General features: G+C 73.2%; 51 protein-coding genes and 3 tRNA genes (1 of these 54 cut by a window edge). 13 read left to right on the top strand and 41 right to left on the bottom strand.

Going from position 1 to position 56,073, the window contains the following annotated elements; translation table 11 throughout:
- The first annotated feature begins 106 nt into the window (after positions 1-106).
- Positions 107-871, top strand: a complete 765-nt coding sequence (locus ABEA15_RS15480; RefSeq protein WP_345557217.1) for a glutamate racemase — start codon at positions 107-109, stop codon at positions 869-871.
- Between the two features lie 74 nt (positions 872-945).
- On the opposite strand, the gene ABEA15_RS15485 is transcribed toward ABEA15_RS15480, so the two are convergent.
- The 3 genes from ABEA15_RS15485 to ABEA15_RS15495 all read right to left on the bottom strand — a co-directional run bounded on the left by ABEA15_RS15485 (position 946) and on the right by ABEA15_RS15495 (position 2,909).
- Entirely contained in the window at positions 946-1,296 is a 351-nt protein-coding gene (locus ABEA15_RS15485) for a hypothetical protein (RefSeq protein ID WP_345557174.1), read from the bottom strand.
- Positions 1,297-1,516: 220 nt separating this feature from the next.
- A complete protein-coding gene (locus tag ABEA15_RS15490; RefSeq protein ID WP_345557175.1) occupies positions 1,517-2,080 on the bottom strand; it encodes a TetR/AcrR family transcriptional regulator in 564 nt (187 codons plus the stop codon).
- Entirely contained in the window at positions 2,073-2,909 is an 837-nt protein-coding gene (locus tag ABEA15_RS15495) for an alpha/beta fold hydrolase (protein WP_344146793.1), read from the bottom strand. Before ABEA15_RS15495 ends, ABEA15_RS15490 begins: the two co-directional genes overlap by 8 nt.
- A gap of 297 nt (positions 2,910-3,206) precedes the next feature.
- On the opposite strand from ABEA15_RS15495, the gene ABEA15_RS15500 reads away from it, so the two are divergent.
- Positions 3,207-3,695, top strand: a complete 489-nt coding sequence (locus ABEA15_RS15500) for a hypothetical protein (protein ID WP_345557176.1) — start codon at positions 3,207-3,209, stop codon at positions 3,693-3,695.
- A complete protein-coding gene (locus ABEA15_RS15505) occupies positions 3,688-4,020 on the top strand; it encodes a winged helix-turn-helix domain-containing protein (RefSeq protein WP_345557177.1) in 333 nt (110 codons plus the stop codon). Before ABEA15_RS15500 ends, ABEA15_RS15505 begins: the two co-directional genes overlap by 8 nt.
- Positions 4,021-4,107: 87 nt before the next feature.
- On the opposite strand, the gene ABEA15_RS15510 is transcribed toward ABEA15_RS15505, so the two are convergent.
- Together ABEA15_RS15510 and ABEA15_RS15515 are read right to left on the bottom strand one after the other, a co-directional pair.
- Positions 4,108-4,479, bottom strand: a complete 372-nt coding sequence (locus ABEA15_RS15510; protein WP_345557178.1) for a hypothetical protein — start codon at positions 4,477-4,479, stop codon at positions 4,108-4,110.
- Between the two features lie 395 nt (positions 4,480-4,874).
- Positions 4,875-6,398, bottom strand: a complete 1,524-nt coding sequence (locus ABEA15_RS15515) for an ATP-binding protein (protein ID WP_345557179.1) — start codon at positions 6,396-6,398, stop codon at positions 4,875-4,877.
- A gap of 235 nt (positions 6,399-6,633) precedes the next feature.
- Between ABEA15_RS15515 and ABEA15_RS15520 the strand changes: the two genes are divergently transcribed.
- The 3 genes from ABEA15_RS15520 (at position 6,634) to ABEA15_RS15530 (ending at position 9,136) form a co-directional block, all read left to right on the top strand.
- Entirely contained in the window at positions 6,634-6,981 is a 348-nt protein-coding gene (locus ABEA15_RS15520) for a hypothetical protein (protein WP_344146778.1), read from the top strand.
- 135 nt (positions 6,982-7,116) lie between these two features.
- A complete protein-coding gene (locus ABEA15_RS15525; RefSeq protein ID WP_344146775.1) occupies positions 7,117-8,463 on the top strand; it encodes an AI-2E family transporter in 1,347 nt (448 codons plus the stop codon).
- Between the two features lie 148 nt (positions 8,464-8,611).
- Entirely contained in the window at positions 8,612-9,136 is a 525-nt protein-coding gene (locus ABEA15_RS15530) for a DUF6315 family protein (RefSeq protein WP_344146772.1), read from the top strand.
- 51 nt (positions 9,137-9,187) lie between these two features.
- On the opposite strand, the gene ABEA15_RS15535 is transcribed toward ABEA15_RS15530, so the two are convergent.
- From ABEA15_RS15535 to ABEA15_RS15545, 3 genes are all read right to left on the bottom strand, one after another.
- Complete coding sequence (locus tag ABEA15_RS15535; protein ID WP_345557180.1) at positions 9,188-11,329, bottom strand: ATP-dependent DNA helicase; 2,142 nt, start codon at positions 11,327-11,329, stop codon at positions 9,188-9,190.
- 112 nt (positions 11,330-11,441) lie between these two features.
- Entirely contained in the window at positions 11,442-12,233 is a 792-nt protein-coding gene (locus ABEA15_RS15540) for a DUF427 domain-containing protein (RefSeq protein WP_344146766.1), read from the bottom strand.
- 383 nt (positions 12,234-12,616) lie between these two features.
- Complete coding sequence (locus tag ABEA15_RS15545) at positions 12,617-13,903, bottom strand: hypothetical protein (protein ID WP_345557181.1); 1,287 nt, start codon at positions 13,901-13,903, stop codon at positions 12,617-12,619.
- A gap of 484 nt (positions 13,904-14,387) precedes the next feature.
- On the opposite strand from ABEA15_RS15545, the gene ABEA15_RS15550 reads away from it, so the two are divergent.
- Both ABEA15_RS15550 and ABEA15_RS15555 read left to right on the top strand, forming a co-directional pair.
- On the top strand, positions 14,388-15,005 hold the full coding sequence (locus ABEA15_RS15550; protein WP_345557182.1) for an RNA polymerase sigma factor: 618 nt from the start codon (positions 14,388-14,390) through the stop codon (positions 15,003-15,005).
- A complete protein-coding gene (locus ABEA15_RS15555; RefSeq protein ID WP_345557183.1) occupies positions 15,005-15,946 on the top strand; it encodes a hypothetical protein in 942 nt (313 codons plus the stop codon). Before ABEA15_RS15550 ends, ABEA15_RS15555 begins: the two co-directional genes overlap by 1 nt.
- Before the next feature lie 132 nt (positions 15,947-16,078).
- Here ABEA15_RS15555 and ABEA15_RS15560 read toward each other — a convergent pair whose 3' ends face one another.
- Both ABEA15_RS15560 and ABEA15_RS15565 read right to left on the bottom strand, forming a co-directional pair.
- Positions 16,079-16,687: a DUF998 domain-containing protein gene (locus ABEA15_RS15560; protein WP_345557184.1), complete on the bottom strand. Its 609-nt coding sequence runs from the start codon at positions 16,685-16,687 to the stop codon at positions 16,079-16,081.
- Between the two features lie 125 nt (positions 16,688-16,812).
- Positions 16,813-17,751 carry an SDR family oxidoreductase gene (locus ABEA15_RS15565; RefSeq protein ID WP_345557185.1) on the bottom strand — a complete coding sequence of 313 codons (939 nt, stop codon included), beginning with the start codon at positions 17,749-17,751 and terminating at the stop codon, positions 16,813-16,815.
- Between the two features lie 236 nt (positions 17,752-17,987).
- On the opposite strand from ABEA15_RS15565, the gene ABEA15_RS15570 reads away from it, so the two are divergent.
- Positions 17,988-18,827: a helix-turn-helix transcriptional regulator gene (locus ABEA15_RS15570; RefSeq protein WP_345557186.1), complete on the top strand. Its 840-nt coding sequence runs from the start codon at positions 17,988-17,990 to the stop codon at positions 18,825-18,827.
- Between the two features lie 245 nt (positions 18,828-19,072).
- Here the strand turns inward: ABEA15_RS15570 and ABEA15_RS15575 are convergent.
- The 3 genes from ABEA15_RS15575 to ABEA15_RS15585 all read right to left on the bottom strand — a co-directional run bounded on the left by ABEA15_RS15575 (position 19,073) and on the right by ABEA15_RS15585 (position 20,749).
- Positions 19,073-19,145, bottom strand: a tRNA-Ala gene (locus tag ABEA15_RS15575).
- Between the two features lie 250 nt (positions 19,146-19,395).
- Complete coding sequence (locus ABEA15_RS15580) at positions 19,396-19,686, bottom strand: RICIN domain-containing protein (protein WP_345557187.1); 291 nt, start codon at positions 19,684-19,686, stop codon at positions 19,396-19,398.
- 217 nt (positions 19,687-19,903) lie between these two features.
- A complete protein-coding gene (locus ABEA15_RS15585) occupies positions 19,904-20,749 on the bottom strand; it encodes an NAD-dependent protein deacetylase (RefSeq protein ID WP_425579401.1) in 846 nt (281 codons plus the stop codon).
- A gap of 610 nt (positions 20,750-21,359) precedes the next feature.
- Here ABEA15_RS15585 and ABEA15_RS15590 point away from each other — a divergent pair.
- A complete protein-coding gene (locus tag ABEA15_RS15590) occupies positions 21,360-22,931 on the top strand; it encodes a DHA2 family efflux MFS transporter permease subunit (protein WP_345557188.1) in 1,572 nt (523 codons plus the stop codon).
- 99 nt (positions 22,932-23,030) lie between these two features.
- On the opposite strand, the gene ABEA15_RS15595 is transcribed toward ABEA15_RS15590, so the two are convergent.
- Together ABEA15_RS15595 and ABEA15_RS15600 are read right to left on the bottom strand one after the other, a co-directional pair.
- Positions 23,031-23,291 carry a hypothetical protein gene (locus ABEA15_RS15595; protein ID WP_345557189.1) on the bottom strand — a complete coding sequence of 87 codons (261 nt, stop codon included), beginning with the start codon at positions 23,289-23,291 and terminating at the stop codon, positions 23,031-23,033.
- A 288-nt stretch (positions 23,292-23,579) separates the two neighbouring features.
- Positions 23,580-23,652: transfer RNA gene (locus tag ABEA15_RS15600), tRNA-Ala, on the bottom strand.
- 141 nt (positions 23,653-23,793) lie between these two features.
- Between ABEA15_RS15600 and ABEA15_RS15605 the strand changes: the two genes are divergently transcribed.
- A complete protein-coding gene (locus ABEA15_RS15605) occupies positions 23,794-24,087 on the top strand; it encodes a GroES family chaperonin (protein ID WP_344146913.1) in 294 nt (97 codons plus the stop codon).
- 624 nt (positions 24,088-24,711) lie between these two features.
- On the top strand, positions 24,712-25,674 hold the full coding sequence (locus tag ABEA15_RS15610) for a phosphatidylinositol-specific phospholipase C (RefSeq protein ID WP_345557190.1): 963 nt from the start codon (positions 24,712-24,714) through the stop codon (positions 25,672-25,674).
- 133 nt (positions 25,675-25,807) lie between these two features.
- Here the strand turns inward: ABEA15_RS15610 and ABEA15_RS15615 are convergent, their stop codons facing one another.
- From ABEA15_RS15615 to nadD, 6 genes are all read right to left on the bottom strand, one after another.
- Complete coding sequence (locus ABEA15_RS15615; protein ID WP_345557191.1) at positions 25,808-26,680, bottom strand: class I SAM-dependent methyltransferase; 873 nt, start codon at positions 26,678-26,680, stop codon at positions 25,808-25,810.
- A 132-nt stretch (positions 26,681-26,812) separates the two neighbouring features.
- Positions 26,813-27,400, bottom strand: a complete 588-nt coding sequence (locus ABEA15_RS15620) for a helix-turn-helix domain-containing protein (protein WP_345557192.1) — start codon at positions 27,398-27,400, stop codon at positions 26,813-26,815.
- 663 nt (positions 27,401-28,063) lie between these two features.
- A tRNA-Ala gene (locus ABEA15_RS15625) sits at positions 28,064-28,136 on the bottom strand.
- A gap of 121 nt (positions 28,137-28,257) precedes the next feature.
- Positions 28,258-28,884 (bottom strand): histidine phosphatase family protein, encoded by a 627-nt coding sequence (locus ABEA15_RS15630; RefSeq protein ID WP_345557193.1) that lies wholly within the window; start codon positions 28,882-28,884, stop codon positions 28,258-28,260.
- A gap of 85 nt (positions 28,885-28,969) precedes the next feature.
- Positions 28,970-29,392 carry a ribosome silencing factor gene (rsfS, locus tag ABEA15_RS15635; RefSeq protein WP_344146724.1) on the bottom strand — a complete coding sequence of 141 codons (423 nt, stop codon included), beginning with the start codon at positions 29,390-29,392 and terminating at the stop codon, positions 28,970-28,972.
- A gap of 27 nt (positions 29,393-29,419) precedes the next feature.
- Entirely contained in the window at positions 29,420-30,073 is a 654-nt protein-coding gene (gene nadD / locus ABEA15_RS15640; RefSeq protein WP_344146721.1) for a nicotinate-nucleotide adenylyltransferase, read from the bottom strand.
- A 207-nt stretch (positions 30,074-30,280) separates the two neighbouring features.
- On the opposite strand from nadD, the gene ABEA15_RS15645 reads away from it, so the two are divergent.
- On the top strand, positions 30,281-31,351 hold the full coding sequence (locus ABEA15_RS15645; protein ID WP_344146718.1) for a M48 family metallopeptidase: 1,071 nt from the start codon (positions 30,281-30,283) through the stop codon (positions 31,349-31,351).
- Between the two features lie 80 nt (positions 31,352-31,431).
- Here ABEA15_RS15645 and ABEA15_RS15650 read toward each other — a convergent pair whose 3' ends face one another.
- The 20 genes from ABEA15_RS15650 to ABEA15_RS15745 form a co-directional block, all read right to left on the bottom strand.
- The gene (locus ABEA15_RS15650; protein WP_345557194.1) at positions 31,432-32,256 is read right to left on the bottom strand and encodes an SAM-dependent methyltransferase; all 825 of its coding nucleotides are present in this window, start codon (positions 32,254-32,256) and stop codon (positions 31,432-31,434) included.
- Positions 32,257-32,382: 126 nt separating this feature from the next.
- Positions 32,383-33,687, bottom strand: a complete 1,305-nt coding sequence (locus tag ABEA15_RS15655) for a glutamate-5-semialdehyde dehydrogenase (RefSeq protein WP_345557219.1) — start codon at positions 33,685-33,687, stop codon at positions 32,383-32,385.
- A 358-nt stretch (positions 33,688-34,045) separates the two neighbouring features.
- Positions 34,046-34,312 (bottom strand): hypothetical protein, encoded by a 267-nt coding sequence (locus ABEA15_RS15660; RefSeq protein WP_345557195.1) that lies wholly within the window; start codon positions 34,310-34,312, stop codon positions 34,046-34,048.
- Between the two features lie 105 nt (positions 34,313-34,417).
- Positions 34,418-35,554 (bottom strand): glutamate 5-kinase, encoded by a 1,137-nt coding sequence (proB, locus tag ABEA15_RS15665; protein WP_345557220.1) that lies wholly within the window; start codon positions 35,552-35,554, stop codon positions 34,418-34,420.
- Positions 35,555-35,716: 162 nt separating this feature from the next.
- The gene (gene obgE, locus ABEA15_RS15670; RefSeq protein ID WP_345557196.1) at positions 35,717-37,081 is read right to left on the bottom strand and encodes a GTPase ObgE; all 1,365 of its coding nucleotides are present in this window, start codon (positions 37,079-37,081) and stop codon (positions 35,717-35,719) included.
- A 138-nt stretch (positions 37,082-37,219) separates the two neighbouring features.
- Positions 37,220-37,486, bottom strand: a complete 267-nt coding sequence (rpmA, locus tag ABEA15_RS15675; protein ID WP_344146706.1) for a 50S ribosomal protein L27 — start codon at positions 37,484-37,486, stop codon at positions 37,220-37,222.
- 14 nt (positions 37,487-37,500) lie between these two features.
- On the bottom strand, positions 37,501-37,821 hold the full coding sequence (gene rplU / locus ABEA15_RS15680) for a 50S ribosomal protein L21 (protein WP_344146703.1): 321 nt from the start codon (positions 37,819-37,821) through the stop codon (positions 37,501-37,503).
- 275 nt (positions 37,822-38,096) lie between these two features.
- On the bottom strand, positions 38,097-41,057 hold the full coding sequence (locus ABEA15_RS15685; RefSeq protein WP_345557197.1) for an Rne/Rng family ribonuclease: 2,961 nt from the start codon (positions 41,055-41,057) through the stop codon (positions 38,097-38,099).
- A 153-nt stretch (positions 41,058-41,210) separates the two neighbouring features.
- Positions 41,211-41,951: a TIGR03936 family radical SAM-associated protein gene (locus ABEA15_RS15690; RefSeq protein ID WP_386699709.1), complete on the bottom strand. Its 741-nt coding sequence runs from the start codon at positions 41,949-41,951 to the stop codon at positions 41,211-41,213.
- A 578-nt stretch (positions 41,952-42,529) separates the two neighbouring features.
- Positions 42,530-44,464, bottom strand: a complete 1,935-nt coding sequence (locus ABEA15_RS15695; RefSeq protein ID WP_345557198.1) for a TIGR03960 family B12-binding radical SAM protein — start codon at positions 44,462-44,464, stop codon at positions 42,530-42,532.
- A 151-nt stretch (positions 44,465-44,615) separates the two neighbouring features.
- Positions 44,616-45,794, bottom strand: coding sequence for a rod shape-determining protein RodA (gene rodA / locus ABEA15_RS15700; RefSeq protein WP_345557199.1), 1,179 nt, complete (start codon positions 45,792-45,794; stop codon positions 44,616-44,618).
- 22 nt (positions 45,795-45,816) lie between these two features.
- On the bottom strand, positions 45,817-47,907 hold the full coding sequence (gene mrdA / locus ABEA15_RS15705) for a penicillin-binding protein 2 (RefSeq protein ID WP_345557200.1): 2,091 nt from the start codon (positions 47,905-47,907) through the stop codon (positions 45,817-45,819).
- A gap of 98 nt (positions 47,908-48,005) precedes the next feature.
- Positions 48,006-48,548, bottom strand: a complete 543-nt coding sequence (mreD, locus tag ABEA15_RS15710) for a rod shape-determining protein MreD (RefSeq protein ID WP_345557201.1) — start codon at positions 48,546-48,548, stop codon at positions 48,006-48,008.
- On the bottom strand, positions 48,545-49,555 hold the full coding sequence (gene mreC / locus ABEA15_RS15715; protein WP_345557202.1) for a rod shape-determining protein MreC: 1,011 nt from the start codon (positions 49,553-49,555) through the stop codon (positions 48,545-48,547). The genes mreD and mreC overlap by 4 nt, the downstream gene beginning before the upstream one ends.
- 1 nt (position 49,556) lies before the next feature.
- Complete coding sequence (locus ABEA15_RS15720; protein ID WP_344146683.1) at positions 49,557-50,591, bottom strand: rod shape-determining protein; 1,035 nt, start codon at positions 50,589-50,591, stop codon at positions 49,557-49,559.
- 201 nt (positions 50,592-50,792) lie between these two features.
- Positions 50,793-51,203 carry a nucleoside-diphosphate kinase gene (gene ndk / locus ABEA15_RS15725; RefSeq protein WP_344146681.1) on the bottom strand — a complete coding sequence of 137 codons (411 nt, stop codon included), beginning with the start codon at positions 51,201-51,203 and terminating at the stop codon, positions 50,793-50,795.
- A 221-nt stretch (positions 51,204-51,424) separates the two neighbouring features.
- Positions 51,425-51,793 (bottom strand): DUF4233 domain-containing protein, encoded by a 369-nt coding sequence (locus tag ABEA15_RS15730; protein ID WP_344145627.1) that lies wholly within the window; start codon positions 51,791-51,793, stop codon positions 51,425-51,427.
- Positions 51,794-51,795: 2 nt separating this feature from the next.
- Positions 51,796-53,142 carry a bifunctional folylpolyglutamate synthase/dihydrofolate synthase gene (locus ABEA15_RS15735; protein ID WP_344145647.1) on the bottom strand — a complete coding sequence of 449 codons (1,347 nt, stop codon included), beginning with the start codon at positions 53,140-53,142 and terminating at the stop codon, positions 51,796-51,798.
- 139 nt (positions 53,143-53,281) lie between these two features.
- Positions 53,282-54,694: an LVIVD repeat-containing protein gene (locus tag ABEA15_RS15740; protein WP_345557221.1), complete on the bottom strand. Its 1,413-nt coding sequence runs from the start codon at positions 54,692-54,694 to the stop codon at positions 53,282-53,284.
- A gap of 240 nt (positions 54,695-54,934) precedes the next feature.
- Positions 54,935-56,073, bottom strand: the 3' portion of a protein-coding gene (locus ABEA15_RS15745; RefSeq protein WP_345557203.1) for an LVIVD repeat-containing protein. 286 nt of this gene lie beyond the right edge of the window; only the last 1,139 of its 1,425 coding nucleotides appear in the window; its start codon lies beyond the right edge, outside the window; its stop codon occupies positions 54,935-54,937.

A 56,073-nucleotide genomic window follows, 5' to 3' on the forward strand; every position in this document is an offset into this window, starting at 1 on the left:
GCGCGCGAGGCACGGGGGCACCGCCGGGTCCAGCGCGGGCGCGTGCTCGCCGGGCAGCGTAGGATCGGCCAACGTGCGCATCGCCTTCGTCGACTCCGGGATCGGCATGCTGTCGACCGCTGCCGCCGTGCGCGCGGCCCGGCCCGACGCCGATCTCGTCCTCTCCATGGATCCCGACCACATGCCCTGGGGCGCCCGCGCCCCGGAGGCGATCGTGGGGCGGGTCCTCGCCGGTGCCCGGGCTGCGCTGGGCGCCGGGGGCCCGGGAGAGGCGGGCGCCGAGCCGCCGGACGCGATCGTCGTGCCGTGCAACACGGCGTCGGTACACGGCCTGGCGTCGCTGCGCGAGGCCTTCGAACCGCGGATCCCCGTCATCGGCACCGTCCCGCCGATCAAACCCGCCGCGGCGCGCGGAGGGCCGGTGGCCGTATGGTCGACGGTGGCGACCTCCCGCAGCCGCTACCAGCAGAGGCTCATCGAGGAGTTCGGCCAGGGCGTGGAGGTCGTGCCGGTGCCCTGCCCGGGACTCGCCGAGGCGATCGAGTCGGCCGCCCCCGAGGCGATCGACGCGGCGATCGCCCACGCGGCCGAGCGAACCCCGCCGCAGACCACCGCTGTCGTGCTGGGCTGCACCCACTACGACCTCGTCGAGGAGCGCATCTCCGAGGCGCTGGGCGGCCGGGCCGAGATGTTCACCGCCGCCGGCGCCGTGGCCGCCCAGACCCTGCGCCGCCTCGGCATCCCGGCGTCCCCTGAACTTCCGCTGACCGGCGGCGTCACCGTCCTGGCCAGCGGGCGCCCGACCCGGCTCCCCGCGGCCGCACGCGCCTACCCTTCAGGCGCCGCCCTGGCCCGCGTACCCCAGCCGTAACCGGAGCCCGCGTCGTCAGGACGGGGCGGCCGCAGAACCACGGTGCGGGGATGCGGACGGTCGCAACCGCAGCATCAGCTCCCGAACACCACCACGATCGACATCACCGCCATGGCCTCCATGGCCACCACTCCTCCTGTCCGGAGCCCCCGCCATCCGCGGCTATGGGGTCCGAACCACACGCCGGTCGCCGTCACCAGGGCAGTCGCGGCCCAGAACACGGCGAAGTACCAGAGCGCCGTCGGGCGCCCGCAGGAGCTCGAACAGAGCTGGACCTCCAGGTGTCCGAGCACGAGAAAGAGGAAAACGACGGGTCCGGTGAGGAGGGCGAGCACGGTACCGATGAGGGGCGGCACGAACCATTTCGGGTCGTAGTCGTCGCCTCCGGCACGCGCGTCCTGCGTTTCGTCACGCTCGTTCTGCATGGGAGGCATGCTCGCAGCCGCCGGCCGATCGTTCCTGAGTACGCAGGCCTACGCGACCGCCCTCGCACGGTGCGGTCGGGCGCAGCGCCGCCGCCTCCTCGCCACGGCGGGGCCGGCCACACGACGCAACGGATGCCGTCCCGGTCCCGGCGCGGCTCCGGCGTCCCGGCCGGGCGTCCCGGCCGGTGTGCCGTGGCGGGCGGCGCCGTCGGCGGGCCCCTCACAGAGTGCGCAGGCCGCGGTCGGCGAAGGCGATCAGCCACTCGAAGCTCTCGTCGACGTCGGCGCTCCACTGGAAGCCGTTGGCCGCCTGCAATGCCGCGAAGCCGTGGCAGAGGCTGCGGAGCATGCGCAAAGCGTGGTCCGCGTCGGATTCGTCGATCCGGTAGCCGCGCAGGACCGACGTGAACGCGTCGAGCAGCCGCCGGCTCTCGACGGCGAGCGGGTCGTCCGGGCCGGAGGGTTCCACGCCGATCGTCGCGGCGTACCGGCCGGGGTGCTCCACGACGAAGGCGCGGAAGGCGCGCGCCGCGGCCGCCAGGGCGTCGCGGCCCGCGTACCCCTGAACCGCGCGGCCGACGGCGTCGGCCGCCTCGCCCAGCGCCACGGCCGCGATGCGCCGGTTGAGGTCCTCCTGGCCGTCCACGTGCTTGTACAGGGACGGGGTACGCACGCCCACCCGCTCCGCCAGCAGACCCATCGTCAGGTTGGCCAGGCCGACGTCGTCGGCGAGGGCGGCACCGGCCGCGACGACGGTCGCCGGGGCCAGGCCGGCCCTAGGCACGGGCGGCGTCCGATCGCAGGAAGGAGAGCAGGAGCGACACCACCTGCTCGGGGAACTGGTCGTGCGGATAGTGTCCCGCGCCCTCGATCATCTCCAGGCGGCCGAGGCCGGACGGCAGGTCGTCGACGACCGCCGCGCCCTCGGCGTGCGGGTCGGCCCAGTCGGGGTCGAGGGTGCCCATGACGACCAGGACGGGGCAGCGGACGCCGCCGAGCTGCGCGCCGGCGTCGGTCGGGGCGCTGCGGCCCATGCCCTGCATCGCCTTCATTCGGCCCGGCTCGCGCAGCTGGGCGTCGATGCGGTCGATCCGCTCGGACCAGCCGGGCGGCTTCACACCGGGGTAGGCCACGTCGAGGTAGGAGCGCCACAGCGGCACGCTGCCGAACAGGGCCGTGCCGAGCAGCCGCAGCATGCCCTGCCGGAAGCGCTTCACCCGCAGGTCGCCGAGGCGGATCGACTGCTTGCGGGTGAAGGGCGCCAGCTCGACGACCGCGGTGACCAGTGAGGGCTCCTTCGCCGCGGCGATGGTGGCGGCGCCGCCGGAGACCGAGTGGCCGACGAGCACGGCCGGTCCGCCCAGGTGGCGCACCACGGCGAGCAGGTCGCCGGCGATGTCGGTGCGGCTCCAGGCCGGCCAGTCGGCGCTGGACTCTCCGCAGCCGCGCAGGTCGACCGCGGCGACCCGGTAGCCCGCCGCCACCAGCGGCGGGACCACGGCGTGGTAGGCGGCACGGCTGTCGCCCATGCCGTGCGCGAGGACGACCAGCGGGCCGGACCCCGCCACCTCGTAAGCGATGGTGCCGCCGTCGACGGCGAGGTACTCGGTCATGGTGCGCCCTCCAAAGTTGGCTAATATCGTTAGCTACAAGCTAATCCAATTAACCAACGCTGTCAACACCGCCGGCGACCGAACGGTGCACCCCCTCTTCACCAGGGGATACGCACCCCACTCGCTTCGATCCACCCCCACCCCCACCGCCGACCCGCTTCACTTGCTTTCGGGCATGTACTTGCCTCAGAGGAAAATGCCGAGTACTTTCTTCGTAGGCAAGTACATGACGCTGCGGCAAACGCCGGTGTGGGCGGCGCTCGCCGTCCCGGCGGAGAATCGTGAGGAGTGGTGGAGATGGGATCGCAACCGTCGCCCGAGGAAGCGGCCGAAGCCCTGCAGGAGGTCACCGAACGCCGGCAGCAGGCGGCGGGCCCGGACGCGCACCCGAAGTGGACGCTGTGGGTCGTCGGTGCGCTGGCCATCGGCGTCGGCGTCGCCTCGGACCTGCGACCGGACCTGGGCACATCGCTGCTCTACGTGCTCGCCGCGGCTGCGCTGCTGCTGACCTACCTGCCGCGCTCGAAGCGGCTCGGCTCGGCGATGGGGTACCGGCGCTCGCCCGATCCCCGGCCGGTCGGGATGCCGGCGCGCGCCAGGGCGCTGCGGCTGGTCGTGTTCCTCGCGCTGATCGCCCTGGTCGCGGTGGCATCGGTGCTGCTGCGGACCTGGGACGTGCCGTACCCGGCCACCATCGGAAGTGCGGCCGTCGTCGCGACGATGCCGCTCTGGCACCGCCTGCTCCGCCGCGCGGCGCACGGACCGCGGGCGGTGCGCCGTGGCTGATCGCGGCGAGCTGGACCAGGCACTGCTGGATCCGACGCGGCTGTCGATCGTCTCGGTGCTGGCGTCCGCGCGCTGGGCGGAGTTCGGCTACGTGCGCGACTCCGTCCGGTTGTCCGACTCGGCACTGTCCAAGCAGGTCGGCACGCTGGGCAAGCTGGGCTACGTGGAGACGGAGAAGGGCTACGTCGGCAAGCGCCCGCGCACGTGGCTCAACCTCACCCGGGCGGGCCGGGAGGCGTTGTCCGCCCACGTCGCCGCCCTCCAGCGCATCGCCGCCGACGCGGAGGAGAGCGGGGCACGGCACCGACCGGAAACCCGGGAGTAGCCCGGCCGGAGAGCCGCCCCGCCTCGCCGCAGACACGGCGACGAACCGGCCCCGCCCCCGCCTGCGTGGTCGCCGGGGTCGACGGCCTCAGAAGATCGGCGGGATGGAGATGCTGTCGTCCGGGCATGGCCACGGAAGCTCGATCTCCAGGCAGTAGATGTTTCCCTGCTGGTCCGGGAACGGCCAGCAGAGCTCGATCGTGATGTGGCACTCGTGCGGAATCGGGATCGGACCATGGTTGAGCTTCACGGACCTGGACTCACCCGTACCCGACGTGACGGTGAACCTTCTGACCCGCTCTTCGAGCCGCGACGTCTCGACGCCCGTCATCTGCGCAAAAGACGCAAGCATCATGTCGAGCACGGATGCCGCCTGGTCGGCGGCCTGCTCATCACGGAGGCTGTCGTGAGCCCAGCGTCGGAGAACCGCCTTCGCATCGGCCACGGACTCCATGGTCATACGCCCCTCCCCGGCTGTCCGGAACCAGTGGGGGGACGCGCAGCAGGACCGCCCCGAGACGCGCAAACGCCCACTCGACCCCGTCATGTAGGTACCGTGTCACTCCAAGTGAATGTTCTCGGCGGCGCCCTGTCCAGCAGCGCCTCAACCTGCACGGGAACCTTTTGAACGTCTCCTGCCGGCGGTGGGCGCCTGACACAGGCCCCCACCGCCGAACCCCGTCCGACAGCACTGATGCGCAGGTCATCGGGCGGATCGGTGACCACCGCCTCCGCGCACGCGCGGGAAGCACACACCGTCGGCGACGGCATTCCGGCGGGCGCGGGGAGCGCGCTTGTCGACCTGGACGGTCGAGCTCGGGCAGCCCTGGTTCGTCGCCTGCGCCGAGTCCGGCCTCAGCCCGCCGGAGCCGGAGTTGGGTCGGCCGCGACCGTCCGGTGGGCGGGCGCGGCGGTGGCCGCGCCGGTCGGGGCGGAAGGGGGCACGGCGGCGTCGGTGAGCAGGCGCACCAGGGCGCGCAGGCCGGCCGTGTCCCGGTCGGCCAGAAGGGTCTCCATCAGCGAGAGCGCGGCCTTCTGGTCGCCGGGGACCGCTCGCACGCGTGGCCAGTGCAGCTCGGCCGCTGCGTCGCTCAACGCCAGCGTCCGGCCCACCTGGCCCAGGGCGTTCAGCAGCGACGCGTCGCCGGGGCGCTCCGCCAGCGCCGTGCGTACGAGGTCGGCCTGGTGCTCGGGGTCGACGTCCTCCGGCGACTGCCCGCGCAGCATCGGCAGCACCTCTTCAGCGGCGACGGGCGCCTCGCGGGGGCCGCGGCGGGCGGCCTCGGCGCGGATCTCCTCCAGGTCGCCGAACTCCTCGGCCTCGCGGCGCACCCGCTGCAGGGACCGCTCGGCCCGCCGCAGGGTGCAGTCGGCCGTCCACCGCGCTCCGCGCGCGACGGCCAGCCGGGCGGCGACCAGGCCCACACGCAGGCACAGCCGATGGGACCCCACCCGCTCGAAGTAGCGGGTCCACGACGTCAGCGTCGTGCCCAGGCGCCAGTCGTTGTCCAGCGCCCCGGCGGCCACCAGATGCTCGGCGGCCTCGGCCCAGCCGGGCCGCATCCGCGGGTGGGCGTCGGCCTCGCGCAGCTCCGGCAGCGCCGCGCGGGCCTCCTCCGGCGGGCGCCGGCCGACGCGGACGAGCCACGCGAGCACGCGGGCGCGCTCCACGCCCGTGCGGCGGCGCGCCGCCGCACGGGCGGCGCCGCCGGGCCAGGCGGCGGTCATGCCGGCCTCCACCCGCTCCAGTGCCGACAGCGCCTCGTCGAAGCGGTCGAGGTGGCGCAGAGCGCGCACGTAGCCGAAGGCGTAGCCCAGGCTGACGCCGCTTCCGTCCGCGCGGGCCGCTGCGGCCCGCGTGTCCAGCTCGCGGATCGCCTCGTCGGGGCGCTCGTCGTCGATCAGCATGTCGGCCTGGGCCAGCACCAGCGCCTCCCACGCGGGCTCGCCGGGCCGGGTGTGGCCGAGGCTCTCGGCCACCAGGGTGGCGCGGTCGACGACGTGGCCGGGGCCGTCGATGTTGGTGTAGCACTCCAGCACGAGTTCGGCCGCGCAGGCCGCGGGGCCGCATCCGGCGGCGCCTCCGCTACTCGCGTGGGAGGCGCGCAGGCGCGCGAGCGCCGCGGGCAGGACCGACTCCCCCTCGGCCCGGTCCCCCACGCGCGCGGCCAGCGGCCAGTGCCCCACCAGCGCAGCGGCCCAGCTCGGCGCGGTATCGCCGGCGGCGATGCGCTCCGCGGCGGGCACGGCCTCGGCCGCCGCGTCCGCCTGGCCCTCGGCGGCCATCTGCGCGAGCCGCACCAGGCTCTCGGCCAGCTCCGCCCGCCCGTCCGCCCGCAGCTCCCGCGCGGTCTCGCCCAGCCATCTCCACAGCGCCATCGGTGCAGGCTCCTCGCGTCTTCCTCCGTGCCGGTTCGGATCCCCGGCGGCGCCCGCGGTCGCCTCCGCGCAACACCAGGGGCGCTACCGAACGTATCAGCGTGATCACCGTGAGGTGGCGAAACCGCGGAATCCGCCGGGCCTTCCGGCGGATAGACTCGTCAGGAGTGCCGGGGGGCGACGTTGCACACAGCCGCGATCGGCGCGGCGGCAGTGACGGGAGCGCAGGCGACATATGGGATGGCGAGACCGGTTCGGGCTCCGCAAGGCAAGGCGGCGGGGCAAGGCGCGCTTCGACCGAGCGGCGGAGGACTCCGACGTCCGGGCGCTGATCGACTTCCACAACAGCAAAGTGGGCGTGGAGTTCTTCGTCGAGCCTGAGACGTTCGCCACCAGCACCACAGCGGTCGCCGTGGCCACCGACGGCGAGTGGATCCGCCGCCGCGTCGGCTCCACCGATGTCATCCGCAAGGTCGCGCGCAACTTGGCGGCTCCCGTCTACGATGTCCAGATCGTCGGCTACCCGCAGCGCATGCGCGACTGGACCGCGCGCAACAAGCGCGGCCTGTCGATGGACGAGTAGCCGGGGCCGCATGCCCGGCCCCGGCTCGGCCGTGCAGCGCGGCGGGGCGCCCGCGGCACCGTGCCCAGGCGCCGCACCCCGTCCGCACAGCGTCACGCGTTGCGGCGATATGCAGCAGGAAGGCGACCCGCGCCCATGACCGCCCCGGCCCCACCGAACAAGAACGGCGTGCCGCCGTGGCTGCCGCGGGCGCTGATGCTGATCGCCTGGACGGTGATCGCCTTCGCGGTGGCGGGCTGGATGTTCCTGCAGCTCCGCGGCCTGCTGGTGCTGCTGCTGATATCCCTGTTCCTCGCGCTCGCGCTGGAGCCGGCGGTCAACTGGCTGAACAAGCACCGCTGGCCGCGCGGCCCCGCGACCGGCGCGGTGATGCTGGGCGTGGCCACCGTGGCCGTGATGTTCTTCTCGGTACTGGGCTCGATGCTGGTCGGCCAGGTGCTGGAGTTCATCGACCAGGTGCCCGCGATGAGCCGCGGCCTGCTCAACTGGGTCAACGTCACCTTCAACACCCGGTTCGCGCCCGACACGCTGCTCAGCGAGATCACCGACGCCACCGGGCTGGTCGACCAGTACGCCTCCAGCCTCGCCGAGAACGCGTGGGGCGCGGGCACGACACTGCTGTCGCTGCTGTTCAACGGGCTGACCATCGCCCTGTTCACCTTCTACCTGACCGCCGACGGCCCCCGCTTCCGCCGCACGATCTGCTCGGTGCTGCCGCCGCGCACGCAGCGCGAGGTGCTGCGCGCGTGGGAGATCGCCATCAGCAAGACCGGCGGCTACATCTACTCCCGCGCGCTGCTGGCGCTGGTCGCCACCCTCGCCCACTACGTGGCTCTGGTCGTGCTGGACGTCCACTACGCGTTCGCACTGGCGCTGTGGGTGGGTGTCCTCTCCCAGTTCATCCCGACCGTGGGCACCTACATCGGCGGCGCGGTGCCGGTGCTGGTCGCGCTGATGCAGGGCACCTGGCCGGCGCTGTGGATGCTCGTCTTCGTCGTCGTGTACCAGCAGTTCGAGAACTACCTGCTGCAGCCGCGCATCACCGCCCGGACCCTCGACATGCACCCGGCCGTGGCCTTCGGCTCGGTGCTGGCGGGAGCCGCGATCCTGGGGGTTCCCGGCGCGCTGCTCGCGCTGCCCGCCGGCGCCAGCATGCAGGCGTTCCTCAGCGTCTACATCCGCCGGTACCAGGTCGCCGAGCATCCGCTGCTGAACTCGACCGAACCCGCCGCGAACGGCGCCGCCGATGCCGACGCCGATGCCGAGATGGCGCCTGCCGCCCCCGCCGCCGAGAGCGAACACGTCGGCGGCGCCCCGCACTCCCGCCGGAGTCGCGACGGCACCGGGGGCGGGCCGGGCCCCCGGCGGCTGCTCGCCCGCTGGCTGGCCCCGGTGGGCGGCGCCCGCGCCACCGCCGCGCGCGGCCGCCGGCGCGCCGATACGGGAACCGGAAACGGCGACCAGGACGCCGCCCAGCGCTGATTCACACCGGATTCCCACCGTTGGAAAAATCCCTGGCGCGCACCGGTTTTGGTCATTAGTGACGACAGTTTGCCCCAACTCCTTCAGCCGCCGGGTTCCCTAATCAGGGTTTCCCATCGCATACTCGCCCTGGGAGGGGGACTGAAGGATGAAGCAGGATCTCACCGCCTTGTGCTGTGAATGCGGCACGAGCCGGATGGTCAGCACCTACCGGGCGATAGGCGAGGCGCAGTCGGCCTACGGGCTCGCCCGGTGCGTCGTCTGGCGTCTGTGCCGCACCTGCGGACACCGCACCTACCACGCGTATATGCGCGAGGACGAGGACCGGGACGAACTGGAGGACGCCCTCAACCTCGACCAGGCGCTCGCCGCCGAGGCCCTGGACGAGGAGGTCGAGCAGCTGCGGCTGTGCGGCGTCGACATCGGCCACGCCCCGGTGCCCGCCATCTGGGACGGCCAGCCCGTGGGCATGGTCACCCAGCGGCTCTCCGACCTCTCCTACGCGATCGTTCTCGACCCGAGCGCGTCGGTCGTGGCGAGGCTGAAGCTGATCGACATGATGTGGAACGAGCTGTCGATCGGCGACAACGACGACCGGTGGTACATCCAGCCCGCCGACGACGACACCCCGGGCTACGCCGTCCGGCTCTTCGGCTACCGTGTCCGGCGCTGAACCGGCGGGGCCGGCCGCCCGACCGCGCGCCGGGGTACCCGCGGGCCGGCGTCAGCCCGCGACCGGGGCGGCCGCGAGCCTGCGCAGCGCCGCCCGGGCGACCTCGGGGTCGGTGGTGCCCCAGTAGGGCGGGAGCGACGAGCGCAGGAACCCGCCGTACCGGGCCGTGGCCAGGCGCGGGTCGAGCACGGCGACGACGCCGCGGTCGGCCGCCGAGCGCAGCAGCCGCCCCGTCCCCTGGGCCAGCAAAAGCGCCGCGTGGGTGGCCGCCACCGCCATGAAGCCGTTGCCGCCGCGGGCGCCCACGGCCCGCTGGCGCGCCGAGGCCAGGGGGTCGTCGGGCCTCGGGAACGGGATGCGGTCGACGATCACCAGCTGCAGTGAGCGGCCGGGGACGTCGACGCCCTGCCACAGCGACAGCGTGCCGAACAGGCAGGAGTCCTCCTCCTCGGCGAACTCCTCGACGAGGCGGCCCGTGGAGTCGTCGCCCTGGCACAGGATGCGCACGTCCACCCGCTCGCGCAGCTCCTCGGCGGCCTGGGCGGCGGCCCGCATCGAGGAGAACAGGCCCAGCGTGCGGCCTCCGGCGGCCTCGACCAGGCCGGCGATCTCGTCCAGGTAGCTGGGGTCGAGGCCGTCGCGGCCGGGAGGGGGCAGGTGCCGGGCGACGTAGAGGATGCCGCTGCGCGCGTGGTCGAACGGTGAGCCGACGTCCAGGCCGCGCCAGCGGGGCTCGCCCGCGGTCTTGTCGGGGTTGTCGGCGTCGTCGGGAGCCGCCTCGCCGCCGGTCTCCGCGGCGGTTTCGGCGCCGCCGGTACCGCCCGTGACGGCGCCGTTTTCGGCGGGGCCGGACCCGGTGGCGTCGGCGGCGTCGGCCTCGGCGCCGACCCGGGATCGGCCGGTGGACTCGCGGCCCAGGCCCCATTGGGCGGCGAGCGGAGCGAACGTGCCGCCCAGGGCGAGGGTGGCCGAGGTCAGGACGGTGGTGCGGTCGCCGAACAGCTTCTCGCGCAGCAGCCCGCCCACGGCCAGCGGCGCGACGTGCAGGGTCGGGGACTGCTTGGGGCCCTTGGCCAGCCACACGACGTCGGTGCGCTCGCGCAGCGGGGGCTCGAAGGACTCCAGGATGCGCACCGCGGAGTCGTGGACCTCGTCCAGCGCGGCCAGCGCCTGCTTGCGCTGGGTGGCGTAGTCGGGGTCCTGTTCGGGCGATCCGCTGCGGATGGCGCTCAGGCAGGCGTGCGCGGCGTCGCGGACGGCCGCCACTCCCCCGGCCAGCGCGTCGGGCAGGTGGTCGTACCGGCCCGCCTCGGACTCGCCGAACAGCAGCGCCAGGCCCTCGCCGGACTCGCTGAGGCGCTCGGTCAGCCCGGCCTCCACCAGCCGGCCCGCGCGCTTGGCGGCGGTGTTGACCGGCCGCTCGCCCAGCTCGCCGGTGGCCACCGAGGTGACGCGGTCGACCAGCTCGTGCGCCTCGTCGATCACGAGCACGCGGTGCTCGGGCAGCAGGTGGTAGCCCTGCATGGTCGAGATGGCCAGCATGGCGTGGTTGGTGACGACGACGTCGGCGCCGCCGGCGTCGGCGCGGGCCTGCTCGGAGAAGCACTCCTGGCCGAAGGGGCAGGCGGCGGCGCCGACGCACTCGTTGGCCGAGACCGAGACCTGCCGCCAGGCGAGGTCGCTGACTCCGGGCGCGAGCTCGTCGCGGTCGCCGGTGACGGTCTCCTCGGCCCACTCGTGCAGCCGCTTGACCTGGCGGCCCACCGACGAGAGCTGGCGGGGGTCGAACAGCTCGGTGTCCTCGGGGTCGGCGGCGTCCGCGCCCTGCAGGCGGTGGCGGCAGAGGTAGTTGCGGCGGCCCTTGAGGATGGCGAAAACGGGCTCGCGGTTCAGCAGCGGCGCCAGGGCCGCGGACAGGCGCGGGAGGTCGCGCTCGATCAGCTGGCGCTGGAGCGCGAGGGTGGCCGTGGTGACCACGACGGTGGTGTCCTCGGCCATGGCGTGGCGGATGGCCGGTACCAGGTAGGCCAGCGACTTCCCGGTGCCGGTGCCCGCCTGCACGACGAGGTGCTCGCCGGTGTCGACGGCCGTGGAGACGGCCTCGGCCATGACGGCCTGGCCCTCGCGCCGGGTGCCGCCCAGGGCGCGCACCGCGGTGTCGAGCAGGGTGTCGACGTCGGGAAGTTCAGCCACGCGTGCGACAGTACCGCGTGCCGGTGACGCGCCGGGCTCGTTCTCCCCAGGCCCGCCCGCGCCTCCGGCAGGCGGGCCCGGCGCTTCCGGCAGCGGGGCCCCGCCGGGCCCCTCAGGACCGCTCGGCGCTGACGGTCAGCTCGTCGTGCAGGAAGCACAGGTGGTCGCGCACGTCGAGGCCGTCCTTGAGCGGGGTGGAGTAGGACCAGGCCACGTCGGGGACCTCGTGGTCCCCGAGCCGCAGCGTCCAGTAGGTCGCCCGCCCCTTGTAGGGGCACAGGGTCCGGGTGCGGCTGGGGACGAGCAGATCGCGGCGCACGTCGTTGGGCGGCAGGTAGTAGCGGTTGGGCAGCCCGGTCTCGGACAGCACCTTGGGCCGGGCCGAACGCGCGATCTCCACGTCGCCGAAGGCCACCCGCACCAGCACCGAGGCGGGCCTGGTGTCGACCCGGTGGTAGGGGTCGCGCAGGTGGCCGCGCACCGGCTCGTCCTCGTCGTACCAGGTGTCGGCCGCGTCCCAGTACATCGCCACGAGCCCGCGCAGCCACGCGGCCCCGGGCCCGGGGTCGGGGTACGCCCACACGGCGTTCTCCGCCACCCGCTCGCCGACCCGCATGTGCCAGTAGGAGGCGTCGCCCTTGTACGGGCAGTGGGTGCTGCGGTCACTGGGGGTCAGCACGTCGGTGCGGACATCCTCGGCGGGCACGTACAGCTGCGGCAGCAGCGACGTCTCGTGCAGCAGCACCCCGCGCTCGGAGTCGAGCACCTCCTGACCGCCCAGCTCGGCGCGCACCCGCCGGGGGAAGGGGTGGGCGTGCAGTGCGTGGTGCGGCGATTCGAGCGTGTAGTTCACGGTGTCGGGCGCGTCCTTCGCGAACGGCCCTCCGCCCATGGTCAGCGACATCCCCGGCCTCCTTCGCCGTCGAAGTGGTGGGCGCAGCAGGTCATACCCGCCGCCCGCTACCCGTACCGCCCCGCCGTCATCCGCCGGACTCCGCCGGTGCCGGGCTCCCGGCGGGCACCTCGCGGCCCGGACCCCACCGGCGCCGGCGCAGGGGGCGGAGGGCCCCGGAGGGTTTGCGGTCCGGGCGGTTCGGGCGGTCCTCGGCAAACCCCGAACGGGTGGCCGCCGCATCCCGGGCGAGCCGGACGGTTCCGTCGTGGTTCGCGGCCCGCCGCTCAGCGCGGGCGGGCCGCCGACCCGTACTGCCTGCGCAGGGGCGTCGCGCGCTCGACGTGGCGCGGGAGCCGCCCCCGCCCCCTGCCCTGTTCGAAGACACGCTCCAGCTAGGCCCAGGCGTCCCCCGACCCCTTCCGGCTCGTCCGGTGGCCGCCGCCGGCGTCGCCGTCGAATCCGGTCTTGCGTCCCCGGCCGAGGTAGATGGCGGTTCCGCCGCCTCCCAGGGCGGCCAGGCCGGTAGCCACCAGGCCGGCCAGCGCTCCGCCGGCGACCGGCAGCCGACCGCCCGATGCGTCGTCCTGGTCGGCGCCCGCCCCGGGATCGGCGGAGGTCTCGTCGCCGGGGGCGGTGGGCGGCTCGACCGTGGGGCCGGGAGCGGGGTCCCTCTGCGTCGGCGCCTCGGTCTCGTCGCCGCCCGGCGAGCCGGTCGGGTCGGGCGAGGCGGTCGGCGGGCCGGTGGCGGACCCCGCCATGCTGCCGGGGTCCGCCCGCGGGGCGGCCTCCGCGCCGCCCGACGGTGCGGCACTCGGCGAGGGGCCGTCCGGTCCGTCGCCGGAGCCCGTGGTGGCGGGCGGTCCGTCGTCGGCCGCCGGCGCCCCGCCGGGCTCGGGCGAGGGGGCGGCGCTGTCGGGAGGGGGTTCGGTGGCGGGTACGCCGCCGGCCGGGACGTGCACGGCCGCGCCGACGAACCGCACGCCGTAGTCGAACGCGCTGACGGGGTCGCCCTCGGCGTCGATGCGAGCGACCTCGAAGCGCACGGACAGCCACGCCGCCGCGCGGTTCGCCCGGGAGTCCTGGGACGGCGGCGTCGCCGGCACCGCGGGGCGGCTGACGCCGCGTTCGGCGCTGACAGCGACGGTGATGGTGCCGTCGCCGGACTCGGCCGTGAAGGTCTTGCTGTAGTCGCCGTCGGAGACGTCGGCCGACTGCCCGAGGATCTTCAGTCCCCGCACGGAGATCCGTGCGTCGGGCCCGCTCGCGGCGCTCCACCACGCGGTCGAGGTGGCGGATTCGAGCACCAGGAGGGCCTCGCGGCCGAACGCCTCGGCCACGGGAAGCGCGGCGGAGGCCGTGTCGGGGCGGCAGTCGGGGGTGAAGCGCACGCCGGTGACGCCGGCGGCCGCGGTGAGCCGCCCGCTGTCATAGACCACGGAGCTGTAGGCGTCGTCGGGCTCCGCGGGGAAGTGCCGGTCGGTCGCGACGTCGGCGGGGTCGGCGCCCCAGTGGGCGCTGGTGATCGACCCGGCGCCGCCGGAGGTGCCGACCTCCCCGATCGCCCCCTGGCCGCACCAGTCGACATAGGCGATGCGCGCGCCGGCCTCGGGCCTGCCGGCGCCTCCGGGCGCGAGTGGAGGGGCCTGTTCGGCGGCGGCGGGCAGCCCGGGTGCGAGCACCGTCACAAGTGCCGCTGCCGCGGCACCTCCGGCACCGAGGAGCCGCACCGCCGTTCTTCGGAGGGGGGTGGGGGAATTCGGGGTCACGGTCGTCCTCTGCTGGTTCAACGGCCGCGGACACCTGCCGGCGGGTTTAGGGGGGCCGGCGGGGTTCCGGGGCCGTACAAAGGGGCTCCTTAGAACCTACATTCCGCTCCCCGGTATCCCGTAGTCCAGCCTGCCGCCGATCGGCGCCAGAGTGCCGCGGTGGGTCCGGTCCGGACCGGGGCGCCGTGCCCGCTACCCACCGATCGACCGCGCAACGTGCGCACGGCACGCTGTGGGGACGTGCGGGCGCCCTGCGGAGTTCCCACCGGCCGGTAGCGGCCACCGGGCGGCGGGTTCCGGTCGGGCCGCCGCGGATGCGGCGCGGGCCGTAACGCGGCGGCCGAGCCGGACATGTGACGGGGCGAGGACGCAATCACCCCCGGCGAAAGGGAGCCCGTTGCCCTATGACGGCCCAGACGGCCCACCGGAGACGCCTGCGCCGCCCGCCGGCCGCGAGGCCAGGTTCGAGGCGCTCTACACCGCGTGCTACGCCGATGTGCTCGGCTACCTGCTCCGGCGGGTCGAGGACCCCGAGTCGGCCGCCGACCTGGTCGCGGAGGTCTTCATGACGGTGTGGAACCGGCTGGAGGACGTCCCCGGCGGCAGCGGCTCCCGGCCGTGGGTCTTCGGGGTCGCCCGCAAGGTTCTGGGCAACCACCGCCGCGGAGCCCGGCGCCGTACGGCGCTGGCGGCCCGGCTGCGCTCGGAGCTGAGCCGGGCGCACGTCACCCGGCCGGAGACCGCCGAGCCCGCTCTCGGCGAGATCGGCGCGGTCTTCCGCTCGCTGTCGGAGGCCGACAGGGAGGTGCTCGCCCTCGCCGGATGGGAGGGACTGAGCCCGTCGGAGATCGCGATCGCACTGGGCTGCACTCGCGGCACCGCCCGCGTGCGCCTGCACCGGGCGCGCGGGCGCTTCGCCCGCGCCCTGCGCAAGGCGGGCGTGGAGGTCGGCGGCGCCGCGGTCCCCGACCGGCCGCGCCCGCTGGAACGGCCGGTCAAGGAAGGAGCGAGCTGATGAGGAACCGCGACAGGGTGGACCCGCTGGTCGCCCGGCTCCGTCCGCGGGTGGACGCGTCCGAGGGGCTCGACCCGGCACGGCCGGGCGCTCGCGAGCTCCTCGCCACCATCACCGAGAAGAACCAGGAGCCTGCAGTGGCACCGAAACGTACCGCCCGCCGCCTGCTCGTCGCCGTGCCCGTCGCCGCGGTGCTCGCCGCCGGGGGCGTCGCGGCGACGGCGCTGATGCCGACGTCGGCCCCCGACCCCGTGGCCCCGCAGGAGGCGGCGGCCCTGGAGATCGACGTCGACGACGGCCTCGTCGTCGCCGAGGTCAAGGACCCCACCGCCGACCCCGAGCGCTATGCCGAGGAGTTCGCCGAGCACGGGCTGGACGTGGACCTCAAGCTGATCCCGGCCTCGCCGACGCTGGTGGGCAAACTGACCTACCTGGACCAGAACATGACGGGGAAGGGGACCGACGACCGCGACGTCGAGGTGATCGAGTCGCCGGAGCAGTGCACGCCGGACGGCGGCTGCCCGGTCGGCGTGCGCATCCCGAAGGATTACGCGAACCCCGTCCAGCTCGCCTTCGGCCGCGCGCCGGAGAAGGGCGAGAAGTACCAGACCACGAACGCGGCGACGGCTCCGGGAGAGGCGCTGGAGGGCGTCGACGTGGTCGGGATGACCGTCGGCGAGGCCCGGGGGGTCCTGGCCGACAACGGGCAGGAGGTCGCCGAGTACCGCCTCGGCGGCGAGGCGGCGGAGGTGGCGGCCGCCGAGGCCGAGGCCACGGCCGCGGAGCGCCCCTCGCAGGACCCCGAGGGCCAGGACGGCGCCGGGTCCGGGGCGGGCGGCACCGAGAAGGCCGAGGACGTCCCCGACGGGTACTACGTCCACGAGGTGTCGCTGTGGGCGCCGGGCGAGGTGCTGGTCTTCGTGGGTGAGGAACCGCGGTAGCCGTCTCGGCGCCGCCGTCCGCGGGCAGCGGGCGCCGCGCACAGGTCCTGCCTGTGTGCGGCGCCCGCGTCGCGCGCGACGGGCGGGGACGGGCGCGGCCGTCGAAGCGCCGAGGGGGCGCGTGCGCCGGGCTCAGCCGGCCCGGACGGCGAACAAGGCGAGCATCAGCGCCAGCCACGTCCAGCCGACGACGATCATCGCCCGTTGGATCAGGCCCGTCAGCGGCCGGTCCAGCTCCCAGGCCCGGCTGAAGAGCAGGAGCAGTGCGAGCACCGCCGCACCTGTCAGCGCCGAGTACCAGGACACGACCGCGCCCGGCAGCACGACGGCGGCGGCGAACGCCGCGGCCGGCAGCGCGAGGAAGACCGCGGCACCGGCGGCGTCGTGCACCTGGTGGTGCGTGCTGAACCGCGGCGGCGTCCCTTCGGGAGCGCCCGGCGGATATCCGCGCATCGGGTCCATGGGGAAGACTCCCGATACCGCCAGCGCCAGGCCGAAGACGGCGATCGCCGCCGCGAGCATCGGGCCTCCGCCGACGCCGAGCACGCCGGCGGCCGCCCCGGTGACCAGCAGACCGCAGCAGAGGAAGTTGGCCGCCTGCACGCGGCCGCGCGGCCCGAGCGCCAGCGCACTGACGGGGTGGCGCAGCGGCCGGTAGCCGGGCCGTGTCCATCCGTCGATCGAGAAGACGGCGACGAACAGCACGGCCGCCGCCGCACCCGCCCACAACACCGCCGCCATGGTGCGACGCTAGCAACCCGATTCCGCCCCCGGCACCGCCGCGGTCCGCACCGGAGTGCGGTCGCCGGCGCGGATCGGGGAGCGGGTGGTGCGGACCCGGCGCCCGTGCTGGATCGGCCGGGAGGTCAGACGGGGAATCGTACGCCGACCAGCCGCTCGGAGGCCTCCCAGAGCCTGCGGGCGTCGTCCCTGCTCCGCAGCGGAGCCCACAGCTCCTGCTGCGCCGGGGCTCCGCGGAGGTTGCCCAGTCCCCGGGGGCCGAAGAACCGGCCCCCTTGGGAGTCCGGGCCGGTCGCGGCCAGCAGAGCGGGCAGCGCTGCGGTGTCGGCGGTGCCGGCGAGGATGCCCATGCGGGAGAACGCGCGGATCGCGCGGATCGCGCCGGTGTCCTTGTGCCGCCCCATTCCGGGCTGAGCGGACAGCAGGTTCGTGGGAGATACGCCGGGGTGGGAGAGGTTGCTGGTGATGCCCCACTCGGCCGTCCTGCTGCGGGCGTCGAGCTCGCGGGCGAAGAGGCCGACGGCGATCTTGGACTGGCTGTAGGCGTTGTCGACGTTGTAGCTGTTCTCCCAGTTCAGGTCGCCCCAGTTGATCGCTCCGCTGCGTGCGGCGATGCTCGTCTGGTGCGTTACCCGGGCCTTGCCCTGCCGCAGCAGCGGCAGCAGCGCCTGGGTGAGGGCGAAGTGGCCGAGGTGGTTGGTGCCGAACTGCAGCTCGAAGCCGTCCTTGGTGACCTGTCGGCTGGGCGGCGTCATCACGCCGGCGTTGTTGATGAGGATGTTGATGGGGCGGCCCTCGCCAACGAGCGTGTCCGAGAGAGCGGCCACCGAGTCCAGTGAGGACAGGTCGAGGCCGCGGGTGGAGATCTGCGCATCCGGGACGAGGGTGCGGATGCGGTCGGCGGCCTTCTCGCCCTTGGCGCGGTTGCGGACCGGCATGATCACCTCGGCGCCCGCCCCGGCGAGGCGGGTGGCGATGACGAACCCGATCCCGTCGCTTGCGCCGGTGGCGACGGCGAGTCGTCCCGACAGGTCGGGGACGGCGATGTCAATGGGGCGAGCCATGAGCGGTTTCCCTACGTTCTGCGGCGGATCCGCCGCGGGTCGGCGTGTAGGTCCATGCTCGAACCTCGCCGCCGGCGGATTCAGGGCCGATCTGTCCACTGATCGCCGATCCCCCTCTCAGCCGCGCCGGTAGCGTGGGCTTACAACGAGGAGGTCGGGCAGGGGATGTCGAGAAGTCGTGGACGGCGCGGCGCACGCGCGGAACAAACGACGCAGCGGCAAGGGAGGCGCGTGGGGTGATCGACCGGACCGGACTGGCGGAGTTCCTCCGCCGGCGCCGGGAGGCGCTGCAGCCCGAAGACGTCGGCCTTCCACGCGGACGACGCCGCAGGACAAGCGGGCTACGGCGGGAGGAAGTGGCTTCCCTCTGCCAGATGTCCACCGACTACTATTCGCGACTCGAACGGGAGCGCGGCCCCCAACCGTCGGAACAGATGATCGCCTCCATCGCGCAGGGCCTGCACCTCTCCCTCGATGAGCGCGACCACCTGTTCCGGCTCGCCGGACACAACCCACCCACGCGAGGCACGGTCGGCGAGCACATCAGCCCCGGCCTGCTGCGCATCTTCGACCGCCTGCACGACACTCCCGCCGAGATCGTCACCGAACTCGGCGAGACTTTGCGGCAGACCGCGCTCGGCGTCGCGCTCACCGGCGACCTGACCGCCTACAGCGGCCCGGCCCGCAGCATCGGCTACCGATGGTTCACCGACCCCGCGACGCGCCGGCTCTACGCACCCGACGACCATCCGTTCCTCACCCGCATGTTCACCTCAGGCCTGCGCGAGGTAGCCACGCTGCGGGGTCCCGGCTCTCGGGCGGCGCACCTCGCCGAGCTGCTGCTCGCCCGCAACGAAGAGTTCCGCCGGGTGTGGAACGACCACGAGGTCGGCATCCGTCCCCATGAGGTGAAGAACTTCGTCCACCCCGCGCTCGGTGCACTGGAACTGACCTGCCAGTCGCTGCTCGATCCGGGCCAATCGCATTCGCTGCTCGTCTACACCGCCGTTCCCGGCAGTGAGAGCCACGAAAAGTTGCGGTTGCTGCCCGTCATCGGAACACAGCCGCTTCGCTAGGGGTCCACGCCCCACAGGCCACACGGAACCGGGTCGGTGGATATGCCGAGAAGGCGAGGATCATCCCTGCCGACGTGGACGACCACGCCGCATCGCAAGACCAGGTCGTCAGAATCGAGTGGACGCCACGCGAACCCGCGGGGCGAAGCCCCGCAACGGGGGTCTGGGGGGCCGCCCCCCAGAAGAAACAACGAGACGACCCCGCGAGCGCGGTCACGCGCGAGCAGAGTCGTCTCGGAGTCGAGTGGAGCTATGGGGATTCGAACCCCAGACCTCCTCCATGCCATGGAGGCGCGCTACCAGCTGCGCCATAGCCCCTGATGCGTCTTTCATTCTAGCGGATACCGGGAGTGCCTCGGTCCATCGCGCACGCCTGCCGGCCGTGGCGCCCCGGAACGGCCGCCGCCCGCGGGTGGAGGGGAGGGCGGGCGGCGGCCGCGGTTTCCGGGGGCGGTCTCGTGCGCTGTGCGCGGCGGTCGTGCGGCCGGGCGGACGGGCGGACGGCCGGTCAGGTGCTCACGTGGGTGGTCAGACGGTCAGGTGGTCAGGCGAGCGAGGGGGCGGTGCATCAGGCGGTCGGCTCCAGGCGCCACTGCTGGCAGGCGTTGTCCAGCCAGGACCACTGGCGCACGTTCGTCCCCGCGGCCGCGCCGCAGTTCTCCACGTCGAGCACCTTGCCGCTGTTGGCGTTGGCGACGCTCACCCAGCCGCCGGAGTCCCGCAGCACCATGCGGAAGCGCTGGCAGGTGTTGTCCAGCCACGACCACTGGCGCACGTCGGCGCCGTCCTCGGTGCTGCAGTCGGTCAGCAGCAGCGCGGCGCTGAGCGGAAGCAGGAGGGGGACTCGGTGCCGGGCCATGGGGGAAGCTCCTTCGCGGCCGAGTGGGGGATGACCTGTCGAGGCGACGGGCGAGCGATTGTTAGCGCTAACGTTGCGCGCCGCGGGGTCCTCTTCGAAAGCGGACGAGGGGTCGCGTGGCGCCGGGTCACGGAGCCGCCCCGGTTTCGCGTTAGTGTGAGCGCTCACACACCGGGGCGTCAAGGGGTGTTCGACGCTCCGTGTTCAAGGCGCTGCTTCACCGCTGGTAGGCGGATGCCAGCGCCCGCAGAACGGGCGAGCATCCCGCGTCCACGGCGAGCGCGGCGAGACGGTCGCCGCGTGTGGGCCCCCGGTTGAGGATCGCCACCGGCTTGCCCTGCTCGGCCGCGCGCTTGACGAAGCGGCGGCCCGACAGCACGGTCAGCGACGACCCCGCCACCAGCAGCGCCTCGGCGTCGTCGACGAGCCGGTAACCCTCGGACACGCGCTGCCGGGGCACGTTCTCGCCGAAGTAGACGATGTCGGGCTTGAGGACGCCGCCGCAGCCGGCGCAGTCGGCCACCGTGAAGCCCCGGGTGGAGGCCAGGACCGCGTCGGCGTCGGGCGCGATCTCCACGTCGTCCACTCCCCCGGTGAAACCGGGATTCAGCGCTGTGAGGCGCTCGGCCAGCCGGTCGCGGGTGGTCACCGCGGAGCACGCGAGGCACACCACGCGGTCGTAGCGCCCGTGCAGGTCGAGGACGCACCTGCTGCCGGCCGCCTCGTGCAGGGTGTCCACGTTCTGCGTGATGACCCCGGATACGACGCCGGCCGCCTCCAGCTCGGCCAGCGCCCGGTGGCCGTCGTTGGGGCGGGTCTCGTGCACGTGGCGCCAGCCGACGTGGTTGCGCGCCCAGTAGTGGCGGCGGAAGTCCGCGTCGCCGACGAACTGCTGGTAGGTCATCGGCTTGCGGGGCGGCGAGTCCGGCCCCCGGTAGTCGGGGATTCCCGAGTCGGTCGAGACGCCGGCCCCGGTCAGCGCGACCACCGGTCCCCGGCCCAGCACCGCGCGCATCCGCGCGACCGCGGTCGTGAGGTCGTCGGTGTCGAGCGTGTCGGTCACGCATCGAGCGTATGCGCCTTCAACCTGACGCGCCCGCGCCGGCCGGTGCGTCCTGGACGGCGGGCCGTCCGGGCAGGACGGCGGAAACCCGGCGCGGCCTTGTGTCCCATGTCTCGGGGGGAGGCCATCGCAATTTTCAGGCAATTGACTTGCCCGAATGCTACCGTGAGTGGCGGCCGCCTGTCTGACTTATCCACGGATGCGCATTTCGCGCGCGTGTGTCGCAGCGCGGCGGATGGGCGAGGGTGAGGCTTCGCGGCAGCCCGCAAAGCCGCACGCCGACGGGGGAAGCGGGTGACGATCGTGACCGACCGGGAGCACGCCGCGGCCCCGAGACGCCGGGCGCGCCTCGGCGCTTCATCCGCCGACCGCCCCGCGCGGCTCGCCCCGCACTCGGCTGAATCCGAGCCGCCGGCCCGTGTTCCCGCCGCGACGGCCCGCCCTGATCTCCACGTCCTGCGACCCGCCGTCCTGGAGTCCTCCGGTACGCGCACAGGCGCACGCGCGCAACGCGCAGCCTGAGCGCCCGTCCGCCCGCCGAGCGCCTCCGGCGAGCGGCGCCGACCCCACCACCCCATCCGCCTGACCGGCAGCTGACGAGGTATGCCCGATGACCGACACCGCGACCACGACGCCCGGGGAGTCACCCGGTCCCCCCGACCCTCCTGTCCAGGCTGACCAGGCCCCTCCGCACCCGCGATCCGGCCTGCTGATCAGCGTGCTGGTCACCTCGGCGTTCGTGATGATCCTCAACGAGACGATCCTGAGCGTGGCGCTGCGCGACCTGACGCTCGCCCTCGATGTCTCCACGACCACGGTGCAGTGGCTGACCAGCGGGTTCCTGCTCACCATGGCCGTGGTCATCCCCACGACCGGCTTCCTGCTCGAACGGTTCACTCCGCGCCAGATCTTCCTGGCCTCTCTGAGCATGTTCACCCTCGGCACGCTGCTCAGCGCGCTCGCCCCCGGGTTCGCGACGCTGCTGGTCGGACGCGTCGTGCAGGCGTGCGGCACCGCGGTGATGATCCCGCTGCTGATGACCTCGGTGATGCGGCTGGTTCCGCCCCACCGGCGCGGCGCGACGATGGGCACGATCACCATCGTCATCGCCGTCGCACCCGCGCTCGGCCCCACGATCGGCGGCGCGGTGCTGGCCGGCCTGGGCTGGCGCTGGATGTTCTGGCTGGTCCTGCCGCTTGCGGTGGGCGCGCTGACCATCGGGGCCGTCTGGCTGCGCCTGGACAGCCGCACCAGGGCGGTGCCGCTGGACGTGCTCTCGGTGCTGCTGTCGGCCGTCGGGTTCGGCGGACTGCTCTACGGCCTGTCCTCCATCGGCGAGTCCGGCGGCGGCGAGCACCCGGTGCCGCCGTGGTCGGCGGTCGTGGTCGGCGTCGCCGCGCTGGTCGTCTTCGTGGTGCGCCAGCTCCGGCTCCAGCGCCACGACCGCGCGCTGCTGGACCTGCGCCCGTTCACCAACCGCAGCTTCGTGGTCGCCCTGATCCTGGCCGGGCTGCTGTTCATGTGCCTGCTCGGGGTCGCGTCGATCCTGCTGCCGCTGTACCTGCAGACCGTCATGGACACCGGGACGTTCGTCAGCGGGCTGGCCGTCCTGCCCGGCGGACTGGTCCTCGGCGCGCTCGGCCGCCCCGTGGGGGCGATGTTCGACCGGTTCGGCGCCCGGCCCCTGGTGATCCCCGGTGCCCTGGCCATGGCGGTGTCGCTGTGGCTGTTCGCCGCGCTGGGGCCGGATTCGCCGCTGGCCGCGGTGGTCGCCATCCACGTGGTGCTGATGACCGGGCTCGGGCTGATGATGACGCCGCTGATGACGGAGTCGCTCGGGTCCCTGCCCGACCACCTCACCTCCCACGGCAGCGCCATCCTCACCACGCTGCAGCAGGTCGCGGGCGCGTTCGGCACCGCCGTCTTCGTCACGGTCGCCGCGCTCGCCAGCGCCACCGCGGGTGCGCCGGATGCCGCCGGCCTGCGCACCGCGTTCATGGTCGCCGGGTGCATCGGCGTCCTCGCGGTGGTCACGGCGCTGTTCGTACGCCGGCCCGCCGCCGCTGCGGAGTCCGCGCCGGTCGGCGGCGGCGGGCCACCGCCCGCCGCCGGAGTCGAGGACCCCGCGGCCGCCGAGCCCCAAGGCGCGGCGCCGCTGCCGGTGCGCGACGAGAACGCCTGACCGCCCGGCCCCGGCCGGGCCGCGGGACCCCGCGGCCCGGCCGGGGCGGGGACCTGCCGCCATCGTTCCCGGGTGCGCGGCGCCCGCCCCGGGCCGTCCTCAGGCGCCGAGCGCCGCCGCGCGGGCGGAGGACGACGCCGCGGCGCCGATGGCGTCCGACAGGGCCGCACCCGGGTCGCCGGGCCGCGCATCGGCGCCGATGCGCACGAACTCGACGGCGATGCCCTGCTCCTCGACCGCCTGGGCGGCGGCGCCGGACCAGCGCTCGTCCTCGGCGAGCAGCACCCAGCCGCGCTGGAACACGTCGAGCGTCGAGCGTTCGGCGCCGTCGACCCGCACGGCCAGGTGCGGCGCGCGCATACCGGGCTGACCGGCCAATCCGTCGGGGCGCCGGGCCGGCGGCAGGTCGGGACCGGCACCCGGGACGGCGGCGGAGCGGTAGAGCCGGCCCGCGCACGCCGGGCCACAGGACGCGCCGCAGCCCGCCCGCGGCGAGGACACCTGACCCGCCACCCTCGCCGCCGGCCCCGTCGCACGCCCGGCGGCGCCGGAAGCGCCCAGGTCAACGGCGACGCGGCCGACGACCTGCACGCAGAAAAAACCTGCCCCGTCACCAGACAGGGCAGGTCTCGATTCTCTCGACTTGTGTGGAGCTATGGGGATTCGAACCCCAGACCTCCTCCATGCCATGGAGGCGCGCTACCGACTGCGCCATAGCCCCGTGTGTGCTCCCCTTTATACCACCTGCCGAGGGCGGCTCGCCGCCGCCGGTGCGTGGCCCCGGGCACGGGGCACCGCGAAGCTGCAACCGGGCGAAGCGCAATAAGCTGGACTGGTGCCCGAATCCAAGCTTGAGATCCAGATGCTGCACGACCGCCTGCTGGTGCGCGAGATCCCCGAGAAGGGCGAACGGCGCAGCACCGCCGGCCTGGTGATTCCCGAGACCGTGAAGATGGCGACCCGGCTCGTGTGGGGCGAGGTCTGCGGAGCGGGCACGGGCGCTCGGCACGTGAAGACCGGCGACCGGGTGCTGTTCGACCCGCAGGACCAGAGCGAGGTCGAGTTGCAGGCCGAGCGCTACCTGGTCCTGCGCGAGCGCGACGTGCACGCCGTCGCCAACGAGCACCCCGAGCGCGGCACCGGACTCTACCTCTGACCGCGGCCGCAGGCGGGGGCGCCCGGCCGCGGGCGGCTGCCCCCTCGCCCGCAGCCGTCCCGCGCGCTCCCCTCGGTCCTCCACGGCCGTCTCGCCGAGCAGCGACCGGCGGGCGGCTTCCGCGCCCGCGGGAGCCGCTCAGGGAGTGAGATCGCCCGGCCGCGGCTGCGGTCGGCCCAGGGCGGGCCGAGCCCGCCGGTCCCGGCTCCCGCTCGGAGAAGGCACGGCACCGATGAAGACCGGGTGCCCTTCCTCCGGCGCGCGGTAGCGGCGGCTCCGCCGCCGCGATGCCGACATCCGCACTGTTGCGAAGGGCCGGCGCAGTCCGGCGCCGGCGCGTCCGCCCGGCTCGTCCGTCTGCGCGGTCTCCTCGTGCACCGCACTGCGCGTGGAGCGACTGTGACATAGGCGACACGCGCGCCCCGGTGACCGCGCCGAACGTTGAGACGGCGCGCTCCCCGAGGCCGGGAGTGCCCGCGAAGTCCCCGGCATCGGCGGCGGGCGCCGCGACCACCGCGTTTGACCGCCGCACAGGCGAGCGTGGCATCCTTATCGCGCTCTCCCGCGCCGACGCGACGCGGCGAGCGCCTCCCCCGTCCCCTCCCCTGCCCCGGAGGATTGCCCATGCCCCCTGTGCCCCGGCGCACCCGCGTCGTCACCGTCCTGGCCGCACTGGCGACCGCGCTGACCGCGGCGATGCCCGCCTCGCCCGCCCTCGCCGACACCCGCCACAGCGGCGACCTGCATCTGGCGTCCAACCCCGACTGGATGAGCCGGCTCCCCGACAGCACCAGCCTGGCCGCGCTCTCCGTCCCCGGCACGCACGACACGATGGCCTATGACGCCTCGCCCGTCTCGCAGACCCAGGAGAGCCCGCTGCCGGAGCAGCTCGACGCCGGCGTTCGGGCCCTGGACATCCGCACCCGCCACTACCGCGACGCGTTCCCGATCCACCACGGCGCGGAGTACCTGCACGCGAACTTCACCGACGTCGTCGTCGCCGCCACGGACTTCCTGCGCGCGCATCCCGGCGAGACGGTCCTGATGCGGCTGAAGCAGGAGCACACCGCCGAGGAGAACACCCGCAGCTACGAGGAGACCCTGGACTCCTACATCGAGGAGAACCCGCAGACCCGCGACCGGCTCCGGGAGCACCTGTGGCGGCCGGACGCCGGCTACGGCGGGCGCATCCCGACCCTGGGCGAGGTGCGGGGCCGGATCGTCATCCTCCAGGACTTCGGCTCCGGCCACGCCTACGGCCCGCGCTGGAACGGGGAGTGGACGGACATCCAGGACGACTACGACCTGCCCACCCTCTTCCACGTCCCGCAGAAGTGGGACGCCGCGCGCACCCACTTCGAGCGCACGGCCGCGGGCGATTCCGACGTGCTCTACGTCAACCACCTCAGCGCCTCCGGCGGCGCCCTGCCCTCCTCGATCGCCTACGGCGCTCTCGGGGTCGAGGGCATGAACTCGCGCGCGCTGGACTATCTGGCCGCCGGGGGCACGCAGCGCACCGGGGTCGTCATGGCCGACTTCCCCGGGCCCGATCTGGTGGAGGCCGTCATCGCCCGCAACCCCGGCTGAGCGGCCCGCGGGCGCGGTGTGCCGCGCCCGCGGTCGTCGCCCCGCTACGCCCCCCGACCCGCCCTCGCGTGCCGAACTGCCCGTGACCGTCGGCGGACGAGGCCGGGCCGGCGGATTCGCCCCGGACGCCGCGTCAGCCGCGGCGCGCGGCCCAGACCGTGCGCTCGGTGCGTATCGCCAGGTCGCCGCGGCGCAGGATGCTGTGCGGACCGTCGGCGTCCAGCAGCCGGTCGAGCGCTGTGAGGTCCTCCGCCGCAAGCTCCGCGGCGGCGGCCCCGCGGATGCGCTGCAGCACGCCCAGGGCGTAGCGGCCGATCGCCGCGTTGCGGGACCCGTCGATGTCGACGGCGACGGTGAGTTCTCCTGCGACCGCGAATCCGGCGGCGGTCAGCATGGGCCCCCAGTCGGCGCCGCGGTGGGGCACGTGCTCGGCGTGGAGGCGGTCGGCCGCGGCGTGCACGCGCTCCTCCAGGCCGGGCCGGTCAGCGGGGGCGTCCTCGGGCAGGAAGCGAGGAGGGCCGGCCAACTCGACGACGGCGAGCAGGCCGTCGGGCGCAAGCAGGTCGCGGACGGTGCGCAGGGCGTGGTCGGGGTCGGCCATATGGTGCATGGAGGCCGACGCCCACACGAGGTCGGGCGTTCCGAGGTCGGGCCAGGCGGCGTCGTCGAGGTCGGTCGGCACGGTGTGCACGTGCTCGCCCACGCCGCGGGCGGACGCCTTCTCCCGCAGCCGTTGCAGGTGTCCGGACGAGGCGTCGACGGCTGTGACGTGCGCCTCGGGAAAGCGTTCGAGGAGCGCGAAGGTGCCCGCACCCGTACCGGAGGCCAGGTCCACGATCCGGCGCGGGCCGCTCTTCAGTGGCAGCCACTTGGCGATGGCGGCGATGTGCTCGGCGAGGAGGTCCGCGTCCAGGTCGAGGAGCTCCGCCTGCCCGCTGTCGGCTCCGTGCTCCTGGTGCCGACCGTGCTCATGGTGGCCCTCGTGCGGGGCGTGTGTATGCGTCATACCGCCAGACTAGGCACGTCATGCGCGGTCGGCACAACTTCTTGCGGGAAACGCAAAGCGATGGCCCGGCCTGCTGCCGGGCGCGCAAGGGGCACCCGTGTGGGACGGGGCGGGTCGGCGGCGCCGGTGCGGCTACGGGCTGTCGCCGTTCTCGCCCCGCTCGTCGGGCTCGCGATGTCCGCGCCGGGCGTCGCGGTCGAAGACGAACATGATCTCGCACGGGCCGCCCTCGGCGCCGATCGCGTGCGGCAGCATGGTCGGGAACTCGGCGGCCTGGTTGGTCTCGATGCGGAAGCGGCGGTGGCCCAGCATCAGGATCGCGGCGCCGGACAGCACGACGAGCCATTCCCGACCCGGGTGGGCGCGCATCTTGGAGGGGCTGTCGGGCGGCGCCTCGGTCAGCCGCCGACGCATGACGCTCATGGCGGGGTCGCCCTTCATCGGCCAGCTCAGACCGTGGGTGCCGTGGGACATGGCGCTGATGACGACATCCTCGGCGGCGTTCTCGACGAGCTGATCGAGGCTGGTGTCCAGGGCGCGGGCCAGAGCGACGAGCTGGTCCAGCGCCAGGCGGCGCTTGCCGCTCTCGATGCGGCTCAGCGAGGACTGGCTGAGGTGGGCGCGGCTGGCCAGCTCCTCCAGTGACAAGCCCTGCGCGACCCGCAGGGCGCGGATGCGTTTGCGTACGAGGCCGTCCAGCGCACCATCTTCTTGCGTCATAGGCGATATGGTATGCCTGCAATGCAAACCGCGCTTTACGTCGAAGGCAGACGGCCCGGAGCGGCCGGTGCCGACACGGCGGAAAGGGGACGAGGACATGGCTGGGCGGACGTCCGCGCGCGCGAGCGACGCACCGCCCGGTGAGGCCGTGGACACGGCCCCGAACCGCCCCGGCCGCAAGGTACGCGACACGCCCGTCGGCGTCCTCGCCACCGGACCCGCATCCTCCCCCGCGCCCTGCTGCTCCGTCGGTTGAGTGCCCGACTCCCGCGAGCGCTCGGCCCATCCCTTCGACACCATCGGGGCGCCTCGGGAGGCACCGGCCCGCACGCGCGGCAGACCGTCCATGCCGCCCAGCAGCCCTTCGTCGACGGCTGGCAGCAGGCCATGTGGGCGGGCGCCGCCGTCATGGGCGCGCTGTTCGTCTACATCGCCCTCCGCGGCCCGAGGAGCGCCGCCCCCGTAGCGGTGGACGGGGCCGACGGCGCCGGGAGCCCTTCGGAGTGCTCTGCGCAGGCCGACTCCAGCGGGTCGGCGCGAGTGACCCTCAGGCCGCAAGCGAAAAGGCCACCCGCGGTGCGGATGGCCCCTACTCGCCGCCGGATGTCGCGGTCCTACTCCGCGGCCTTCGTTCGGGCGCGTGTTCCGGTAGGACCTTTCGGGTGGAGCTATGGGGATTCGAACCCCAGACCTCCTCCATGCCATGGAGGCGCGCTACCAGCTGCGCCATAGCCCCGTGTCGGTACCGTCGCCCCGGCGAGCGCGGCGGCGGTACCGACTGTAGCGGAATCCTGCGCACTCGTCGAAACGAAAGCGCCCGTCCCGGCCCCGGCCGCCGGAGCCGGGGCGGGCGCGGCTCAGCGGTCGTCGCTGAGTGTGCGCCTCTCGGGCAGGCTCGCCGCATTGTGCTCCAGCAGCCGCCAACCGCCCGAGCGCAGCGGACCCAGCAGGGACCAGGAGCAGTTGCCCAGCGGGCCCAGCACCTGGCTCCGGTCGGCCGGCAGGCCGAGCATGCGGTTGATCCCGGCACGCAGCGCTGCGCCGTGGCCCACCGCCACCAGCAGCCCGTCCTCGGGCACCAGCGCCAGGGCGCGCTCGATCGCGTCCTGCACCCGCTCGCCCACGGCGTCGAGGGCCTCGCCACCGGGCGGCTCCATGCGGGCGTCCTCCGCGGGCCAGCGCTCGCGGATCTCGGTGGTGGTCAGGCCTTCCCACCGGCCGCCGAAGCGCTCGCGCAACCCCTTGTCCAAGGTGACCGGGAGCCCGGTCTCCTCGGCCAGCGCGTGCGCGGTGGCGGCGGCGCGGCGCAGGTCGGAGGAGACGACCGCGTCGGGCCGCAGCCGTGCCAGGAGGCCCGCCGCGCGGCGCGCCTGAGCGGTCCCGCGCTCGTTGAGGGCGATGTCGGTCTGTCCCTGGAACCGCTTCTCGGCGTTCCACTCGGTCTGGCCGTGGCGCCAGCAGACGACGCGGCGGGTCGGGCTCACCGGCGCCCCTCGCCGAGGGTGTCGCGGGTGCGCCCGCACTCCGCGCGGATCACGGGCGCCCGGCGCACGGGGATGCGGGGCGCGCTCACGCGGGGCCGGCGCCGTCGGCGCCCTCGTCGCCGGCGGCCTCGCGGTCGCGGCCGCGGGCGGTCTCGGGCAGCGTGATGCGCGGGCAGTCCTTCCACAGCCGCTCCAGCCCGTAACTCCCGCGCTCCTCCTCGTGCTGGATGTGCACGACGATCTCGGCGTAGTCGAGCAGCACCCAGCGCCCGTCGCGCTCGCCCTCGCGGCGGACCGGCTTGACCCCTCCGCGGTCGCGCAGGCGGTCCTCGACCTCCTCGACGATGGAGCGCACCTGGCGGTCGTTGGGCGCCGAGCACAGCACGAAGGCGTCGGTGATGACGAGTTGGTCGCTGACGTCGTAGGCGACGATCTCCTGCGCGAGCTTGTCTGCGGCCGCTTCGGCGGCGATGTTCACGAGCCCCACGGCCCGGTCAGTGGCGGACACGATGTAGCAGCTGCCTCCCTCGGGCGGCTACCCCGCCGTCGCGTCGTCGAGGTAGAGCCCGGTCTTGTTGATGTAGCGGACGATGCCGTCGGGTACCAGGTACCAGATGGGCTCGCCCTTGCGGACGCGCTCCCGGCATTCGGTGGAGGAGATCGACAGGGCCGGGACCTCCACGAGACTGACCTTTCCGTCGGGCAGGCCGGGATCGGTGAGCCGGTGTCCGGGGCGGTTACAGCCTACGAAATGCGCAAGATCGAAGAGTTCGTCCACGTTCTGCCAGCTCAGGATAGCGCCCAGGGCGTCGGCGCCGGTGATGAAGAACAGCTCCACCTCGGAGCCGTGGATCTGTCGCATCTCGCGCAGGGTATCGATCGTATAGGTCGGCCCGTCCCGGTCGATCTCCATGCGGCTCACACTGAACTGCGGGTTCTCCGCGGTGGCGATCACCGTCATCAGGTAGCGGTCCTCCGCGGAGGTCACCTGGGTGAGGTCCTTCTGGTAGGGCTGCCCGGTGGGCACGAAGACCACGTCGTCGAGGTGGAACAGGTGGGCGACCTCACTGGCCGCCACCAGGTGCCCGTGGTGGATCGGGTCGAACGTACCGCCCATGACGCCCACGCGGCGCGGGTTCCTGCGCCTGTGCTCCGCGCTGGAGGGGGCCCCCGCCGGTTCGTTGCGCACGTACCGCTCCGTTTCCTGCGTGTGGCCGACGGCCGTCAAACCGGGGCTTCACGGCGCCGGACCTCCCCTTTTCGTCTGGTCCGTCCCGACATTAGCCGACAGGGACCTGCGCCTTCGGGACCACTACCCGGGGCCCGCGGAAAATCGCGTCATATCTCGATGCGCGGAAGCGTGGCATCGCGCATCCCGGAGGCATAGCATGCCGATATGTCCACCAACGCTCCAGACCGCGCCCGCGTACGACTCGAAAACATAAGCTCCCGAGCATACGAGCACCCGGCCGACCGGGGCGCGCTGGTCGCGCTGCGGTCCCTGCGGGGCTTCGACGAGATCTTCAAGCGGCTCTCCGGCCTGTTCAACGAACGCGCGCTGCGATTGATGTTCCTGTCCAGCGCAGTCCGCGTGAACGAGCAGCAGTTCCCGGAGGTGCACAACTACGTCCGCGACGCCGCCTACATCCTCGACCTCGACGAGGTCCCCGAGCTCTACATCCAGATGAACCCGCGGCCCAACGCGATGGCCATCGGCAGCAGCAAGCCGTTCATCGTGATGACCACCGGGCTGTTCGACCTGCTCGACCCCGAGGAGCAGCGGTTCGTCGTCGGCCACGAGGTCGGCCACATCCTGTCCGGCCACGCCGTCTACCGCACCATGCTGCTGGCCCTGATCCGGCTCGCCGCCCGGGTCGCCTGGATCCCGCTGGGCTACATCGGCATCCGCGCGATCGTCACGGCGCTGGAGGAGTGGTACCGCAAGTCCGAGCTGTCCTGCGACCGCGCGGGCCTGCTGGCCGGCCAGGACCCCGAGGCCGCCAAGCGGGCGCTGATGAAGCTGGCCGGCGGTTCGCGGCTGGCCGAGATGAACCCCGACTCCTTCATGGAGCAGGCCCGCGACTACGAGCGCGGGGGCGACGCCCGCGACAGCCTCATCAAGCTGCTCAGCCTCATGGGCCAGACCCACCCGTTCGCGGTCATCCGCCTGGCCGAGCTCAGCCGGTGGATCGACGACGGCTCCTACCAGCGCATCATCGACGGCGACTTCCCGCGCCGCGACGGCGACCGGGAGGCCTCGGTGGGCGCCGAAGCCCGCAACGCCGCCAACTCCTACCGCGAGTCCTGGGAGCGCTCTGAGGACCCGCTGGTGGGCACATTGCGCGACGTGGCCGGCACCGCCGCCAACACCGGCGGGCGCATCTTCGACACCGTCGCCGAGCGCTGGAACCGCGCCGGCCGGCGCAACGGCGACAACAACAACGACAGCGCCTCCTCCTCGTCCTAGGACCGGAGTCGGCAAACGCGTTCTGCGCGCCGCCGCGGGCGCCGGACGTCCGGCGCCCGCGGCGGTGTGTCAGGGACGTGTCAGGGCTTGCGGGCCACACCGCCGGTCATGAACCGGGCGGCGACCGACGTGCTGTCGCGCACGATGCCCTCGGGCCGCCACAGCGGCAGCGGCACCACCCCCGGCGGCAGCAGGTCGAGGCCGGTGAAGAACGCCTCCAGCTCCGCGGGGGTGCGCACCCGCCCGGTGCCGAGCTGGCTGAGCAGGACGCGCTCCAGCTCCTCGCTCGCGGGGGCGTCGCCCAGCCGGGTGAAGTTGGTGATGAAGAAGAACGACCCGGACGGCACCGCATCGGCCAGCGCGGCGACGATCCCCCGGGGGTCCTCCTCGTCGAGCAGGTGGTGCAGGATGCCGCAGAGCATCACGCACACCGGCCGGTCCGACTCGACCAGCGCGCGGACGTCCGGGGCGGTCAGCACCTCAGCGGGCCGGCGGATGTCGGCGGTGACCACCGCGGTGTTCGCGTCGCCGCCCAGGATCGCCTCCCCGTGCGCCGCCACCAGGGGGTCGATGTCGACGTAGACGACCTTCGCCTCGGGGTTGGCCTCCTGGGCGACCTCGTGGGTGTTGCGCGCGGTCGGCAGCCCCGAACCGAGGTCCAGGAACCGGTCCACGCCCTCGTCCGCCGCGAGGTGGCGCACGACCCGGTGGAGGATCTCCCGGTTGTGCACGGCGATCTGCTTGAGCTCGGGCATGACCTCCAGGCTCGCGTGCGCGACCTGCCGGTCGATGTCGTAGTTGTCCTTGCCGTCCAGCATCACGTCGTAGACGCGCGCGGCAGTGGGGACGCCGGTGTCGAATCCGGCGGAGCCGTTGGGGTTGCGCGGGGGCCTGGAGTCAGGCATAGCGGGGCTCCTTGAACGCTGTATCGCCGTGTACACGGGCATCGTAGCGTCAACCGGACGTTTCGGTGCCGTCGCGGGCCCCGGTCCCGCCGCAGGGGACGGGACCAGGGCGGCGCCGCACCGGCCTCAGCGCAGGTGTCCCTCGCCCGTCACCACGTACTTCGTCGAGGTCATCTCGGGCAGGCCCATCGGGCCGCGGGCGTGCAGCTTCTGCGTGGAGATCCCGATCTCGGCGCCGAAGCCGAACTGGCCGCCGTCGGTGAAGCGGGTGGAGGCGTTGACCATCACCGCGGCGGCGTCCACCAGCGAGACGAACCTGCGCGCCGCCGACTGCGAGTCGGTGACGATGGCCTCGGTGTGCCCGGTGGAGTAGCGGCGGATATGGGCGAGCGCGTCGTCCAGCGAGTCGACCACCTTCACCGCCAGGTCCGCCGACAGGTACTCCGCGGCCCAGTCGGCCTCGGAGGCCGGCACCGCCTTGTCGTCGTACCCGCGCACCCGGTCGTCGCCGTGCACGGTCACACCGAGGTCGCGCAGCGCCGCGAGCACCCGCGGCAGGAACCGGTCGGCGACCGCGGTGTGCACGAGCAGGGTCTCGGCGGTGTTGCAGGTCGACAGCCGCTGCGTCTTGGAGTTGACCGCCACCGCGAGCGCCATCTCGGTGTCGGCGGACGCGTCGACGTAGACGTGGCAGTTGCCCTCGCCGGTCTCGATCACCGGGACGGTGGACTCCGTGACCACGGTCCGGATCAGCGAGCCCCCGCCCCGCGGGATGAGCACGTCGACCAGGCCGCGGGCGCGCATCAGCGCCTGCGCGGAGTCGCGGCCGGTCCCGGGGACCAGCTGCACGGCGTCGGCCGGCAGGCCGGTCTTCTGCAGAGCGCCGCGCAGCACCTCCACGATGCGGGAGTTGGAGGAGTAGGCCGAGGAGGACCCCCGCAGCAGCGCCGCGTTGCCGCTCTTGAGGCACAGGGCGGCGGCGTCGGCGGTGACGTTGGGGCGGCCCTCGTAGATGATCCCGATGACGCCCAGAGGCACCCGCACCTGGCGCAGCTCCAGCCCGTTGGGCAGGCTGGCGCCGCGCACGACCTCGCCCACGGGGTCCGGGAGCTCGGCGACGTCGCGGACGGCGTCGGCGACGGCGCCCACCCGCTCCGCGGTCAGCGCGAGGCGGTCGACCATCGCCTCGCTCTCACCGCCGGCGCGGGCGCGCTCGACGTCCTCGGCGTTGGCGGCCACGATCGACTCGGCCTCGGAGACCAGGGCCTCCGCCATGGCCAGCAGCGCCTCGTCCTTGACGGCCCGGCTCAGCGGCGCGAGGTCGGCCGCGGCGTCTCGGGCCCGTTCCGCGCCGGCGCGGACCTCGCGCTCGGTATCGCTCATGGTGCTGGTCGCTTCCCAGGTTGTCGGGGGGCAGGATGTCGCCTCCAGCCTAGCCGGGCCCCGCCGCGGCGGTCGGCGGCGAACCGGTCCCGCGGCGACGGGCGGCGGCCGCTCCCGGCCGCCGGAGAGCCGGCCGTTCTTCCTCGTTCTCCGGACAACCGCCCTGCGCAGCCGGTACGGTGACGGCGCCAGATCGCTCGAGCTAGAGCTTAGGTGGTGTCGATGTCGGCATGTCCCAACGGTGGTGAACACGACTGGGTCCTAGGAGGGGACCGCAAGTTCCACTGCTCCAAGTGCGGAGCGGAGAGCGCTCGCAGACTCTGAGGCGCCGGCGGACGGCATAGAAGACCCTCTCCTCCCCAAGGAACGGGCCCACGGCCCCCGCGAGCGCAGGTGCACTCCGTTCTCAGCGCCCCAGTCCAGGCTTCTCCTCGACGGTGCGCCCGGCGGGGTGCACCGTCCCCTCCTCCACGACGTCCCCTTCGGAGCTGGCACGCCAGGTCACCGGGCCGCCGAGCTGGTCGGCGAGGTCCTGCGCCCACCGCCGCAGCGGCGCGAAGCGGTCGGGACCGGGCGGCAGCACCGTCCTGCCCCGGTACGTCACCGCGCCAAGCGTGACCACGCGGCCGTCATGGCGCAGCTCGGTGTCGAACTCGTGCGTGGTGGACCTCATAGCCCGACACCCTACTGGGGGATCGCCGCAGGCCCGGGGCAACGCGCGGGATCGGGTGCCCCGATGCGGCCCTGCGAAGCGGAGGCTCCCCCGGGCCGCGGCGCGCTATTCGGGGCCGCGCCGCGCCCGCTCGCGCACCGCGCCCAGCAGCACCAGGTCGTCGCGGTGCACGATCTCGCGCTCGTACCCGGGCCCCAGCTCGCGCGCCAGCCAGCGGGTTGAGCGCCCCATCAGGTCGGGGATCTCGCCCGCGTCGAAGTTGACCAGCCCGCGGGCGATCGCGGTGCCGTCCTCGTCGCGCAGGTCCACCGGATCGCCGGCCGAGAAGTCCCCTTCGACCTTGACCACACCGGCCGGCAGCAGCGACGCCCGCCCTTCGGCGACCGCGCGCACCGCGCCCGGATCCAGCACGACGCTGCCGCGCGCCGCGGTGGCGTGGGCCAGCCACAGTTGGCGGGTGGACGGCCGCCGCCGCCCGTGGGCGGCGAACAGCGTGCCGACGCTCGCGCCCGACAGCGCGGCGCGCGCGTCCGCCGCCGAGCTCAGCACCGTCGGCACGCCCGCGTCGCTGGCGATGCGGGCCGAGGCCACCTTGGTCACCATGCCGCCGGTGCCCACCCCCCGCCGACCGGCGCCGCCGATGTCGATCCCGTCGAGGTCGGCCGGATCGGCGATGCGCGGGATGCGGCGGGCGCCGGGCCGCGAGGGGTCGCCGTCGTAGAGCGCGTCGACGTCGGAGAGCAGCACCAGCGCGTCCGCGCGCAGCAGGTGGGCCACCAGCGCGGCGAGGCGGTCGTTGTCGCCGAAGCGGATCTCGTGGGTGGCCACCGTGTCGTTCTCGTTCACGATGGGCATGGCGCCGATGTCCAGGAGCCGGCGCAGCGTGCGCTGGGCGTTGCGGTGCTGGACGCGGCGCATCATGTCCTCGACGGTCAGCAGCACCTGCGCGGCCGTGAGCCCGTGGCGGGCGAAGGCAGCGGTGTAGTGGGCGACCAGCAGCCCCTGGCCGACGCTGGCGGCGGCCTGCTGGGTGGCCAGGTCGCGCGGGCGCGCGGTGAGCCCCATCGGGGCGATGCCCGCGGCCATGGCGCCCGAGGACACCAGCACCACCTCGGTACCGGCGGCGCGGCGCTCGGCGAGGACGTCGGCCAGCTCGGCGATGCGGTCGCGGTCGATGGTCCCCTCGGGAGAGGTCAGCGAGGAGGAGCCGACCTTGACGACGACCCGCCGGGCGCGGGTCAGTTCGGTACGCTCGCCGAGCGCGTCGTTCCCTTCGGACGATGACGGATCTGACGGTGCGTTGCGCACGTCGCACTTCTTTCCATGGGTATCGGTCGTATCGGCGGCCGGGCCACCCATACCCCGCGCGACACGGGACCGGGACGCGTGTGGCGCCCCGCGCCCTCAACCCAGCCGGGAGTCGGTGCCGCGCGGGCCGATCGGTGTCTCGTCGGCGTCGATCGACGGATCCCAGTCGAAGACCACGGAGTCCTCCTCGTCGCCGATGTAGACCTCGGCGCCCTCGGCCGCGCCGGCCTCGGCGAGCGCCTCCTCGATGCCGAGCCGGTTCAGGCGGTCCGCGAGGTAGCCCACGGCCTCGTCGTTGGCGAAGTCGGTCTGGCGCACCCAGCGCGCGGGCTTGCTGCCGCGCACCCGGAAGGTGTTGGCGCCCAGCGGCACGACCTCGAAGCGCGCCTCGCCGATCTCGCGGGGGCGCAGCACGACGCGGCTCGGCTCGGGCGCGGGCCGGGCGGCGCGGGCCGCCTCGACCTGCTCGGCCATGGCGAACGAGAGCTCGCGTAGGCCTTCGCGGGCCGCCGCCGAGACCTCGATGACGCGCAGGCCGCGTTCGCGCAGCATAGGCGCGACCATCTCGGCCAGCTCGCGCCCGTCGGGCACGTCCACCTTGTTCAGCACCGCGATGCGCGGCCGGTCGGTGAGGTCGATGCCGGCGGCCTCGCCGTAGGCCGACAGCTCGGCTTCGAGCGCGTCGAGATCGCTGAGGGGATCGCGGTCGGACTCGAAGGTCGCGCAGTCGAGCACGTGCACCAGCGTGGAGCAGCGCTCGACGTGGCGCAGGAACGCCAGTCCCAGTCCTCTGCCCTCGCTCGCGCCCGGGATCAGCCCGGGTACGTCGGCCACCACGAACTGGGTGGAGCCGGCCTCGACCACGCCGAGGTTGGGGATGAGGGTGGTGAAGGGGTAGTCGGCGATCTTGGGGCGTGCCGCCGACAGTGCCGCGATCAGCGACGACTTGCCCGCGCTGGGAAACCCGACCAGGCCCACGTCGGCGATCGTCTTGATCTCCAGGCGCACGTCCAGGGCCTCGCCGGCCTCGCCCTTGAGCGCGAAGCCCGGTGCCTTGCGCTTGGGCGAGGCGAGGGCCGCGTTGCCCAGTCCGCCGTTGCCGCCCCGCGCGAGGACCAGGCGGGTGCCCGGCCCGACGAGGTCGGCGATCACCTCGCCCCCGGCATCGAGTACGACGGTGCCGTCGGGCACCGGGAGCACGGTGTCCTCGCCGTCGCTGCCGGAGCGGTGCGAGCCCTGGCCGGGCGTCCCGTTCTGCGCGCGGCGGTGCGGCCGGCGCTTGTACTCCAGCAGCGTGGCGGTGTTGCGGTCGACCTCCAGGACGACGTCGCCGCCGGTGCCGCCGTTGCCGCCGTCCGGGCCGCCCAGGGGCTTGAACTTCTCGCGGTGCACGGAGGCGCAACCGTGCCCGCCGTCACCGGCCTTGATGTGCAAGACCGCTTCGTCGACGAAGTCAGGCATGTGTCCTCTCCCCCGTACATTCTCCTGCCCGACCAGCCTATTCGCTGCGGAGGTCCGCGGCGGGCCGGGCTCAGTACACGCGTAAGGCGGGCCAGTCGACCTGGCCCGCCTTACGCGTCAGCTTCCGCGCCGCCGGCCCTATTCCGCGGGGACCGGGGCGGGGACGATGTTCACGGCCTTGCGGCCGCGCCGCGTGCCGAACTCCACCTCGCCCGCGACCAGCGCGAACAGGGTGTCGTCGCCACCGCGGCCGACGTTGTCGCCGGGGTGGAAGCGGGTGCCGCGCTGGCGGACGAGGATCTCGCCGGCCCGGACGGACTGGCCGCCGAAGCGCTTGACGCCGAGCCGCTTGGCGTTGGAGTCGCGGCCGTTCCGGCTGGACGATGCGCCCTTCTTGTGTGCCATCTCGCGCCCCTCCCCTACTTGTTCTTGTTCGACGCGATACCGGTGACGCGCACCTGGGTGTACTGCTGCCGGTGGCCCATGCGCTTCTTATAGCCGGTCTTGTTCTTGTACTTCACGATGTTGATCTTGGGGCCCTTGGCCTCGCCGAGGACCTCGGCGGTGACGGCGTAGCCGCTCAACTCCGAGGCGTCGCTGATGACCTTGCCGTCGTCGACGACAAGCAGCGGCTCCCAGGTAAGGGTGGCGCCGGCCTCATCGGAGACCTTGTCGATGGTCAAGACGTCGTCGACAGCCATCTTCTCCTGTCGGCCGCCCGCTCGCACGATCGCGTACACCGGGGAACTCTCTTCCTGCTCGTGTGGACCAGCCCCGCCGAAGCGGGGGCGGAAATGCGCTCAAAATCGACCTTCGACCAGCGCGCTCACACCGCGGCGGCGCAAGGTCGAGAAGTAGGTCTCGGGCGCGCGAACGATGGGGGCGCGCCGACGCACCGTCTTCTAGGTTACCACCGGTCGGCCGGGGCACGGCACGCTCGCACGTTCGCGCGCGGGGCGCGCGGACCGGCCCTGCGCGGGCCGGTCCGCGCGGCGGCGGATGCCGCCGACCCTGCTCAGGTGGCCTCGGCCACCGCCGACTCGGCGGCGGTCGTGGTCTTGGTCCGCCGGGTGCGGCGCCTGCGGGGGCGCTGCTCGGCGGAGTTCTCGGAGTCGGCCGCCTCGTCGCCGGACTCGGATCCGGCGTCGGCTCCGGCCTGAGCCGAAGCCGCGCCGCCGGAGGCTTCGGTCCCGGAGCCGGCGGACGGCGCCTCGCCGTCCTGCGCGGAGGCGTCGGCCTCCTCGGCGGAGGCCGCGGCGTCGTCCTTCTTGGTCCGGCGGGTGGTCTTGCGGCCCGCGGACTTGGTGCCGGACTTGGCGGCGGAGGCCGTCTTCGACTTGGCCGCGGTCTTGCCGGAGGCGCGCTTGCCCTTCGCGGGCACCGCCTCCTCGACGGCGTCCTCGGCCTCGGCCGCGGCGGCGGCCCCCGCGGCGGGTTCCAGGTCGGCGGGGTCGGAGGCCGCCTCGGGCGCGGGCTCGGCCGGCTCGGCGGCCGACTGGTCGGCGCGGTCCTTGTCGCCCTTGCCCTTCTTCTTGCGACCGCCGCCGCTGCCGCCGCCGTTGCCGTTGCCGCCGGCGGGCTTGGCGCCGACGGGTTCGGTGGAGACCGTCAGGCCGCGGCCGCCGCAGTGCTCGCAGCTGTGCGAGAAGGCCTCCAGCAGGCCCTGGCCCACGCGCTTGCGCGTCATCTGCACCAGGCCCAGCGAGGTGACCTCGGCGACCTGGTGCTTGGTGCGGTCGCGCGAGAGGCACTCCAGCAGGCGGCGCAGCACCAGGTCGCGGTTGCTCTCCAGCACCATGTCGATGAAGTCGATCACGATGATGCCGCCGATGTCGCGCAGCCGCAGCTGGCGCACGATCTCCTCGGCGGCCTCCAGGTTGTTCTTGGTGACCGTCTCCTCGAGGTTGCCGCCCTGGCCGGTGAACTTGCCGGTGTTCACGTCGACGACGGTCATGGCCTCGGTGCGGTCGATGATCAGCGAACCGCCGCTGGGCAGCCAGACCTTGCGCTCCAGCGCCTTGGCGATCTGCTCGTCGATCCGGTAGGCGGCGAACACGTCGCGCTCGTCGGTCCAGTGCGAGAGCCGCTCGGACAGGTGCGGCGCCACGTACTCGACGTAGTCGTGCACGGTGTCCCAGGCCTCGTCGCCGGAGACCACCAGGCTGGCGAAGTCCTCGTTGAAGACGTCGCGCACCACCCGAACGGTGAGGTCGGGCTCGCTGTTGAGCAGCGACGGGGCGCCGGCCGAGCGCGACTTGCGCTTGATGGAGTCCCACTGCTTGGCCAGCCGGTTGATGTCGCGCTCCAGCTCCTCCTCGCTGGCGCCCTCGGCGGCGGTGCGCACGATCACGCCGGCGTTCTCGGGCATGACCTTCTTGAGGATCTGCTTGAGGCGCGCGCGCTCCTTGTCGGGCAGCTTGCGGCTGATGCCGGTCATCGAGCCGTCGGGCACGTAGACCAGGTAGCGGCCGGGCAGGCTGATCTGGCTGGTCAACCGGGCACCCTTGTGGCCCATCGGGTCCTTGGTGACCTGCACCAGCACCGACTGGCCGGACTTGAGCACCGACTCGATGCGCTTGGGCTGGCCCTCCATGCCGGAGGCGTCCCAGTTGACCTCACCGGCGTAGAGGACGGCGTTGCGGCCCTTGCCGATGTCGACGAATGCGGCCTCCATCGACGGCAGCACGTTCTGCACGCGGCCCAGGTAGACGTTGCCGACGTAGGACTTGTGCGTCGCGCGGTCGACGTAGTGCTCGACGAGGACGTCGTCCTCCAGCACCGCGATCTGGGTGCGCTCGCCGGTGCGCCGGATGACCAGGTCGCGCTGGACCGACTCGCGGCGGGCCAGGAACTCCGACTCGGTGATGACGGGGGCGCGGCGGCGGCCCTGCTCGCGGCCCTCGCGGCGGCGCTGCTTCTTGGCCTCCAACCGGGTGGAGCCCTTGACGGCCTGGACCTCGTCCTGGGCGGCCTTGCCGCTGCGCGGCTCGCGCACCCGCACGACCGTGTTGGGCGGGTCGTCCTGGGTGGCGTCCTCGCCGTCGCCGCTGGAGCGCCGCCGTCGGCGCCTGCGCCGCCGGCTGCCGGCCGCCGACTCGTCGTCGGACTCCTCGTCGGCGGAGGAGGCGTCGGCGGAGGAGGTGCCGGAAGGGGCCTCCTCGGTGCGCGCCTCGGCGCTGTCATCGTCGTCCTCGGCTCCGGACTCGCCGTCCTCCTCGCCGGCGCGGGTGCGGCCGCGGCCGCGGCCGCCGCGTCGCCTGCGGCGGCGCGAGGGGCGCTCGTCGTCGCCGTCGTCCTCGTCGTCGGCGCTCTGGACGTCCTCGTCGTCCTCGGATCGGCGGGCCTCGTCGGCCTCGGAGGCGGTCTCGGACCGCTCGGGCGCCGAGCCGTTGCTGCGGACCTTCGACTCCGGTGCGGCGGGGGCCACCGGCGGCTGGAACAGCACCATCGGCGACTGGAAGGCGCCGGACTCGGAGGCCTCTGGCGCGACTCCCGCACCGCCACCGGAGGAGGCGGGCTCGTCCTCGGCCGCGTCCTCCGCGCCGGCGGAGTCGGCCGCTTCGGCGGCCGTTCCGGCCTCCTCGGCGGGAACGGCGGCGGCGCGCGAGCGCGCGCCGGTGCTGCGGGCGCGGGTGCGCCGCTTGCGGGCGGGCTCCTCCGCCTGCGGCTCCTCGTCGGAAGCCGCGTCCTTCGCGGCGGCGGGCTCCGCGTCGGGGGCCGCGGCCTCGCCCTCCAGCGCCGACTGGCCGGCGACGGTGGTGAGGGGGCGTTCGGGCGGCGCCACCGGCTCGGGTTCGGGCGGCGGGCCGGCCGAGCGCAGCGCGCCGCTGCGGCGCACCGGCCCGCTGACCTTCACCTCGCTCTCCTGCGGCGGTGCGAAGGTCGCGGCCTGGGACGCGGGTGTCGCTGCGGCCTCAGTCGTTTCAGTTGTGCCCTCGGTGCCGTCGGCACCGGTGCTGGGCTCGTTGTCGAGCATCCGGGCGGTCTCCCGTCAAGTCCGCGGGCGCGGCCTGGGCGCAAGGCTTCGGCCGCTGCGCGCGCGGACTGTCGTCGCTATGTCGTCGCCGGCAGCCGTTTACCGGGCTGGCCGGGGAAAGTCGTTTCGGGCCGCCCGCGTCCCCAAAGGAGCTCACGCATCGGGCGCGCTCCGCGCGGGCGGGTTCGGCCGCGATGTCTCCATCGCAAGTCCGGCCGCGTCGGCCTGGGCATCCGCGGCGAGCGGATCGGCGATCGCGTCGGACCCGTCGCTGAGCGGCCCCTGCGCCAGCCGGGTCATCACAGGCGATGACAGCGGCGCGAGGTCGGCCACCCGACGAAGGCCTTTCACCACGTCGTCCGGTCGTACGGCAGGTGTCGTGTGCCGGACGACCATCCGAAGTATGGCATATGTCTCGTCTCCACCCCGTGTGGCGCGCCCGTCCACCTCCAGGTGGAGGACGGCCGCCCGGGCGTCGAAGCGGCGGAGGCCCTTCTTCGTGGACCTCTCCACCTCGACGGTATCGGCCGCGTTGAACGCGGCCACCGCCTCCGCGGCGCCGTCGGGGCCGACGCCGGGCAGTTCCACCCGCCATTCCGACGCCTCCAGGCGGTCCGCAAGACCGCCCGGCGCCGCCGCCTCCACGACCTCGGCCACGTCAAGCCCGTCGGGCATGGCGTCGTCGAGCCGGACGCGGACCTCGTCGGACGCAACGGGCTCGGCCAGCGTGATCTCGAAGTACTCCGCCTCACTGGCCACCCCGGTCGGGGCGGCGTTGACGTAGGAGATCTTCGGGTGCGGCGTGAACCCCGCTGAGAAAGCGACGGGGACACCGGCCCGGCGCAGCGCCCGCTCAAGCACGCGGGCGATGTCGCGATGGCTCGCGAAGCGCATCCTGCCGCGCTTGGTATAGCGGACTCGCAGCCGCGGTCCGGGGCGTCCGGTGGAGGGCGGGGTGGTGCCCTCGGTTGCGGGGGGCAGCGCTTCTCCTTTCCTCGGTAACTCCCCGGTGGGCCAGCCGATTCCTCCCTGACTCACCCACCTGGGAGATTCACGTCCTACTTCAGACTACGGTGCCCGCCAAGGGACCCGCGCCAGCGGTGCGGGGCGGGACCTCCACTGGGCGGATGACCCGATGACACCGGGACGCCACCGCGCCGCGATCTGGATCACCCACGTATGTGCTGTTCCCACCCACTGACCGGTTGAAAAGCGTTCGCCCTGCTTCGCTCGCGCGGGCGCCGTCCGGACCCCTCATCCCGTGCTCCGCGCTGACCTGCGACGACACTCCGGCCAGAAATTTCTTCGAGGAAATCTCGCAGCAGTGCAAACCTCCGGCGCCACCCGTCCGTCTTACATCACGTATGGCCCGGCGCGAGCGGGGCGCCGGGCCATACACCTCGCTTCCCCGCAGCTTCCCCTTCATCGGGGAGCGCACGGCCCCGGCGCCCCGCGTTCCGCGCCAGGCGGCCTCAGACCACCGTCAGCGGCAGCGACCGCCCCGGATCGCTCGGACCGATCTGGATCTCGGTGCCCATCGTGGGGCAGACCCCGCAGTCGTAGCAGGGGCTCCACCGGCAGTCGTCGACCTCGACGGACTCCTCGCCGTACAGCGCGTCCTGCCAGTCCTGCCACAGCCAGGCGCGGTCGAGGCCGGCGTCCAGGTGGTCCCAGGGCAGCACCTCGTCGGCGCCGCGTTCGCGCACGGTGAACCAGTCCATGTCCACCGGCTCCTCGGCCAGCGCCTTCTCGGCGCACTCGGCCCAGCGCTCGTAGGAGAAGTGCTCGCTCCAGCCGTCGAAGCGCCCGCCTGCGCGCCAGGCCTCCTCGATGACGCGGCCTACCCGCCGGTCGCCGCGCGAGAGGAGCCCTTCGATGATGGAGGGCCGCCCCTCGTGGTAGCGCAGGCCGATCGCCTTGCCGTAGCGGCGGTCGGAGCGCAGTTCGGCCTTGAGCTTGTGCAGCCGCGCGTCGACCAGCTCGTAGGGGGTCTGGCCCGCCCACTGGAACGGGGTCTGCGGCTTGGGGACGAACCCGCCGATGGAGACCGTGCAGCGGATGTCGGAGCGCCCGCTGACCTCGCGCCCGGTGCGGATGACCTCCTTGGCGAGGTCGGCGATGGCGAGCACGTCCTCGTCGCTCTCGGTGGGCAGTCCGCACATGAAGTACAGCTTCACCTGGCGCCACCCGGCGGCGTAGGCCGCGGTGACGGTGCGGATCAGGTCCTGCTCGGTGACCATCTTGTTGATGACGCGGCGCATCCGCTCGCTGCCGCCCTCGGGCGCGAAGGTCAGGCCGGAGCGCCGGCCGTTGCGGGTGAGCTCGTTGGCGAGGTCGATGTTGAACGCGTCGACCCGCGTCGAGGGCAGCGACAGGCCGGTGTTGGTGCCCTCGTAGCGGTCGGCCAGACCCTTGGCGACCTCGCCGATCTCGCTGTGGTCGGCGCTGGACAGCGAGAGCAGCCCCACCTCCTCGAACCCGGATGAGCGCAGCCCCTGGTCGACCATCTGAGTGATGGTCTCCTTGCTGCGCTCGCGCACCGGGCGGGTGATCATCCCGGCTTGGCAGAAGCGGCACCCGCGCGTGCAGCCGCGGAAGATCTCCACGCTGTAGCGCTCGTGGACCGACTCCGCCAGCGGCACGATGGGGTTCTTCGGGTAGGGCCAGGTGTCGAGGTCCATGACCGTGTGCTTCTGCACGCTCCAGGGCACGCCCTCGCGGTTGGGCGTGTAGGAGGCGATGCGCCCGTCGGGGTGGTAGGCCACGTCGTAGAAGCGCGGCACGTACACGCCGCCGCCTTCGGCCAGCCGCAGCAGCAGGCCGTCGCGCCCGCCGGGCCGGCCCTCGCGCTTCCACTCGCGGACGACCTCGGTGATGGCCAGCGTGATCTCCTCGCCGTCGCCGAGGACGACCGCGTCGAGGAAGTCGGCGATGGGCTCGGGGTTGAACGCCGAGTGGCCGCCGGCCAGCACGACGGGGTGGTCGCCGGTGCGGTCGGCCGCATACAGCGGTATGCCGCCCAGGTCCAGCGCCGTGAGCATGTTGGTATAGCCCATCTCGCTGGCGAAGCTGATACCGAGGACGTCGAACGCCGCGACCGGCCGGTGGGCGTCGACCGTGAACTGGGGCACGCCGTGCTCGCGCATCAGCTGCTCCAGGTCCGATCCGACGGCGTAGCTGCGCTCGGCGAGCACGCCCTCGCGCTCGTTGAGGACCTCGTAAAGGATCTGCACGCCCTGGTTTGGCGCCCCCACCTCGTAGGCGTCGGGGTACATCAGCGCCCAGCGGACCTCGGCGTCGTCCCAGTCGCGCACGACGGAGTTGAGCTCGCCCCCGACGTACTGGACCGGTTTCTGCACACGTGGAAGCAAGGCTTCCAGCTGCGAAAACACGCTTTCGATGGGCATCGTGGTTCCCCTGCGTCGGCTCTCGCGGAATCTCCCTGTCGAGCCTCCCAGCTTAGCCACCGGATGCGGGCCCACCTTGCAGAGCGCAGCCCGGGCCGAGCACAGCGGGACCGGCGCGGGCCGGGCGGAGTCCAGCGCGGCCGGCCGCGGCTCAGTGGACGCCGCGTTCGCGGGCGTGCACGTTGAACACCAGGCCCAACGCCGCCATGTTGGCCACGGCCGCGGTGCCGCCGTAGGAGACGAACGGAAGCGGGATGCCCGTGATGGGCGCCACGCCGAGGGTCATGCCGATGTTGATCAGGCTCTGGAACCCAAGCCAGGTTGCCGCGCCGACGCACAGCAGCCGGGCGTAGGGGTCGCCGCTCCGGCCCGCGGTGCGCAGGATGCGCCACATCACGAAGGCGAGCAGCCCGATGATCACGGCGCCGCCGACGAAGCCCAGCTCCTCCCCGGCCACCGTGAAGATGAAGTCGGTGTGCTGCTCGGGCACGAACCGGCCGCGGGTGTGCTCGCCTTCGAGCAGGCCCGTGCCGTTGAGCCCGCCCGAGCCCACCGCGATCATCGACTGGTTGGCGTTGTAGCCGGTGCCGCGCGGATCGGCGCTGGGGTTGAAGAAGGTGGTGAAGCGCTCCAGCTGGTAGTCCTTGAGCAGGCCGAACCACCACACGCTGAACGCTGCGAGCAGGCCGCAGCCCACCAGGCCGGCCACCCACCGCACCGGGGCGCCCGACAGCAGCAGCATGCCCATGTAGGTGCCGGTGAGCACCATCGCGGTGCCGAGGTCGGGCTGGGCGAGGATCAGCCCCAGCGGCGCCGCCAGCACCGCCAGACTGAACAGCACGTCGCGGGAGGTGGGCGCGAACTCGCCGTCGCGGGGTTCGCCCAGCAGCACGGCCACCGCCAGGAGCAGGCCGAGTTTGGCGAGCTCGCCGGGCTGCATCTGCAGGCCGGCGACGACCAGCCAGGAGCGCGACCCGTTGATGGTCTCGCCCAGCGGTGTCAGGACCAGGGCCAGGCCCAGCACGGCGGCGAGGTAGACGAAGGGCGCGTAGGCGCGGGAGACCCGGAAGTCCACCGCCGCCACCACCAGCAGCGCGACCGCGCCGACGGCCAGGTGGCCGACCTGGCGCTCGACGTAGCCCACGGCGCCGTCGGGGTCGGACGGATCATAGGTGGCCGACCAGACCAGCAGCACGCCGATTCCCGACAGGGCGGCGACGGCGAGCAGCATCGGCCAGTCGAGCCGGCGCGGCGCGGCGGTGGCGACGAAGCGTCCGGCGCGTGCGGTCAGAGTCGGCGGGCTCGGTTGCGGGCTGGGAAGTGTGGTCATCGGCTACCGCCAGCGGTCGTCGTCAATGGTCGTCGAGCTGGTCGACGGAGCCGTCCGCGCGGACGCTGGGCAGCTCCGACGGCGGTGCGCCCGAGGGCAGGGCGGGCCCGCTCGGTCGGTCGCCGCCGCCCTGCTCGCCGCCGCCGGAGCCCGAGAAGCCGTAGATCCCCTCGTAGATCTTGCGCGCCACCGGCGCGGCGGCGGTGCCGCCGGTTCCGGCCTGCGGGATCAGCACCACCACCGCGAACTGCGGGTCGTCGGTGGGGGCGTAGGAGGCGAACCAGGCGGAGTCCTCGCGGTTCTGCATGGTGGCCGTGCCGGTCTTGCCGGCGATGGACACCTCGCCCTGAGGGAACCCGTCGAATGCGCCGGCGGCGGTTCCCTGCTTGGGCACCGCGGTCAGCGCACGCTGCAGGTACTTGAGGGTGCGGTCGTCCATCGGCAGCTCGCCGGCCTTGACCGGCTCGATCCTCTCGACCCGCTCGCCGTCGGCGGAGAGCAGCGCGCGTCCCACCCGGGGCTCGTAGACGGTGCCGCCGTTGGCGATGGCCGCGTAGGCGCGGGCCAGCTGGAGCGGCGTGAGGAGCATGTCGCCCTGGCCGATGGCGCGGTTGATGGCGTCGCCCGCGCGCCAGCGGTCGCCGTCGAGGCAGTGCTCGCGGGCGAGGCGCTCCAGGTAGGCCGCGTGGGAGGGATCCTCCTCGGCGACGTCGTCGTAGCCCTTCTTGGCCATCTTGCAGCTGTGCTCGCGGGTGTCCTCCCAGTACTCGCGCTTCCACCGGGCGTCGGGGACGCGCCCGCTGGACTCGTGGGGCAGGTCGATGCCCGTGGGCTCGCCGTACCCGAAACCGTGCGCCATCGCGGATACGGGGTCCCTGCCGCCCTGCTTGTCCCCGTTCCTCTTGTGGTCGTGGTACATCTCGTCGCCGAGCTTGTAGAAGACGGTGTTGCAGGAGACCACGATGGCCTTGTGCAGGCTGATGGCCCCGTGGCCGCCGCCTGCGAAGTTCTGCCAGGAGCGGCCGGCCAGGCCGACCGACCCCGGGCAGGAGTAGGAGCCGTTGAGCGACGCGCCGTTCTCCACCGCGGCCGCCAGGGTGGTGGGCTTGAACGTTGACCCCGGCGGGAACTGGCCCTGGAGCGCGCGCGAGACCAGCGGCTCGTCGGCGTCCTCGCTGAGCAGCTTGTCGTAGGTCTTCGCGTCGATCCCGCCGTTCCACACCTCGGGGTTGTAGGTGGGCCGGCTGGCCATGGCGACCACACCGCCGGTGCGCACGTCCAGGACCACCGCCGCGCCGGAGTCGGTCGGCTTGCCCTGCTGCTGCGCCTGCTCCACGGCGCTCTCCAGCGCGTCCTCGGTGATCTGCTGCACTCGGGTGTCGATGTTGGTGACCAGGTGCATGCCCGGCTCGGGCGGAGTGGCCTTGATGGTGCCGCGCACGTCGCCCTGGCTGGAGACCGCCAGGACGCGGCTGCCGGAGTCGCCGCGGAGCCGCTCGTCGTAGACGCCCTCCACGCCGCCGCGGCCGACCCGGTCCACGCCGCTGAACTCGGCACGCAGCTCCTCGCGGGCCTCGAACTCCTCCTGGGTGATGGGCTGGAGGTAGCCGAGCATCTGCGCGGCGAGCTCGTCGTGGGGGTACTCGCGCACCGCCATCTGCTGCGCGGAGATGCCGGGGAACTCACTCTTGCGCTCCATGATCTGCAGGGCGACGCGCGGGTCGACGTCCTCGGCCAGCGGGATGGGCTGGTAGGGCGAGCCCTGCCAGCACGGGCGCCCGGTCTCGGGCCCGCACAGGCGCACGCGCCCGCTCAGCTTCTCGTAGGGGCGGTCGACGAGCTCGGCGACCTTGCGCAGCACGGCCGCGCCGTCGTCGTCCTGGTTGAGCAGGGCGTGGAAGTCGGCGGTGACCGTCAGCTCGGTGCGGTTGGTCACCAGCGGACGGCCGCTGGAGTCGAGGATGCGGCCGCGGACCGCGGGCTCGATGAGCTTCTGGGTGTGGCTGGCCAGGGCGAGCTCATGGTAGTGCTCGGCCCGCGGCACCTGCATGTACCACATCCGTGCGGTCAGCCCGGCGAACAGCGCCAGCACGAGCAGCTGCACCGCGACCATGCTCGCCCGCCCTGCCGTACGCGGACGCACGGGCCCGGCCTGCGGCCGGGGGCTCCGATGGCGCCGCCCGCTGAGCAGCCTGCGCCTGCGGAGTGGTGTCATCTCCCCCATCCCTTCGCGATCCAGGGCGTGGGCAGGTCGGAGTAGACGTCGCCGGAGACCCGCCGCATCAACGGGGCCACGGGCCCCAGGACCAGCGGGCTGACCAGGAGCGTCAGAGCGGCCCCGCCGAGGACCGGCCACAGGGCCTCCGGCAGCGCGGCGCGCGGGTCGCCCAGGACGACACCGATGAGCAGGAACCCCGCGGGCACAGCGAGCGCGGCGGCCCCCGCGGCCAGATAAGGGCCCAGGCCCCAGCGCGCGTCGGAGTCGTGGACGCACGCCACGAGGTAGCCGGCCAGGCACAGCAGCAGCGCGGTCCGGCCGATCTCGTGGGCGGCCGGCGGCAGCACGTCCACCGCCAACCCGGCGGCGAAGCCGGTGACCGCCCCGGCCACCGGCGTGGACCACAGCGCGACCGCGACGACGGCCAGCAGCACGAGGTCGGGCGCCAGGCCCCAGGGCAGCGGCAGCCGGTTGACCACGACCGTCTGGACGAGCACGGCGGCCAGTACCAGCAGCGCCGAAACCGTCGCCTTCATCGTCCGTCCTCCCCGCCGGAACCGGACCCGCCGTCCGCGGCGTCGTCGCCGCCCTCGTCCCGCTTGTCCTTCTCGCCTTGTTCTTCCTGCTTGTCTTGCTTGTCCCCTTCGCCGCCCGACGCCTTGGACGGCGGGTCGGGCAGGAGGGAGTCGCGGGGGTCATCTTCGGGTCCGGCCACGATGACCCCCACGACGTCCAGTGAGCCGAAGTCGACGGCGGGCTCGGCTCTGCCCGTGCGGGTGAGCCTCCCCGGCGTCTTGTCGACCGAGGTGATGGTTCCTACGGGCACGCCCGGCACGAACGGGGTGCCGTTGAGCGAGCCCAGGGTGACGATGCGTTGTCCGGTCTTCAGCCGCGTGTCCGCGCTCATCAGCTCGAAGCGCAGCGGGTCGCCGTCGCCGGTCCCCTCGGAGCCGCCGTCGGCGACCCCGATCTCGTGGGAGCTCTCCAGCCGGGCGCCCACGGACGAGGCGTGGTCGGTCACCAGCACGACGGTTGAGGTGCCGGCTCCGGCCCGGACGATCCGGCCCACCAGGCCGTCGCCGTTGACGACGGTCATGTTCCGGCGGACGCCGTCGTCGCGCCCCACGTCGAGGGTGACGGTGTCGGAGAACCCGCGCGCGGTCACGCGGGTGACCGCCTGGGCGGGCACGATCTCGTACCCGCCCATTCCGGACAGGTGCAGCAGCTCGTCGAGCTGCTCGGCGCGCTCGGAGTCGTACTCGCGGGTCTGCAGCCGCGCGCGCAGCGCCTCGTTCTCCCGCTCCAGGCTCTCGGCGCGCTCGGCGGCGCCGAAGGCGGCAGTGGCCGTCCGGAAGGCGCCGCCGATCGGGGCGCCCGCGACCGAGACGCCCGCCGAGACCGGGCGGAAGGCGGCCTCGCCGACCGTACGCGCCGCGCTGGTGACGGGGTTGGCGCCCTCGCGGGAGTCCAGCACCACCAGCACGAGCGAGAGGGCGGCGAGGATCCCCACGACGAGCCGGGCCCGGGAACCGTCGTGGCGCATGTCAGCGCCGCCGCTCGGGGACGAGGACCTGGCTGAGCCGCTCGTAGTTCTCCACGCAGGTGCCCGAGCCCACGGCCACCGAGTCCAGCGCGTTCTCGGCCACGTGTATGGGCATGCCGGTCTCGTGGCGCAGCCGGCCGTCGAGTCCGGCCAGCAGCGCGCCGCCGCCCGTGACCGCGACGCCGCGGTCCATGACGTCGCCGGAGAGTTCGGGAGGGCATTTGTCCAGCGTGGTGCGCACCGCGTCGACGATGCTGGTCACCGGCTCCTCCACGGCCTGGCGAACGTCGCCTGCCGACATCACGACGGTCTTGGGCAGCCCGCTGATCAGGTCGCGTCCGCGCACCTCGGCGTGCAGCTCCTCGCCGCCGGTGGGAAACGCCGACCCGATGGCGACCTTGAGCTCCTCCGCGGTGCGCTCGCCGATCATCAGCGAGTACTCCTTCTTGACGTAGGTCATGATCGCCTGGTCGAGCTCGTCGCCGCCCACGCGGATCGACTGCGACGTCACGATGCCGCCCATGGAGATGACGGCGACCTCGGTGGTGCCTCCGCCGATGTCGACGACCATGTTCCCGGTGGGCTCGTGTACGGGCAGCCCGGCGCCGATCGCGGCGGCCATGGGCTCCTCGATGATGTAGACCCGCCGGGCGCCCGCCTGGTAGCCGGCCTCCTTGACCGCGCGGTGCTCCACGGCGGTGATCCCGCTGGGGACGGCGACGATGATGCGCGGCTTGGCGAAGTGGCGGCGGCGGTGGATCTTCTGGATGAAGTAGCGCAGCATGCGCTCGGTGATCTCGAAGTCCGCGATGACACCGTCCTTGAGGGGACGCACCGCCGTGATGTTGCTCGGCGTGCGCCCGATCATCTGCTTGGCGTCGATGCCGACGGCGACGATCTTCCCTGTGGAGGCGTTGAGTGCCACGACGGAGGGCTCGTTGAGCACGATCCCGCGGCCGCGGACGTAGACGAGTGTGTTGGCTGTCCCGAGGTCGACCGCCATATCGCGGCCCAAGAAGGCGAGGTTATTGTTCATGAAGCGTCCTCAGCGGCACCAAACGGGTGTGGGCCCCCACGGGGCGGTCAATACGGACTCGTTCCAGTACGGATATGGATCCAGTACCCGTATCGTAACTCTGCGCAGTCATCCGACTACGCAAACACTCCGAACGGATCAGGTGCTCGGACACCAAAAAAGCGCCGGGCACAGGCCCGGCGCTCGAGGACGCGTGGTCGCTCAGGCCCCCAGATCGGGGAAGAACAGCTTGATCTCGCGCTCAGCGGAGTAGGTCGAGTCCGACCCGTGCACGATGTTCTGCTGGACCTCCAGCGCGAAGTCGCCGCGGATGGTGCCCGGGCCCGCCGAGATGGGGTCGGTGGCGCCGGCCAGAGCACGGAAGGCCTCGACGGCGCGCTCGCCCTCGACGACCATGGCCACCAGCGGCCCGCCGGTGATGAACTCCACCAGCGAGTCGAAGAACGGCCGCTCGGCGTGCTCCTCGTAGTGGGTCTTGGCGGTGCCGGCGTCCAGCGTACGCAGGTCCATCGCGACGATCCGCAGGCCGCGGCGCTCGATGCGGGAGATAGTCTCGCCGATGATGCTGCGCCGCACGCCGTCGGGCTTGATCAGAACAAGGGTCCGCTCCACGGTGGTGACACTCCTCGGAAGTCGGTGCGGAAAGTCTCGGGGGATGCGGCGGGGTCGACACGTGGCTGCGTCCGACGCGCGGCGATGCGGCCGCCCCTGGCCGTGGCAACCTTATCGCGTCCGCGACGCCCGCGAAGCCGCTCCGCCAGGCCCCGGACCAGCGCGGACCGGCCGGATGCGGCCGCAGCGCGCACACGTGCGGCCCCCGGCGCGGACGCCCTCTAGCCCGCTGCGCCGGCCTCGCCCGGGCTCTCCTGCTGCGCGCGGCGCGCCTGCGCCGCGTCCTGGGCGTCGGTGCGCCGGCCCAGCATCACGGCCGTCACCCACAGCGCCAGGAAGAGGACGCCCAGCACCGCCAGGCCCGGCACGACGAAGCCCGTGGCCAGGAACGCCGCCTGCAGCGCCCAGCCCGCGTAGTGGGCCCAGGCGAACCGCTGCAGCATCGACAGCACGAGCGCGGCCAGGGACAGGCCGCCCCACACGGTGCCGGCCGTCGCCGGTGCGATGCCGACGATCTGGACGGCGACCGGAACGGCCAGCAGGATGACGACGAACTCCAGGGAGAGCACCATCGCGCACATCCGCCGCATGGTCAGTCCCCCTTGAGCAGGTGGCGGGCGTCGCCGGCCGTGACGACCGAGCCGGTGATCAGCACGCCGGCGCCGCTGGGTTCGCCGTCGGCCTCGGCGAGCGCGATCGCGGTGTCGATGGCGTCGTCGAGGCGCTCGGACAGGTGCACGCGCTCGGAGCCGAAGACCGGCTCGGCGATGTCGTGGAGCTGCTCGGGCGTGAGGCTGCGCGACGAGGAGTTGGTGGTGACCACGACTTCGGCGAGCAGCGGCTCCAGGGGCTCCAGGATGCCCTCGACGTCCTTGTCGGCCATGATCGACAGGACGCCGACGAGCCGGATGAACCCGAACTCCTCCTGCACGGCCTCGGACACGGCGGCCATCCCGGCCGGGTTGTGCGCGGCGTCGACCAGCACCGTGGGCGTGGTACGCAGGACCTCCAGGCGCCCGGGGGACTCGACGCCGGCCAGCGCCTCCGAGACCAGCTGGGGGTCGAGCCGCTCGTCGCCCTCGCCGGGTCCGGCGAACGCCTCGACCGCGGCCACCGCCACGGCGGCGTTGCCGGCCTGGTGTGCGCCGAACATCGGCAGGAACAGGCCCTCGTAGCCGCCGCGCAGCCCCTTCAGCGAGAGCTGCTGGCCGCCCACGGCGATGCCGCGGTGGGCGACGCCGAACTCCAGGCCTTCGCGGGCCACCTGCGCCCCGATCTCGGAGACGTGGCGCATCAGCACCTCGGCGGCGTCCAGCGGCTGCTGGGCGAGCACGGCGATGGAGTCGGGCTTGATGATGCCCGCCTTCTCCTCGGCGATGCCCTCGACGGTGTCGGGCAGGAACTCGGTGTGGTCGACGGCGATGGGCGTGACCACGGCGACGTCGGCGTCGGCCACGTTGGTGGCGTCCCAGGTGCCGCCCATGCCCACCTCGACCACGGCGACGTCCACCGGGGTGTCGGCGAAGAGCGCGTAGGCCATGCCGGTCAGCACCTCGAAGAACGACAGCGGAATCTCGTGGGAGGAGTCGACCAGCTCCACGTAGGGCCGGATGTCGTTGTAGGCCTCGACGAAGCGCTCCTCGGAGACCGGCTCGCCGTCGACGACGACGCGCTCGCGCATGGTGCGCAGGTGCGGGCTGGTGTAGCGGCCCACGCGCAGGTGGCGCTCGCGCAGCAGCGCGTCGATCATCCGGGCCGTGGAGGTCTTGCCGTTGGTGCCCGTGATGTGGATGACCCGGTAGTTGTGCTGGGGATCGCCCAGCAGGTCCATCAGCGCGCGGATCCGCTCGGTCGAGGGGTCGATGTCGGTCTCGACCCGGCGGGCGGTGATCTCGGCGGCGATCCGGGTGTACTGCTCGTGGATCCCGGCCTCACTCACGGCGCGGCCGGCGTTTCGACTGGTGTGCACACACGACCACCCTACTCACCCCCGAGGCGTGTCGGCGCCGGGCATGCGGCGGTCCGCCGTCCTCCGCGGAGGACGGCGGACCGCCGTGTCGCGCTAGTCCCGGGCCGGTCTAGCGGCCGGGGCGGTAGCGCGGCTGGCTCTGCGGGTTGAACTCGTCGTAGGTGACCTTCTCGGCCTTCCTCAGCCGGCGGTCGTCCAGCTTCAGCACGTCCAGGCCCCGCACGATGTCGGAGGAGTAGACGTGGCCGTTGTAGTAGTAGGTGGACCAGGTGTCGCTGCCGATCACACCGGTCTCCTCGTCCGGCGCCACGTCGAAGTAGCCGATCTCGCGCGGGTTCTCCGGGTCGTTGAGGTCGATGACCGAGACGCCGCCCTGGTACCAGGACTGGACGAAGTAGTCCTTGCCCGGCACCGGGATCAGCGACCCGTTGTGCGCGACGCAGACCTGCTCTCCCTGGTGGCGGTCGATCTTGAAGTAGCTCGCGAACTCCAGGCGCGGGTGCCGCTTACCGCCCTTGAGGGAGTAGATCGCGTCGGCGCCGCGCTCGGGCCCGATCTCCTCGGTGCAGGTGGGTGCGCCGCCGCCGCCGAGCTCGTCGGTGAACAGCACGGACCTGGCGTCGTTGGTGAACGTCGCGGAGTGCCAGAAGGCGAAGTTCTCGTCGCGGACGGTCTCGGTGACCTCCGGCTCCACCGGGTCGCTGATGTCGAGCATCACGCCGTCGCCCATGCACGCGGCGGCGGCGATGTCGCGCGCGGGGAAGACGGTGATGTCGTGGCAGCCCTGGGTGGGCAGCAGCAGGCCGTCCTGGTCCTCGTTCCCGCCCTCGGGGAAGATCACGGGCTCGTTGACCACCGAGGCCGAGGCGGGGTCGTCCTTGGGCACCTCGATCACCGAGATCTTGTCGTGCGGGGGCTTGCAGTTGGGATAGGAGTCGGAGGGCGCGTAGGAGGACACGTAGACGTAGTCGGTGTCGGCGTCGCCGGGCACCAGCGTGTTGGTGTGCGAACCGCAGTCGGTGCGCACCGCCCCCACGTACTTCGGCGCCGTCTTGTCGGAGAGGTCGAAGATCCGGACGCCCTCGAACGCGTCGGCGTCCTCGGGAGTGCTGGCCGGCGCACCGCACTCCTCGCTCTCGCGCGGATAGTCCACGGAGTAGTACAGCAGGTCGCCGCTCACGGAGACGTCACCCTGCCCGCCCTCGCAGAGCACGCGGCTGGCGACCTGCGGGGACGTCGGGTCGGAGATGTCGTAGACGATGAAGCCGTTGTAATTGCCGTCGATCGCGTAGTCGCCGGAGAAGGCCAGGTCCGAGCCGACGCTGTCGACCGGGGCCTGCAGCGGGACGTTGGCGAGGTGCTCGACGTTGTCGCTGGAGGTGTCGTCGGCCGCCGCGGCCGGTGCCAGGGCCGTGCCCAGCAGCAGCGCTGCGGCGGAGGCGGCCACGCCGGCGGTGAGGCGGCCGGCGCGGCGCCGGGTTCGGCGGGGGGCTGACGGGGGGACGGGGGATGCGGGTCGCATCGGCATGGATCACTCCCGGTGGTTACCTGCACGGGGCGGGTCCGTGCGGGCGGTGGCCCGCTGTCGGGGGACGGACCCGCCGGAACCGCGGGCAGAGGGCGGGTGTGTGGCGGCGGTGGGGCCACCGCCGCCACACGCCCGGGCGCTCCGCTGCCGCGGCAACGCGCAGCACGGCCCGCCGCTGGTGGCCGCGGACCGTGCTCGCGCCGTACTCGGGCGAATCAGGCAGAGCCGGGACGGTCAGCGACCGGGCCGGTACTTGGGCTGGCTCTGCGGGTTGAACTCGTCGTAGGTGACCTTCTCGGCCTTCCTCAGCCGGCGGTCGTCCAGCTTCAGCACGTCGAAGCCCTGCTGGATGTCGGAGGAGTAGACGTAGCCGTTGTAGTAGTAGGCCGACCAGGATCCGCCCAGCTGCAGCTCGTCCTGGTCGAGGGGGCCGCGGTCGAAGTAGCCGATCTCGCGCGGGTTCTTCGGATTGTTGAAGTCGATCACCGAGACGCCGCCCTGGTACCAGGACTGGACGAAGTAGTCCTTGCCCGGCACCGGGATCAGGGAGCCGTTGTGCGCGACGCAGTTCTCGGTGTCGGTCTGGTGGCGGTCGATCTTGAAGTAGCTCGCGAACTTCAGCCGCGGGTGCCCCTTGCCGCCCTTGAGGGAGTAGATCGCGTCGGCGCCGCGCTCGGGCCCGATCTCCTCGTTGCAGGTGGGGGCACCGCCGCCGCCGAGCTCGTCGGTGAAGATGACCGAGCGGGCCGTGTTGCTGAAGGTGGCCGAGTGCCAGAAGGCGAAGTTGTCGTCGCGGACGACGTCGGTGACGACCGGCTCCAGCGGGTCGCTGATGTCCATCATCACGCCGTCGCCCATGCAGGCCCCCGCGGCCATGTCCTTGCGGGGGAGCACGGTGATGTCGTGGCAGCCCTCGGTCGGGCGGAGCTCACCGCTGCCGCCGGGATTGCCCCCGTCGGGGAACAGCACCGGCTCGCTGACGACCGAGGCCGAGGCCGGGTCGTCCTTGGGCACCTCGATCACCGAGATCTTGTCGTGCGGCGTCTGGCAGTTGGGATAGGAGTCCGAGGGCGCGTAGGAGGACACGTAGACGTAGTCGGTGTCGGCGTCGCCGGGAACCAGCGTGTTGGTGTGCGAACCGCAGTCGGTGCGCACCGCGCCGACGTACTGGGGGGCGGCCATGTCGGAGAGGTCGAAGATCCGGACACCCTCGAACGCGTCGGCGTCCTCCGGTGTGCTGGCCGGAGCGCCGCACTCCTCGCTCTCGCGCGGATAGTCCACGGAGTAGTACAGCAGGTCGCCGCTCACGGAGACGTCGCCCTGCCCGCCCGGACACAGAACCTGGCTTACGACCTGCGGAGACTCCGGATCGG

Origin of the sequence: Streptomonospora halophila (assembly GCF_039542725.1) — a bacterium.
Classification (GTDB): Bacteria; Actinomycetota; Actinomycetes; order Streptosporangiales; family Streptosporangiaceae; genus Streptomonospora; species Streptomonospora halophila.

Bases quoted from the DNA above. Each gene is read 5' to 3' on its own strand.
- ABEA15_RS15480 (WP_345557217.1), top strand. From the start codon at position 107: ATGCTGTCGACCGCTGCCGCCGTGCGCGCGGCCCGGCCCGACGCCGAT.
- ABEA15_RS15485 (WP_345557174.1), bottom strand. From the start codon at position 1,296: ATGCAGAACGAGCGTGACGAAACGCAGGACGCGCGTGCCGGAGGCGAC.
- ABEA15_RS15495 (WP_344146793.1), bottom strand. From the start codon at position 2,909: ATGACCGAGTACCTCGCCGTCGACGGCGGCACCATCGCTTACGAGGTG.
- ABEA15_RS15500 (WP_345557176.1), top strand. From the start codon at position 3,207: ATGGGATCGCAACCGTCGCCCGAGGAAGCGGCCGAAGCCCTGCAGGAG.
- ABEA15_RS15510 (WP_345557178.1), bottom strand. From the start codon at position 4,479: ATGACCATGGAGTCCGTGGCCGATGCGAAGGCGGTTCTCCGACGCTGG.
- ABEA15_RS15515 (WP_345557179.1), bottom strand. From the start codon at position 6,398: ATGGCGCTGTGGAGATGGCTGGGCGAGACCGCGCGGGAGCTGCGGGCG.
- ABEA15_RS15520 (WP_344146778.1), top strand. From the start codon at position 6,634: ATGGGATGGCGAGACCGGTTCGGGCTCCGCAAGGCAAGGCGGCGGGGC.
- ABEA15_RS15525 (WP_344146775.1), top strand. From the start codon at position 7,117: ATGACCGCCCCGGCCCCACCGAACAAGAACGGCGTGCCGCCGTGGCTG.
- ABEA15_RS15530 (WP_344146772.1), top strand. From the start codon at position 8,612: ATGAAGCAGGATCTCACCGCCTTGTGCTGTGAATGCGGCACGAGCCGG.
- ABEA15_RS15540 (WP_344146766.1), bottom strand. From the start codon at position 12,233: ATGTCGCTGACCATGGGCGGAGGGCCGTTCGCGAAGGACGCGCCCGAC.
- ABEA15_RS15555 (WP_345557183.1), top strand. From the start codon at position 15,005: ATGAGGAACCGCGACAGGGTGGACCCGCTGGTCGCCCGGCTCCGTCCG.
- ABEA15_RS15560 (WP_345557184.1), bottom strand. From the start codon at position 16,687: ATGGCGGCGGTGTTGTGGGCGGGTGCGGCGGCGGCCGTGCTGTTCGTC.
- ABEA15_RS15565 (WP_345557185.1), bottom strand. From the start codon at position 17,751: ATGGCTCGCCCCATTGACATCGCCGTCCCCGACCTGTCGGGACGACTC.
- ABEA15_RS15580 (WP_345557187.1), bottom strand. From the start codon at position 19,686: ATGGCCCGGCACCGAGTCCCCCTCCTGCTTCCGCTCAGCGCCGCGCTG.
- ABEA15_RS15590 (WP_345557188.1), top strand. From the start codon at position 21,360: ATGACCGACACCGCGACCACGACGCCCGGGGAGTCACCCGGTCCCCCC.
- ABEA15_RS15595 (WP_345557189.1), bottom strand. From the start codon at position 23,291: ATGCGCGCGCCGCACCTGGCCGTGCGGGTCGACGGCGCCGAACGCTCG.
- ABEA15_RS15605 (WP_344146913.1), top strand. From the start codon at position 23,794: ATGCTGCACGACCGCCTGCTGGTGCGCGAGATCCCCGAGAAGGGCGAA.
- ABEA15_RS15610 (WP_345557190.1), top strand. From the start codon at position 24,712: ATGCCCCCTGTGCCCCGGCGCACCCGCGTCGTCACCGTCCTGGCCGCA.
- ABEA15_RS15615 (WP_345557191.1), bottom strand. From the start codon at position 26,680: ATGACGCATACACACGCCCCGCACGAGGGCCACCATGAGCACGGTCGG.
- ABEA15_RS15620 (WP_345557192.1), bottom strand. From the start codon at position 27,400: ATGACGCAAGAAGATGGTGCGCTGGACGGCCTCGTACGCAAACGCATC.
- ABEA15_RS15645 (WP_344146718.1), top strand. From the start codon at position 30,281: ATGTCCACCAACGCTCCAGACCGCGCCCGCGTACGACTCGAAAACATA.
- ABEA15_RS15650 (WP_345557194.1), bottom strand. From the start codon at position 32,256: ATGCCTGACTCCAGGCCCCCGCGCAACCCCAACGGCTCCGCCGGATTC.
- ABEA15_RS15660 (WP_345557195.1), bottom strand. From the start codon at position 34,312: ATGAGGTCCACCACGCACGAGTTCGACACCGAGCTGCGCCATGACGGC.
- obgE (WP_345557196.1), bottom strand. From the start codon at position 37,081: ATGCCTGACTTCGTCGACGAAGCGGTCTTGCACATCAAGGCCGGTGAC.
- rpmA (WP_344146706.1), bottom strand. From the start codon at position 37,486: ATGGCACACAAGAAGGGCGCATCGTCCAGCCGGAACGGCCGCGACTCC.
- ABEA15_RS15685 (WP_345557197.1), bottom strand. From the start codon at position 41,057: ATGCTCGACAACGAGCCCAGCACCGGTGCCGACGGCACCGAGGGCACA.
- ABEA15_RS15690 (WP_386699709.1), bottom strand. From the start codon at position 41,951: ATGCGCTTCGCGAGCCATCGCGACATCGCCCGCGTGCTTGAGCGGGCG.
- ABEA15_RS15695 (WP_345557198.1), bottom strand. From the start codon at position 44,464: ATGCCCATCGAAAGCGTGTTTTCGCAGCTGGAAGCCTTGCTTCCACGT.
- rodA (WP_345557199.1), bottom strand. From the start codon at position 45,794: ATGACCACACTTCCCAGCCCGCAACCGAGCCCGCCGACTCTGACCGCA.
- mrdA (WP_345557200.1), bottom strand. From the start codon at position 47,907: ATGGTCGCGGTGCAGCTGCTCGTGCTGGCGCTGTTCGCCGGGCTGACC.
- mreD (WP_345557201.1), bottom strand. From the start codon at position 48,548: ATGAAGGCGACGGTTTCGGCGCTGCTGGTACTGGCCGCCGTGCTCGTC.
- mreC (WP_345557202.1), bottom strand. From the start codon at position 49,555: ATGCGCCACGACGGTTCCCGGGCCCGGCTCGTCGTGGGGATCCTCGCC.
- ABEA15_RS15720 (WP_344146683.1), bottom strand. From the start codon at position 50,591: ATGAACAATAACCTCGCCTTCTTGGGCCGCGATATGGCGGTCGACCTC.
- ABEA15_RS15730 (WP_344145627.1), bottom strand. From the start codon at position 51,793: ATGCGGCGGATGTGCGCGATGGTGCTCTCCCTGGAGTTCGTCGTCATC.
- ABEA15_RS15740 (WP_345557221.1), bottom strand. From the start codon at position 54,694: ATGCGACCCGCATCCCCCGTCCCCCCGTCAGCCCCCCGCCGAACCCGG.